General features: G+C 68.2%; 58 protein-coding genes and 1 other RNA gene (1 of these 59 cut by a window edge). 5 read left to right on the forward strand and 54 right to left on the reverse strand.

All coding sequences use genetic code 11. The annotated features are described in order from the left end of the window. Positions 1-138: 138 nt before the first annotated feature. Positions 139-1446 carry an asparagine--tRNA ligase gene (asnS, locus tag FJX73_07745; protein ID MBM3470665.1) on the reverse strand — a complete coding sequence of 436 codons (1308 nt, stop codon included), beginning with the start codon at positions 1444-1446 and terminating at the stop codon, positions 139-141. Between the two features lie 66 nt (positions 1447-1512). Here asnS and FJX73_07750 point away from each other — a divergent pair, with 66 nt between their 5' ends. After that, entirely contained in the window at positions 1513-2160 is a 648-nt protein-coding gene (locus FJX73_07750; GenBank protein ID MBM3470666.1) for an HAD family hydrolase, read from the forward strand. 9 nt (positions 2161-2169) lie between these two features. Here FJX73_07750 and FJX73_07755 read toward each other — a convergent pair whose 3' ends face one another. From FJX73_07755 to FJX73_07780, 6 genes are all read right to left on the reverse strand, one after another. Then, positions 2170-2574: a hypothetical protein gene (locus FJX73_07755; GenBank protein ID MBM3470667.1), complete on the reverse strand. Its 405-nt coding sequence runs from the start codon at positions 2572-2574 to the stop codon at positions 2170-2172. After that, positions 2537-3370: a ParA family protein gene (locus FJX73_07760; protein MBM3470668.1), complete on the reverse strand. Its 834-nt coding sequence runs from the start codon at positions 3368-3370 to the stop codon at positions 2537-2539. The genes FJX73_07755 and FJX73_07760 overlap by 38 nt, the downstream gene beginning before the upstream one ends. A 192-nt stretch (positions 3371-3562) precedes the next feature. Then, a complete protein-coding gene (locus FJX73_07765) occupies positions 3563-4924 on the reverse strand; it encodes a hypothetical protein (protein ID MBM3470669.1) in 1362 nt (453 codons plus the stop codon). Then, positions 4860-5189, reverse strand: coding sequence for a YtxH domain-containing protein (locus FJX73_07770; protein ID MBM3470670.1), 330 nt, complete (start codon positions 5187-5189; stop codon positions 4860-4862). Before FJX73_07770 ends, FJX73_07765 begins: the two co-directional genes overlap by 65 nt. Beyond that, positions 5173-6267, reverse strand: coding sequence for a tRNA 2-thiouridine(34) synthase MnmA (gene mnmA / locus FJX73_07775; protein ID MBM3470671.1), 1095 nt, complete (start codon positions 6265-6267; stop codon positions 5173-5175). The genes FJX73_07770 and mnmA overlap by 17 nt, the downstream gene beginning before the upstream one ends. Positions 6268-6480: 213 nt before the next feature. Continuing rightward, complete coding sequence (locus FJX73_07780; GenBank protein MBM3470672.1) at positions 6481-7845, reverse strand: replication-associated recombination protein A; 1365 nt, start codon at positions 7843-7845, stop codon at positions 6481-6483. A gap of 71 nt (positions 7846-7916) precedes the next feature. On the opposite strand from FJX73_07780, the gene FJX73_07785 reads away from it, so the two are divergent. After that, positions 7917-9134: a radical SAM protein gene (locus FJX73_07785; protein ID MBM3470673.1), complete on the forward strand. Its 1218-nt coding sequence runs from the start codon at positions 7917-7919 to the stop codon at positions 9132-9134. Here the strand turns inward: FJX73_07785 and ssrS are convergent. The 3 genes from ssrS to FJX73_07800 all read right to left on the reverse strand — a co-directional run bounded on the left by ssrS (position 9135) and on the right by FJX73_07800 (position 12439). After that, positions 9135-9317, reverse strand: a non-coding RNA gene (gene ssrS / locus FJX73_07790) — 6S RNA. A gap of 21 nt (positions 9318-9338) precedes the next feature. Further along, on the reverse strand, positions 9339-11144 hold the full coding sequence (gene aspS, locus FJX73_07795; protein ID MBM3470674.1) for an aspartate--tRNA ligase: 1806 nt from the start codon (positions 11142-11144) through the stop codon (positions 9339-9341). Next, a complete protein-coding gene (locus FJX73_07800) occupies positions 11141-12439 on the reverse strand; it encodes a histidine--tRNA ligase (GenBank protein MBM3470675.1) in 1299 nt (432 codons plus the stop codon). The genes aspS and FJX73_07800 overlap by 4 nt, the downstream gene beginning before the upstream one ends. Before the next feature lie 473 nt (positions 12440-12912). Between FJX73_07800 and FJX73_07805 the strand changes: the two genes are divergently transcribed. Further along, positions 12913-13620 (forward strand): nucleotidyltransferase family protein, encoded by a 708-nt coding sequence (locus FJX73_07805; protein ID MBM3470676.1) that lies wholly within the window; start codon positions 12913-12915, stop codon positions 13618-13620. Here the strand turns inward: FJX73_07805 and FJX73_07810 are convergent. From FJX73_07810 to secD, 8 genes are all read right to left on the reverse strand, one after another. Continuing rightward, positions 13601-14239 (reverse strand): histidine phosphatase family protein, encoded by a 639-nt coding sequence (locus FJX73_07810; protein MBM3470677.1) that lies wholly within the window; start codon positions 14237-14239, stop codon positions 13601-13603. The genes FJX73_07805 and FJX73_07810 overlap by 20 nt on opposite strands. Next, entirely contained in the window at positions 14232-14675 is a 444-nt protein-coding gene (locus tag FJX73_07815; GenBank protein ID MBM3470678.1) for a D-tyrosyl-tRNA(Tyr) deacylase, read from the reverse strand. Before FJX73_07815 ends, FJX73_07810 begins: the two co-directional genes overlap by 8 nt. 24 nt (positions 14676-14699) lie before the next feature. Then, positions 14700-15881, reverse strand: coding sequence for an aminotransferase class I/II-fold pyridoxal phosphate-dependent enzyme (locus tag FJX73_07820; protein ID MBM3470679.1), 1182 nt, complete (start codon positions 15879-15881; stop codon positions 14700-14702). Further along, the gene (locus FJX73_07825) at positions 15881-18043 is read right to left on the reverse strand and encodes a bifunctional (p)ppGpp synthetase/guanosine-3',5'-bis(diphosphate) 3'-pyrophosphohydrolase (GenBank protein ID MBM3470680.1); all 2163 of its coding nucleotides are present in this window, start codon (positions 18041-18043) and stop codon (positions 15881-15883) included. Before FJX73_07825 ends, FJX73_07820 begins: the two co-directional genes overlap by 1 nt. Before the next feature lie 110 nt (positions 18044-18153). After that, entirely contained in the window at positions 18154-21525 is a 3372-nt protein-coding gene (recJ, locus tag FJX73_07830) for a single-stranded-DNA-specific exonuclease RecJ (GenBank protein ID MBM3470681.1), read from the reverse strand. Positions 21526-21614: 89 nt separating this feature from the next. Continuing rightward, the gene (locus tag FJX73_07835; protein MBM3470682.1) at positions 21615-21899 is read right to left on the reverse strand and encodes a LapA family protein; all 285 of its coding nucleotides are present in this window, start codon (positions 21897-21899) and stop codon (positions 21615-21617) included. Between the two features lie 5 nt (positions 21900-21904). Further along, positions 21905-22966 carry a protein translocase subunit SecF gene (secF, locus tag FJX73_07840; GenBank protein MBM3470683.1) on the reverse strand — a complete coding sequence of 354 codons (1062 nt, stop codon included), beginning with the start codon at positions 22964-22966 and terminating at the stop codon, positions 21905-21907. After that, positions 22894-24342 carry a protein translocase subunit SecD gene (gene secD / locus FJX73_07845; GenBank protein MBM3470684.1) on the reverse strand — a complete coding sequence of 483 codons (1449 nt, stop codon included), beginning with the start codon at positions 24340-24342 and terminating at the stop codon, positions 22894-22896. Before secD ends, secF begins: the two co-directional genes overlap by 73 nt. Here secD and FJX73_07850 point away from each other — a divergent pair. Further along, the gene (locus tag FJX73_07850) at positions 24149-25399 is read left to right on the forward strand and encodes a DUF72 domain-containing protein (protein ID MBM3470685.1); all 1251 of its coding nucleotides are present in this window, start codon (positions 24149-24151) and stop codon (positions 25397-25399) included. The two genes, secD and FJX73_07850, sit on opposite strands and share 194 nt — an antisense overlap. A gap of 10 nt (positions 25400-25409) precedes the next feature. Here the strand turns inward: FJX73_07850 and FJX73_07855 are convergent, their stop codons facing one another. The 19 genes from FJX73_07855 to recG all read right to left on the reverse strand — a co-directional run bounded on the left by FJX73_07855 (position 25410) and on the right by recG (position 42493). Next, entirely contained in the window at positions 25410-28130 is a 2721-nt protein-coding gene (locus FJX73_07855; protein MBM3470686.1) for a hypothetical protein, read from the reverse strand. A gap of 7 nt (positions 28131-28137) precedes the next feature. Further along, complete coding sequence (locus tag FJX73_07860) at positions 28138-28449, reverse strand: hypothetical protein (GenBank protein ID MBM3470687.1); 312 nt, start codon at positions 28447-28449, stop codon at positions 28138-28140. Further along, positions 28449-29063, reverse strand: a complete 615-nt coding sequence (locus FJX73_07865) for a hypothetical protein (GenBank protein ID MBM3470688.1) — start codon at positions 29061-29063, stop codon at positions 28449-28451. The genes FJX73_07860 and FJX73_07865 overlap by 1 nt, the downstream gene beginning before the upstream one ends. Before the next feature lie 91 nt (positions 29064-29154). Next, the gene (locus tag FJX73_07870) at positions 29155-29958 is read right to left on the reverse strand and encodes a hypothetical protein (protein MBM3470689.1); all 804 of its coding nucleotides are present in this window, start codon (positions 29956-29958) and stop codon (positions 29155-29157) included. A gap of 37 nt (positions 29959-29995) precedes the next feature. Then, positions 29996-31393 carry an FAD-dependent oxidoreductase gene (locus FJX73_07875; protein ID MBM3470690.1) on the reverse strand — a complete coding sequence of 466 codons (1398 nt, stop codon included), beginning with the start codon at positions 31391-31393 and terminating at the stop codon, positions 29996-29998. Between the two features lie 20 nt (positions 31394-31413). Beyond that, positions 31414-31914 carry an HIT domain-containing protein gene (locus tag FJX73_07880; GenBank protein MBM3470691.1) on the reverse strand — a complete coding sequence of 167 codons (501 nt, stop codon included), beginning with the start codon at positions 31912-31914 and terminating at the stop codon, positions 31414-31416. Continuing rightward, the gene (rnc, locus tag FJX73_07885; protein MBM3470692.1) at positions 31911-32591 is read right to left on the reverse strand and encodes a ribonuclease III; all 681 of its coding nucleotides are present in this window, start codon (positions 32589-32591) and stop codon (positions 31911-31913) included. The genes FJX73_07880 and rnc overlap by 4 nt, the downstream gene beginning before the upstream one ends. Before the next feature lie 85 nt (positions 32592-32676). Continuing rightward, entirely contained in the window at positions 32677-33918 is a 1242-nt protein-coding gene (gene fabF / locus FJX73_07890) for a beta-ketoacyl-ACP synthase II (protein MBM3470693.1), read from the reverse strand. A 35-nt stretch (positions 33919-33953) separates the two neighbouring features. After that, positions 33954-34202, reverse strand: a complete 249-nt coding sequence (locus FJX73_07895) for an acyl carrier protein (GenBank protein ID MBM3470694.1) — start codon at positions 34200-34202, stop codon at positions 33954-33956. Between the two features lie 18 nt (positions 34203-34220). Beyond that, a complete protein-coding gene (gene fabG, locus FJX73_07900; protein ID MBM3470695.1) occupies positions 34221-34970 on the reverse strand; it encodes a 3-oxoacyl-[acyl-carrier-protein] reductase in 750 nt (249 codons plus the stop codon). A gap of 8 nt (positions 34971-34978) precedes the next feature. Beyond that, positions 34979-35899, reverse strand: a complete 921-nt coding sequence (fabD, locus tag FJX73_07905; GenBank protein MBM3470696.1) for an ACP S-malonyltransferase — start codon at positions 35897-35899, stop codon at positions 34979-34981. A gap of 41 nt (positions 35900-35940) precedes the next feature. Continuing rightward, complete coding sequence (locus FJX73_07910; protein ID MBM3470697.1) at positions 35941-36972, reverse strand: ketoacyl-ACP synthase III; 1032 nt, start codon at positions 36970-36972, stop codon at positions 35941-35943. Positions 36973-37012: 40 nt separating this feature from the next. Beyond that, on the reverse strand, positions 37013-38038 hold the full coding sequence (gene plsX, locus FJX73_07915) for a phosphate acyltransferase PlsX (protein ID MBM3470698.1): 1026 nt from the start codon (positions 38036-38038) through the stop codon (positions 37013-37015). A 22-nt stretch (positions 38039-38060) separates the two neighbouring features. Next, positions 38061-38261 carry a 50S ribosomal protein L32 gene (locus FJX73_07920; protein ID MBM3470699.1) on the reverse strand — a complete coding sequence of 67 codons (201 nt, stop codon included), beginning with the start codon at positions 38259-38261 and terminating at the stop codon, positions 38061-38063. A 37-nt stretch (positions 38262-38298) separates the two neighbouring features. Beyond that, positions 38299-38730 carry a DUF177 domain-containing protein gene (locus tag FJX73_07925; GenBank protein ID MBM3470700.1) on the reverse strand — a complete coding sequence of 144 codons (432 nt, stop codon included), beginning with the start codon at positions 38728-38730 and terminating at the stop codon, positions 38299-38301. Between the two features lie 95 nt (positions 38731-38825). Beyond that, entirely contained in the window at positions 38826-39290 is a 465-nt protein-coding gene (locus FJX73_07930) for a hypothetical protein (GenBank protein MBM3470701.1), read from the reverse strand. A gap of 3 nt (positions 39291-39293) precedes the next feature. Further along, positions 39294-39782 carry a pantetheine-phosphate adenylyltransferase gene (gene coaD, locus FJX73_07935; GenBank protein MBM3470702.1) on the reverse strand — a complete coding sequence of 163 codons (489 nt, stop codon included), beginning with the start codon at positions 39780-39782 and terminating at the stop codon, positions 39294-39296. Between the two features lie 18 nt (positions 39783-39800). After that, a complete protein-coding gene (rsmD, locus tag FJX73_07940; protein ID MBM3470703.1) occupies positions 39801-40370 on the reverse strand; it encodes a 16S rRNA (guanine(966)-N(2))-methyltransferase RsmD in 570 nt (189 codons plus the stop codon). Further along, the gene (gene recG, locus FJX73_07945) at positions 40367-42493 is read right to left on the reverse strand and encodes an ATP-dependent DNA helicase RecG (GenBank protein ID MBM3470704.1); all 2127 of its coding nucleotides are present in this window, start codon (positions 42491-42493) and stop codon (positions 40367-40369) included. Before recG ends, rsmD begins: the two co-directional genes overlap by 4 nt. A 152-nt stretch (positions 42494-42645) precedes the next feature. Here recG and rpmB point away from each other — a divergent pair, with 152 nt between their 5' ends. After that, positions 42646-42837, forward strand: coding sequence for a 50S ribosomal protein L28 (gene rpmB, locus FJX73_07950; GenBank protein ID MBM3470705.1), 192 nt, complete (start codon positions 42646-42648; stop codon positions 42835-42837). On the opposite strand, the gene FJX73_07955 is transcribed toward rpmB, so the two are convergent. The 17 genes from FJX73_07955 to FJX73_08035 all read right to left on the reverse strand — a co-directional run. After that, positions 42821-43738 carry an Hsp33 family molecular chaperone HslO gene (locus FJX73_07955; GenBank protein ID MBM3470706.1) on the reverse strand — a complete coding sequence of 306 codons (918 nt, stop codon included), beginning with the start codon at positions 43736-43738 and terminating at the stop codon, positions 42821-42823. The two genes, rpmB and FJX73_07955, sit on opposite strands and share 17 nt — an antisense overlap. Before the next feature lie 4 nt (positions 43739-43742). Continuing rightward, complete coding sequence (locus FJX73_07960) at positions 43743-44726, reverse strand: AIR synthase (protein ID MBM3470707.1); 984 nt, start codon at positions 44724-44726, stop codon at positions 43743-43745. Then, positions 44723-45370 (reverse strand): ECF transporter S component, encoded by a 648-nt coding sequence (locus FJX73_07965; protein ID MBM3470708.1) that lies wholly within the window; start codon positions 45368-45370, stop codon positions 44723-44725. The genes FJX73_07960 and FJX73_07965 overlap by 4 nt, the downstream gene beginning before the upstream one ends. Positions 45371-45389: 19 nt before the next feature. Next, on the reverse strand, positions 45390-46325 hold the full coding sequence (locus FJX73_07970; GenBank protein ID MBM3470709.1) for a Gfo/Idh/MocA family oxidoreductase: 936 nt from the start codon (positions 46323-46325) through the stop codon (positions 45390-45392). Next, a complete protein-coding gene (locus FJX73_07975; GenBank protein ID MBM3470710.1) occupies positions 46322-47437 on the reverse strand; it encodes a DegT/DnrJ/EryC1/StrS aminotransferase family protein in 1116 nt (371 codons plus the stop codon). The genes FJX73_07970 and FJX73_07975 overlap by 4 nt, the downstream gene beginning before the upstream one ends. Before the next feature lie 97 nt (positions 47438-47534). Then, positions 47535-48002 (reverse strand): DUF2505 family protein, encoded by a 468-nt coding sequence (locus FJX73_07980; protein MBM3470711.1) that lies wholly within the window; start codon positions 48000-48002, stop codon positions 47535-47537. A 16-nt stretch (positions 48003-48018) separates the two neighbouring features. Then, entirely contained in the window at positions 48019-48294 is a 276-nt protein-coding gene (locus FJX73_07985) for a 4Fe-4S dicluster domain-containing protein (GenBank protein ID MBM3470712.1), read from the reverse strand. Continuing rightward, positions 48291-49208: a tRNA (adenine-N1)-methyltransferase gene (locus FJX73_07990; GenBank protein MBM3470713.1), complete on the reverse strand. Its 918-nt coding sequence runs from the start codon at positions 49206-49208 to the stop codon at positions 48291-48293. Before FJX73_07990 ends, FJX73_07985 begins: the two co-directional genes overlap by 4 nt. Beyond that, entirely contained in the window at positions 49112-50038 is a 927-nt protein-coding gene (locus tag FJX73_07995) for an adenine nucleotide alpha hydrolase family protein (GenBank protein ID MBM3470714.1), read from the reverse strand. The genes FJX73_07990 and FJX73_07995 overlap by 97 nt, the downstream gene beginning before the upstream one ends. Further along, on the reverse strand, positions 50026-50247 hold the full coding sequence (locus FJX73_08000) for a MoaD/ThiS family protein (GenBank protein ID MBM3470715.1): 222 nt from the start codon (positions 50245-50247) through the stop codon (positions 50026-50028). Before FJX73_08000 ends, FJX73_07995 begins: the two co-directional genes overlap by 13 nt. Then, complete coding sequence (locus tag FJX73_08005) at positions 50244-50654, reverse strand: cobalamin B12-binding domain-containing protein (protein MBM3470716.1); 411 nt, start codon at positions 50652-50654, stop codon at positions 50244-50246. Before FJX73_08005 ends, FJX73_08000 begins: the two co-directional genes overlap by 4 nt. Positions 50655-50732: 78 nt before the next feature. After that, on the reverse strand, positions 50733-52307 hold the full coding sequence (locus FJX73_08010) for a methylmalonyl-CoA mutase (GenBank protein ID MBM3470717.1): 1575 nt from the start codon (positions 52305-52307) through the stop codon (positions 50733-50735). Continuing rightward, positions 52307-54295, reverse strand: a complete 1989-nt coding sequence (locus FJX73_08015) for a (Fe-S)-binding protein (GenBank protein MBM3470718.1) — start codon at positions 54293-54295, stop codon at positions 52307-52309. The genes FJX73_08010 and FJX73_08015 overlap by 1 nt, the downstream gene beginning before the upstream one ends. A gap of 34 nt (positions 54296-54329) precedes the next feature. Further along, positions 54330-55313, reverse strand: coding sequence for an electron transfer flavoprotein subunit alpha/FixB family protein (locus FJX73_08020; GenBank protein ID MBM3470719.1), 984 nt, complete (start codon positions 55311-55313; stop codon positions 54330-54332). 16 nt (positions 55314-55329) lie between these two features. Continuing rightward, positions 55330-56124, reverse strand: coding sequence for an electron transfer flavoprotein subunit beta/FixA family protein (locus tag FJX73_08025; protein MBM3470720.1), 795 nt, complete (start codon positions 56122-56124; stop codon positions 55330-55332). A 13-nt stretch (positions 56125-56137) separates the two neighbouring features. Further along, positions 56138-57283 (reverse strand): acyl-CoA dehydrogenase, encoded by a 1146-nt coding sequence (locus tag FJX73_08030; GenBank protein ID MBM3470721.1) that lies wholly within the window; start codon positions 57281-57283, stop codon positions 56138-56140. A gap of 60 nt (positions 57284-57343) precedes the next feature. After that, positions 57344-57370: the final stretch of a 3-hydroxybutyryl-CoA dehydrogenase gene (locus FJX73_08035; protein MBM3470722.1), read on the reverse strand. It continues 822 nt past the right edge of the window; only the last 27 of its 849 coding nucleotides appear in the window; its start codon lies off the right edge, out of view — the gene reads right to left on this strand; the stop codon is at positions 57344-57346.

The following is a 57370-nucleotide window of genomic DNA, read 5'->3' on the forward strand; positions in this document are numbered from 1 at the left end:
GAAAATCCTCCCGGCGCGACAACTGCGAAAATAGGAAGCGCCCGCAGCATCCAGCAGCCGCCGGCGCTTATCCGCTTCCAGTAACTGCCCGCTTCGCCCTACCTACTCACCTCTTCCGAAATGGCTGAGCGCAGGGCCCTACGGGTAGAGCCGGTTGAGCAGTCGCGGGAACGGAACGGCCTCTCGCACGTGCTCTATACCGCACAGCCATGCAACGGTACGCTCGACGCCTATCCCGAAGCCCGAGTGGGGCACCGACCCATAGCGGCGTAGATCCAGGTACCACTGATAGGTAGACTCGGGCAGACCGTGTTCTGCCAGGCGCGCCCGCAGCAGCTCCAGGTTGTGGATGCGCTCCCCGCCGCCGATGATCTCCCCGTATCCCTCCGGAGCGATCAGGTCCGCGCCCAGCACGACGTCTGGACGGCCGGGGTCCGGCTGCATGTAGAAGGCCTTGCAGCGGGTAGGGTACCGGTGGATGAACACAGGCCGGTCAAACTGCTGGCTGACCGCGGTCTCCTCATCGCCGCCCAGGTCCTCGCCCCAGGCCACGGGCTTCCCGGCCGCGGACAGAAGCTGCAGCGCCTCATCATAGGAGATCCTCGGAAAGGGCGGGCGGACGCGCTCGAGCGGGGTCAGATCGCGTTCAAGCGTGGCGAGCGGTTCCCGGCAGCGTTCCAAGACCCGCGCAACGACGCTGCTCAAGAAATCCTCCGCCAGCGCCATGTAGCCATCCAGATCGAGGTAGGCGACCTCGGGCTCGAGCATCCAGAACTCGATCAGGTGCCGCCGCGTCTTGCTCTTCTCTGCCCGGAACGTTGGGCCGAAGCAGTAGACGCGCCCGAACGCCATGGCTGCGGCTTCATTGTAGAGCTGGCCCGACTGGGTGAGGTAGGCCGATCCCAGATCGAAGTACTGCGTCTCGAATAGCGTCGTCGTTCCCTCGACCGCCGCGGGCGTGAGGATCGGCGCGTCCACGCGCAGGAAACCGTGCCCATCAAGGTACTCGGTCATCGCCCGGATCACCTCGGCCCGCACTCGCAGGGCGGCCTGCTGGCGGCTGCTGCGCAGCCATAGGTGGCGGTGATCCATCAGGAACTCGATCCCGTGCGGCTTCGACGTGATCGGGTAGGGCTCGGCCTCGTGCACAACCAGCAGCGAGCTCGCGGCAAGCTCCACGCCTCCGGGCGCCCGGGGATCCGCCTGCACGATGCCCGTCACGACCACGCTGCTCTCCTGCGGGAGCCGGTCCGCGGCCGCGAACACCTCCTCGGGCACATCCTTCCGGCTCATGACTGCCTGCACCGCGCCTGTGCCGTCGCGCACCAGGAGGAAGAGTATCTTGCCGCTGCTGCGCCGGTGCTGCAGCCATCCCCGGAGTTCCACTACCTCGCCCACGTGGCCCGGAAGCGCAGTTATAGCCCGGTGCACCGGCTGATCGCTCATGACGGTTCCCTCTCATCCTGAAGGGGCTGCGCTCCTAGTGAGGAATCAACAAGCAGGCCGCCCAAGATGGACGCCCCTCCGCCCCTTCTCATCTTCGACTTCGACAACACCCTCGTTGATTCGCGCATAGACTTCACCGCGATACGCGGTGCCCTGATAGACCTGCTGGAGTCCGCTGGCCCGCTGCCGGAGCCGCGCCGGGCCCTGATGCGCGTCCCGATCGCGGATCTGGTCACCCGGATCGGCGACCTCGCTCCGCACCTGACCGCTCGGGCATGGACAGCCATCGAGGCCTTCGAGGCCGCGGGCCTGGCCGACGCGGTGCCGGTGCCCAACGTGCACGGCGTCCTCGCGGGCCTGGCCGCCCGAGGGTTCCATCTGGCGCTCCTGACCAACAACGCACGGACCGCCACCCAGCGCGTGCTGGACGAACTTGGGCTCTCCGCGCTCATATCCGTGACGGTTACCCGTGACGAGGTGCCTGCCCTGAAGCCCGATCCGGCCGGCATCCGGTTCGTCATGGAACGCGCAGGACCCCACCGAACGACCTATCTGGTGGGCGACTCCTGGATTGACGGTCAGGCGGCGGCGCGGGCCGGCATCCGCTTTGTGGGGTTCGGTCCCCGGCGGACAGAAGTCGAGGCGCGCGGCATCATGCCCTGGGCCTGGATCACGGACCTGCGCGAACTGCTCGACCTCGACTGGAACGCCTGACCGGCGCCCTCACCAGAGGTGCGCGAACTTGGCCGCGAACCGCCGATCGAGCACGCTCCGGTTCAGGTCGTAGACCGGGCACTCGCGCAGCATGCAGATATGCAACGCCTGGTTGCAGTACGCCTCCGGCACCTCCCAGCAGGCATGGCTTATCTGGTAGGCCGCACAGATGCCCCTGGAAGGGTGCACGGCAACCGGCCCCTGGACCGCGATCGGTTTGGGTGCGGGAGAGACCGGCTGCGCCTGGGCTTCCCGCACCAGCCGCAGGAGCGGGCGTTCCACGCGCCCTTCCGCGGGAGAGCCCGCCGGGCTGGCCTCTGGGCGCTGAGAGTCGGTCAGCGCGTCCATCTCGCGCGAGGCCGCCTCGATGACGTTCCTAATGCCGCGCCTCAGCTCCTCGCGACCGCTGGGCATGTGCGATCACCTCTTTGGCAAGACTGGAATATTCCCTGGCGCCGCGCGACGCGGGGTTGCTCACGAATAGCGGCACTCCTGACATCGAAGACTCCACAAGCTTGATGTTGAAGTGGATCGTGGTCTCGAACACCTGGTTAGGGAAGAAGTCGTGGATGCCTCCCAGGATCTCCTTGCTGATCGTAGTGCGGGAGTCGTACATCGTTGGAAGCACGCCCAGGATCTCCACCTGGTGGCCCACCTCGTCACCGACCATCTTTAGGGTCCTGATGAGCTGCCGCATGCCCAGCAACGCGTAGTAATGGGTCTGGATGGGTATGATGATCCCGTCGCAGGCCACCAGTGCGTTCAGGGTCAGCAGCCCCAGGGAGGGCGGCGTGTCAATCAGGATGAACGAGTAGCGGTCGCGCATCGGCGCCAAGCGCCTGCGCAGCGCGTGCTCCCGTCCGATCCTGGCCGCCAGCTCCAGCTCGGCTGCGGCCAGGTCGATAGAGGAAGGGGCGACCTCCAGACCCTCCACCGGCGACGGCCGAACGACGGCCTCCAGTGGCAGCCCGTCGTCGTGGTCGGGATCCAGCAGCACGTGGTAGATCGTCTGCTGCAACGTGGCCGGGTCGATCCCGAGACTGACCGTCGCGTTTGCCTGCGGATCCAGGTCTATCAGGAGACTGCGATGCCCGGCCGCTGCCAGGGAGGCACTGAGGTTGACGGCCGTCGTGGTCTTGCCACACCCGCCCTTCTGGTTGACAAGCCCGACAATCAGTGCCCCTTTGCCCACCTGCCTCCTCCACTCCATCCGGCGCGCCGTCAGTGGTTCCCGGCGTCGTTCTCCTTGAGTACGGCTCGATTCACGAACCGGATCAACCCCGGCCAGACCAGGGGCAGTAGAGCGCCGATCACGATCATGATGCCCAGAGCCCAGAGCACAAAAGTCAGCGCAGCGCGTTCGGTCATGCGGCCCTCCGTTCAGTCGAGCGTGCACGCTCGCTCATGCCTGTTCCACGGGCGGCCGCGCTGCTCCTGCCGGAAAGCGGTTGCGAAGCCAGGCGCGCGCCGACTCGGCATTCGCAACCTCGCCGCGGGCCTGCGCCTCCTCGATCGCGCGCAGCATCACGGTGAACACCGGGCCGGGAACATAACCCATGCCGATCAGGTCGTCGCCTGTGATCAGGCGGTCCGGCTCCGACGCTGCCCTGGCGTGGGCGGCCAGCACCCCTGCGGCGCGGAGGTAGACGGCAGGGTCACTGCCCGCGGCCTCGATGTCCGCGCGGAGCAGCTCGAGCAGACCCGCGGCAAGCCCCTGACGGGCCAGGCGCCGGGCATCTGCCGCCGAAAGGCAACCACCCGTGGACAGACGCTGGAACTCGCGAACGAGGACGACTGCTCTCCGGCGCTCGATCGCAGAGAAGCGTAGTCGGCGGCAGACTTCGCCAGCGGTCTCCGCGTCAGGAAGGCGGCAGAGCAGCGCGGCAAAGGCCGGCTCCGGGCCGAGAGGCACCATGCATCTCAGAACACGGCAGGCATGGTCGAGCGCGTTCACGGCCGGCCCGTCCGCGTGGGGTGGTGGCTGGGACGAGAGGGCCGAAACCTCGGGCAATACGGCTTCCAGCAGACCAGTGGCGGCCATGAGCAGGACCCCGTCGGCGCAGCCCGCCGCAGCCAGCAGCCGGACCAACTCGTCGCGGATACGCTCGGCGCTCACACCGACGATTGTGGGTGCAAGATCCGCCAGAGCCTCGCGCGTGCTCGGCTCCAGGGTGAATTGCAGCTCGGCGGCCAGCCGTACCGCTCGCAGCAGTCGCAGACGGTCCTCGGCAAAACGTTCGGCAGGAGGCCCAACGGTGCGGATGCACCGGCCGGCCAGGTCGGCCCGACCGCCGACATGGTCAATGATCTCTCCGGTGAACGGATCGCAGAGCAGCGCGTTGACGGTGAAGTCGCGACGGCGGACGTCGTCGAGCGCACTGCCGTGTTCAACGTACGCCGGACGTCGGCCGTCCAGGTATGGACCTTCGCGCCGGAAGGTGGCCACCTGATAGGGGTGCCCATCGAGTACGACAGCAATGACCCCGAACTGGGCTCCTACCGGTACCGTCCGCTCGAACAGAGCCGCCACGCGCTCGGCAGGCGCGGCCGTGGCAATGTCCAAATCCACGGGCGGCCGCCCGAGCAGCAGGTCCCGGACGACCCCCCCGACAAGGTAGGTCTCCCACCCTGCCTCGCGCAGCCGCCGAGCGATCTCGATGCCCGGCTGAAAGCGCTCAGGTATGGTGAGGGTCAGCGGACTACTCTTTCGGTTGCTCCTCGGAGGGCTCGTGAAACCCCCTGGCCTTCTCCTCGAGCGTCTCACGGCCCCTCTCCACGATCTCTCGCAGCCGGGCAGCGCCCTCGTCCAGCTTCACCCGCCCGCGCTGCGACAGGTCCTCGGCGGTCACGCGCAGTTTCTGGATGACCTCTTCCGCGCGATCCCGCGCGCGGTCTCCCAGGTCCTCGGCGGATCCGGCCAGACGGGTGCGCGTCTCCTCTCCTGAGCGCGGCGCAAGGAGCAGGGCCACAGCCGTACCGAGCAGCCCTCCGATGATGAAGCCTGCCATGAAGTCACTGCGGTTTCCCATTCCCGTTCATCTCCTCTCCAGACCAACATGCGTCCTCAATGGTTCCTCCGCCCAGTACACGGTCGCCGTCATAGAACGCGACGGCCTGCCCGGGTGCGGCTGCGCGCTGGGGCTCGCAGAACTCGACCCGGACGCGATCAGGGCCGTCATCGTGCAGTACCGCAGGGACGTCGGGAGACGCGTGTCGCGCGCGAACAGTCACTGCGGCCGGGAGCGGCGTCGGCACGATCCAGTTCACCCTGCTCAGCCCGAGGCACCGGCGCAGGAGATCCTCCTGCCCGCCGACCACCAGCATGTTGCGCCGCGCATCAACCTCGAGCACGTACCGCGGGACGCCCAGCGATAACCCCAGCCCCCGGCGCTGCCCGACCGTGTACCGGGCGATACCCGTGTGGGTACCCAACACCGCGCCAACACGATCCCGGATCGGCCCTGGGCTCAGCGTTTCAGGACGCCGGGCGGCTACCATGTCGCCGTAGCGCCCGCTTGGGACGAAGCAGATCTCCTGGCTGTCCGGCTTGTTGGCAACCGGCAGATCCCTACGCCGGGCAAGCGACCGGACCTCCTCCTTGAAGAGAGACCCCACAGGGAGGCGTATCCGCGCCAGTTGCTCCTGCGTCAGCGTGTACAGCAGGTACGACTGGTCCTTTCGGCGGTCCGCGGCCCGAAGGAGCAGCCACCTGCCGCTGGCGTCGTCCGTGGCGATTCGGGCGTAGTGCCCGGTGGCCAGCACGCCGCAACCCAACGCTTCTGCCCGCCCCAGGAGGATGCGGAACTTCACCGCCTGGTTGCACGCTATGCAGGGGTTCGGCGTTCGGCCCCGCGCGTACTCCTCACAGAAGTAGTCAATCACCTCTCGCTCGAACTCCTCGCGGAGGTTAAGAACATAGTGGCGAATGCCAAGGCGGCGGGCCGCGGTGCGCGCGTCCTCGATCGCGGTCAACCCGCAGCAGGCCTGCTTGTTCCCCTCGGGTTCCGGCAGCCACGACGGCCACAGGTCCATCGTGAGCCCGACGACGTCGTGGCCCTGCTCTACGAGCAGGGCCGCCGCCACCGCGCTGTCCACCCCGCCGCTCATGGCGACGGCTACCCTGTTCACGGCTTCACCACGCGCGCTCCTGCCTCTGGCCTTGATGGTATCAGGGAGCGTCGCCTCGCAGCAAGTCAATGACCAGCGCGGCCGACCAGGAGAACTCGTGCGGCCCACAGGCGGCGCCGGAAGCCGCGTGGTAGCACTCCACGAAGCCGGGGCAATCGCACACCACCTCCAAGGTCCGACTGAACTGCGGCATCACGCTTGCTCCCCTTCCTTCGCTCCTTCGCCTGACTGTTCCTTGACCGTCGAGGAGCGCTGCCCCCACCACTCTTCCAGCCGCCTTCGCACCGCGGCCTCCGCGCCGTGGTCGGTGGGCCGGTAGTAGCGCCGGCCTTCCAGCCCTGGCGGCATGTTCTGCTGGCGGACGAATCCTTCCGGGAAGTCGCGCGGATACCGGTACTCCTTGCCGTAACCAAGGCGCTCAACGACCCCGGGGTGACTGGTGTCGCGCAGGTGCACCGGTACCGGCGCAGCGCGCTCCTTCTCGACGTCGCCCGCGGCCTCGCCGATCGCGGTCACCACCGCGTTGCTCTTGGGCGCGGTGGCGATGTAGATCGCGGCCTGCGCCATGGGTATGCGCGCCTCTGGAAGCCCGACGAACTCGACGGCGTGCGCGGCGGCCGTGGCAACCACCAGGGCCATCGGATCCGCCAGACCGACGTCTTCCGCGGCGTGTATCACCATCCGACGGGCTATGAACCTGGGATCCTCCCCACTCGCCAGCATCCGCGCCAGCCAGTACACCGCGGCATCGGGATCGGAGCCGCGCAGGCTCTTGATGAAGGCCGAGATCGCGTCGTAGTGTGCGTCGCCCTCCCGATCGTAGAGGAGGATCCGGCGCTGGCTGGCATCGGTGACCAGCGCGAGCGTGATCCGGCGGCTACCTTCGCCCTCCGCGGCGATAGCGGCGGATTCCAGCGTATTGAGGGCCACGCGGGCGTCGCCGTTGCTCGCGCCTACCAGGAACTCCATCGCCTCGGGATCCACCTCGAACCCGAGCCCGGCAAGGCCGCCCGGATGAGTGAGAGCCCGCTCGACGATGGCCCGGACGGACGCATCGTCTAGTGGATGGAGCTGGGCTACGGCTGATCGCGATATCAGCGTGGGGTTGACGTCATGGAAAGGGTTCTGGGTGGTCGCGCCGATCAGGATGATGGTGCCGTTCTCCACGTGCGGCAGCAGCACGTCCTGCTGGGCCTTGTTGAAGCGGTGGATCTCGTCAATGATCAGCAGCGTCCGCTGCTGATGGAACCTCAGGCGGTCCCTGGCAGCGGAGATGATCCGCCGTAGATCCGCGACCCCGGCGGTGACCGCGTTGACCTGCTCCACGCGGGCTTGCGTCCTGGCCGCGATCAACAGCGCGAGCGAGGTCTTGCCGGAACCGGGCGGTCCCCAGAGGATCAGGCTGCGAACCCGGTCCTGCTCGATCGCCGTCCGCAGGGCTCGGCCCGGGCCTACAAGGTGCTCCTGCCCGACAAACTCGTCGAGCGTCCGCGGTCGCAGGCGCGCGGCAAGCGGAACTGCGCCAGACCCTGCGGGAGCGTCCTCGAACAGCGCCATGGGTTACCCCTTATCGTACCACGGGTTGGGCCGCCGGAGGGACCCGAGCGCCGGGGTGCGAACAAACGGGTATGCGCACCACACGTCCGCCGCGCATCGCCTGCAAGCGTGAATCGCTGGTGATCACCGTGTTTGATGGCGAAGAAGCCATCTACACCTTCGATCATGCCGGACGGTTCTGGTCGGCGTGGGCCGGATACCGCCTCTACCGGCGCGCGCTGGACGGCCGGGTGATGCGAAAGCACACCGATCGCAGCGGACGCCATCCCCGCCGACACAGGAGCTTCCTGGAAGGTGGGGCGCGCGCGGCCATCACGGACGCGACAGCCAGGGCGGCGGCCGCAGCCCTCCTCGCCCTGCGCAGCGGCACCGCCGAGATCCTCTGGTCCCTGCCCGGAGAGCCCGATGCGGGCAGGGCAGCGGCTCTGCTGGAGGCCGCCGCCCGGTTCGATGCCGGCGCGGCCGAGGCGGATGCTCAGAGGTTCGCCTCGGTATATGCGCCGGTGCCGATTCTTCCTCCCGACCGCTACCGCTCCCTCGTCGTCCAGGTAACCGAGGGCTGCCACTGGAACCGCTGCACCTTCTGCTCGTTCTACCGGACGCGTCCCTTCCGGATCAAGCCGCTTGACGAGTTCGCGTCTCACCTCGGCGCGGTCCGGGCGTTCTTCGGCCCGGGGCTCACCCTGCGGCGGGGTGCGTTTCTGGGAGATGCAAACGCCCTGCTGCTGCCTGTCGCCGACCTCATTCCGCGCCTGGACCTGCTGGCGCGCGCGCTGCCCGAGCATGCCGGCGACCTGGCGGCGTTCATAGACGTGTTCACAGGTCACCGCCGCGACTGCCGTGACCTGGCAACACTCCGGGCGCGAGGGCTTCGCAGAATCTACCTGGGTCTGGAGAGCGGCGACGACCGGATGCTGGAGTTCCTCAACAAGCCCCAGTCGGCCGAGGAAGCGATTGGCCTTGCGCACGCGGCCCGGGAGGCGGGCCTGGCGGTAGGCATCATCGTCATGGCCGGCATCGGCGGGGACGCATTCTGGCCGAGGCACGTGGAAGCCACGCTGGCGGCGATCCGGGCCATGGATCTGGGTGCCGGAGACCTGCTGTACGTCTCGGCGTTCGCCGCTCCGCGCGAGGGCCCCTACGCCGAGAGGGCAATGGCAGCCGGAGTGAAGTCGCTCACCGAGGACGAGGTATGGGACCAGGTGGACGAACTGGTCTCGGGATCCAGGGCGGTGCTAGGGGCCGGGGCTCGCGTTGCGCGCTACGACATAGAGGAGTTCATCTACTAGCAGGCCCCCGCCGTGCCGTGCGGGACGGAGTTCCCGAACCCTGCTCTCGCAGGTGGGTGCCCTCCCGGCCGCTCCGGCTTCCCGCGGACTGGCAGCGGGTCTGCCTCGGCGTCCGGAGCCGGGCTCCCCGGGCCAATGTGTTGGATCGGAACTTCTGGCCCGCCTCGTGCACGGCAGGGGACCTTCCGCGCACCTCTAATCCTATCAACCTGCGCCGCCGCCCGCAACCTGATCCTGTGCAACCACGATGTGAACATCGCGCAGCAGATCCGGATCCGCAGGCGCAGGCGCCCCGATCATCAGGTCGGTCGCGCTCGCGGTCTTGGGAAACGCGATCACGTCGCGGATCGTGGCCTCCCCGGCAAGGAGCATCACGAGCCGGTCAAGGCCCAGCGCTATCCCGCCGTGGGGCGGTGCGCCGAACCGCAGCGCGTCCAGCAGGAAACCGAACCTCGCCTGCGCCTGCTCAGGGGAGATCCCAAGCAGCCGGAACACCTGCTCCTGCACCCCGTGCTCGTGGATCCGTATGCTCCCCCCGCCCAGCTCCACGCCGTTCAGCACAAGGTCGTGGGCCCTCGCGCGCGCCCGGCCGGGCGACGCCTCCAGTAGGGGCAGGTCCTCTTCCATCGGCGCCGTGAATGGATGGTGAACCGCGACGAACCGCCCCTGGGAGGGGTCAAACTCCACCAGGGGGAACTCCGTCACCCAGGCGAACCTCGAGGCAGCACCGTTCTCGCGCAGGCCCCACCGGTCGGCCGCCTCCAGCCGCAGGCGCCCTAGCGCGGCCGCGGTCGCCTCGGCTGGCCCGGCGACAAGCAGGATGAGATCCCCCTCCTGCGCGCCGGTGCGGGCCGCAATCGCATCGAGCACACCCCTGGACAGGTGCTTGGCCAGTGGTCCCCTGGGTCCCGACGATGTCAACGCCACTGAAGCCAGACCTTCGGCGCCGGCAGACCGGGCCACGGCGGCAAGGTCATCCATGTCGCGCCGGCTGGCTGCGGCGTGCCCTGGTATGCGCAGAGCACGCAGCACTCCTCCGGATGACGCGGCCTCCTGGAACCTGGCCACGCCGCTCTGGCCCGCCAGATCGGTTAGGTCCACGATCTCCAAAGGCACCCGCAGATCTGGCTTGTCGGATCCGAAGCGCAGCATGGCATCCGCGTACGACAGCCGTGGGAACGGGCGCTGGATTTCGGTGCCCAACACCCTGGCCCAGACGTCGTGGAGCATCTCCTCGGTTATCGCCAGGATCTCGTCCTGATCAACGAAGCTCATCTCGATGTCTATCTGGGTGAACTCCGGCTGGCGGTCCGCTCGCAGATCTTCGTCGCGAAAACACCTCGCTATCTGGAAGTACCGGTCTATGCCGCCTACCATGAGCAACTGCTTAAACAGTTGAGGGGATTGCGGGAGCGCGTAGAACTTCCCCGGCTGCACCCGGCTCGGCACCAGGAAGTCCCGAGCCCCTTCAGGCGTGCTGCGGATCAGCATTGGCGTCTCAACCTCCAGGAAACCCTGACGGTCGAGCGACTCGCGGATCGCCATCGTGGCCTTGTGCCGCAGCATGAGGTTGCGGTACATGCGCGGGCGGCGCAGGTCGAGGTACCGGTAGCGCAGCCGCAAGGCCTCATCCACCGCGGCCTCATCGCCCGGCGCAAACGGCGGCGTTGCCGACGGAGACAGAATCCTCAGCGTCCCGGCCCGGATCTCGATCTCCCCGGTGGCCAGGCGCGGGTTCACCGTTCCGTCCGGGCGGCGTGCCACCAGGCCGCTGGCCGCCGCGACGAACTCCGCCCTCACTTCGCCCGCGGCCGTCGCGCTCGCGGGATCCACATCGCCCGGGTTGATGACCACCTGCGTCAGCCCCTCCCGGTCGCGCAGATCGAGGAAGACTACCCCTCCCAGATCCCGCCGGCGCTGTACCCACCCGGCTATGCGGACTTCCTGGCCCGCGTGGGCGCCTCGCAGTTCCCCGCAGGAGTGCGTGCGCTTCTCCCCCACCGCCTTCATCCTCCCTGCCCGCCGCCGGCTGGCTCTCGCCTCCGCAGCCGATCCCGCAGCGCGGCTGCAACGCCTGTCCGCCCTATCGTGATCTGCTCGCCGGTGGCCATCTCGCGCAGCGTGACCGTGCCCGCGGCCAGCTCATCGTCGCCCAGGACCACGGCCATCCGCGCGCCGAGCCGGTCGGCGAGCTTCATCTGCGCGGCCACCGGACGGGCCAGCAGGTCGCCATCGGTCCTGATGCCTGCCTGACGCAGTTCGTCTGCCAGGCGGAAGCCTTCTGAACGCGCGGCCGAACCGATCGTCACCACCATCGCCTCGATCCCCCGGTCCACGGGCCCGGCCAGCCCTTCCTGCTCGCCGACCAACAGCAAACGGTCCAGGCCGAAGCCAAAGCCCACGCCAGGGGTAGGCGGTCCTCCCAGCTGCTCGGCCAGCCCGTCATAGCGTCCGCCACCAAACATGGCGTTCTGAGCGCCCAGGCGGCCGGAGTAGACCTCCACGGCCGTGCGCGTGTAGTAGTCCAGCCCCCGCACGATGAAGGGGTCGAGCGTGTACCGGATCCCCAGCGCGTCGAACTGCGCCCGAACGCCCGCGAAGTGCGCAGCGCAGGCGTCGCAGAGGTAGCCGAAGATCGGCGGGGCGCCGCGTGCGATCCGATTGCACCCCTCGCGCTTGCAGTCGAGAATACGCAGCGGGTGCTCTTCGTACCTCCGCCGGCAGTCCTCGCACAGATCGGTGACACGGGGCCTGAAGTAGTCGCGCAGCGCGGCCAGGTACCGCGGGCGGCAGCCAGCGTCGCCGACGCTGTTCAGCCGTACCTCGACCTCTGCCAGGCCCACCTTCTGGAGCAGGCGCACAGGCAGCGCTAGCACCTCGGCATCGGCCGACGGATCCGGACTGCCGATGATCTCGGCACCGAACTGCGTGTGCTGCCTGTAGCGGCCGCGTTGGGGCCGATCGTAGCGGAACATCGGCGCGATGTAGTAGAGCTTCACGGGCTGCGGCCAGCGCGCGAGCCCGTGCTCGAGAAAGGCGCGCATCACCGCCGCGGTCCCCTCGGGGCGCAGGCTGAGCGAGCGGCCCCCGCGATCCGAGAACGTGTACATCTCCTTCTCGACGAGGTCGGTGTTCTCGCCCACCGTGCGCTGAAACACATCCGTGTGCTCGACCGCCGGTGTACGGATCTCGCGGAACCCGTAGCAGGCCGCCATCTCGCGGATCTCTGCCTCCAGCGCCTGCCACCGTTCCACCTCGCCTGGGAGGATGTCGCGCATGCCGCGCGGCGCCTGGAATGCGGCCATGGTTCCGTTCCCCCTCTCTTCCTGCCAAGAGCAACGCTCCCGTCCGTCAGGGACGGGAGCGTCGTATCTTCCCGCGGTGCCACCCTGGTTCCCGGCCGGCGCGAAGCAACCGGTCGGACCCTCTACGCTGTGACGGGCGGACCCGGACGACCCCGGCCACGGCTGCGCGCGGCCGGACCCATCGGCTCAGGGGCGTCGTTCGGAACCCGGGGCGCCTGGGGATGCTCGCAGCCCGCCGAAGCGAGGCCTCCCCTCTCTGAAAGGGCCGGGTCCTACTCTTCCCTTCCCAGCCGGTACCGTATGAACCTGAAACTTGCGGCTATTCTACTGTTGGGCGGGCTCTGCTGTCAAATCACGCGAGACCGGCACCGTACACTGCCTGCGGCCGCAGGTTTCCTCGTCCAGGAGGTCGCAGCCGCAGGGGCGAAGTCATACAACAGGAACCCCAGCCGTCCTGAAGGGAGGCGCCACAGGTGCAGGCAATCATCCTGGCCGGCGGACGAGGGGAGCGGCTCCGCCCCTACACCGAAGACAGGCCCAAGCCCATGGTCGAGGTCCTGGGCGTCCCGATACTGGCGTACCAGATGCACTGGCTGCAGACGCAGGGCGTTTCGGAAGTCGTGGTGGCATGCGGGTACAGGCACGAGGTGATCCGGGACTACTTCGGCGACGGCGCCAAGTGGGGCATGCGGATTGACTACGCTGTTGAGAGTTCACCCCTCGGACGCGGCGGCGCCATCCGCAGCGCGTTCGGGAGGCTGCGCCCGAGCGAGCAGGTCGTGCTGGCGACTAACGGCGACATCCTGACGAATCTCCGGCTCGCACCGGTCGTAGACCATCACCGCGGGGGCGGGAATCTGGCTACGGTGGTGCTCACGCCCTATGTCAGCACCTACGGGCTGGTGGAGACAACCGCGGACGGCCGGGTGGTGGCGTTCCACGAGAAACCAACGCTCCCCTACTGGATCAACGCCGGGATCTACGTGCTATCCCCCGAGGTGATACCAATGCTCCCCGAGGTCGGGGACCACGAGCGAACAACGTTCCCGGAGCTGGCCGGGCAGCGACGCCTGGGCGCCTACAAATCCGAGGCCTACTGGCGATCCGTGGATACGGTGAAGGACCTCTCCGAGGTCAGCCGCGAGCTTGAGCAGCGATTGCTCACTGCGTTTCTTGCCTGAGGGGGCGCACCGGCGCCACCGCATTGAGCACCAGCATCACCGGAGTGCCGTCCACGAACTCGAACACGGTCAGCGACGCGGGCGAGATTTCCATCCGCCGCATGGCATCCAGGGGCAGTTCGAGCAGACGGCATATCAGCGCCAGGATCGGATCCTGGTGGGAGACGAGCAACGCAGCACCTCCCTGCTCCACCCACTCGCGCGCGCACTCGGCCATGCGGCCCGCAATCGCCTCCACCGGCTCGAAGCCGGGAACCGCCATCCGCGATGGCTCGGTCCGCCATGTCTGCCATTCGGCAGGATGGCGGGCGATCACATCGGCGACCGGCATGCCTTCCCACGGCCCGAGCCCGGCCTCGATGAGACGATCGTCCGCGGAGACGGGCCGGTCCACGTGTTCGGCGATGATGGCCGCGGTCTCCATCGTGCGGTCCAGCGGGCTGGACACGATACGGTCCGGAGGCGCTCCCTCCAGGTATAGCGCGAGGGCCTCGACCTCGGCGCGGCCAGCTGCGCTCAGGTGCACCCCGGGGAGCCGGCCGGCGAACCGGTTGACCGGCGGCACCAACCAGTCGTGGTGCCCGTGGCGTACTACCATCAGGCGGGGCGTGTCAGCCATCTGTATCTAGGACGAGCGTCACGGGCCCGTCGTTGTGGATCTCCACGACCATCTTAGCCCGGAACCGGCCTGTTGCGACGGTGATGCCAAGTGTGCGCAGCCCGGCGACGAACTCCTCGCACAGCGCCTCGGCATGATCCGGCGCCGCCGCCCGAATGAAGGATGGACGGCGCCCGCGGCTAACATCGCCGTAGAGCGTGAACTGCGAGACAACCAGGACCGAGCCGCCCACTTCCATCACGGACCGGTTAAGCTTCCCGGCCTCGTCGTCGAAGATGCGCAGGTGGGATACCTTCTCGGCCAGTGCCGCGGCCTGCGGGGATGCGTCGCCTGCCGCCACGGCGAGGAGAACCATCAGCCCCGGACCGATCGAGCCGAGCGTTGCATCGCCGACGCGCACGGCCGCCCGCGCTACCCGTTGAACAACTGCTCTCACTGTGGTTTCCGCGGCGGCTCCGGCCTAGCCATCGGCACGTGGGGCAAGGGCGCCGAGGCGGCGCCGCACCTCTTCCAGGGTTTCGGGCCGCTTGGGAAACGCGAAGCGCACGTGTGGCGTGCGGGCCGAAGGATCGCTGCGGAAGCTGCTGCCCGGAACCACGGCGACGCCCACCTGGGAAGCCATACGCCGCGCAAACGTCACGTCATCATCCGCGCACAGGCCGGTGAAGTCGGCCATGACGTAGTACGCGCCGCGCGGCACGACACACCCGAAGCCGGCCCCGGTCAGGATCTCAAGCATGGCGTTCCGCTTGGCCTGATAGAACGCGCCCAGGCCCGTGTAGTAGTCGCGCGGGAAGTTGAACGCGGTCACCGCCGCCTCCTGCAGCGGTGCCGGCGCGCCTACGGTCAGGAAGTCGTGGGCGCGGCGGATACCGTCGGCGATCGCGTCGTTGCCGGTCAGCGCCCATCCCACCCGCCAGCCGGTCACGCTGTAGGTCTTGGACATACTGTTGACCGTGACGGTGCGCTCCGCCATCCCGGGCAGCGCAGCCAGGCTGATGTGGACCGCCCCATCGTAGAGGATGTGCTCGTAGACCTCGTCCGTGATCGCCAGCACGTCCCATTCAAGGCACAGGGCCGCGACCTGCTCCAGCTCGGAACGGGTAAAGACCTTGCCGGTGGGGTTGTGAGGCGTGTTCACGATGATGGCCCGCGTCCTTTGCCCGAAAGCGGCACGCAGATCAGCGGGATCGAACGGCATGGCCGGATCCGTGAGATCCAGTCGGACATACCGAAGGTGCGCGCCTGCCAGCAACGCGTCCGGGCCGTAGTTCTCGTAGAAGGGTTCGAAGAGGACGACCTCGTCACCCGGGTCCAGGACGGCGAGCAGCGTGGCCATCATCGCCTCGGTGGCCCCACAGGTCACCGTGATGTGGCGCTCCGGGTCCACTTCCAGGCCGTTCGACCACGCCACCTTGTCGGCGATCGCGCGCCGCAGCCGCGGGGACCCCCATGTGATCGAATACTGGTTCCACTCTCCCCGCACCGCGGCCACGGCGGCCTCCACCAGCTCCGGCGGGGGGTCGGAGTCCGGAAAGCCCTGCGCCATGTTGATGGCCCCGTGCAGGTCGGCGAGCCGCGTCATCTCACGGATCACCGACTCGGCGAAGAGTTCAACACGCGCAGACGTCGTGCGCCTCATTACGTGGGCACGACCCTGGCTACGCTGAAGACCTCGGGGACCTTCTCGACGCGCTGCATGACCGCGTGCAGCTGGCCGATGTTACGGATGTCCAATACGACGTTCGTGACGACGACCTTGTCCCGCCGTATGCGAGCGTTCATCGAGAGGACGTTGGTCCTCGTCTCCGCGATCGCGGCCAAGATGTCCTTGAGGAGTCCCACCCGATCGAACGCCTCCACCTCCACCTCCACCTGGTAGATCCGCTCCTGCACGGGCTCCCATTCCACCTCGAGCAGGCGCTCGGGATGTGCGCGCAGGAAGGCGATATTTGCGCAGTCGTTCCTGTGGATCGCCACGCCGCGGCCGCGGGTCACGTACCCGACGATGCGGTCGCCTGGCAGCGGGGTGCAGCAGCGGGCAAAGCGCATGAGCACGTTGTCCACGCCCCGCACTCGGACTCCTTGCGGTGCACCCGGCGGCGCCGGCGGCACGGTGGGGGGCACCGCCGGTTCCTCTTCGACGGGGAGTGTGCCCCGCAGCGCGTGTGCCACCTGTAGGAGCGAGAGGTCGCCGTTGCCGATCGCGGCCAGCAGCTCGTCGGCCGACGACACCCCAAACTGCCCGATGACCTCCTCGAGCCGCTCGGGCTTCATCGCCGCTGCCACGCCGCCGGTACGCCGCAGTTCGCGCTCCAGCATCTCCCGGCCGCGGGCCAGGTTCTCCTCGTGTCGCTCGCGCTTGAACCATTGCTTGATCTTGGATCGGGCGTTGCTGGTCACGGTGAACATCAACCAGTCCCGGCTTGGACCGGCACTGCTCTTGCTTGTGGAGATCTCAACGATATCGCCGGTGCGGAGCTTCTGCGACAGCGGAACCAGCCGTCCGTTCACCTTGGCCCCGACGCAACGGTGTCCGACGTCGGTGTGAATGCGGTAGGCGAAGTCCACCGGGGTCGCGCCGGCCGGCAGGTCTACCACGTCGCCCTTGGGAGTGAAGACGAAGACCTCATTCTGGAAGAGGTCCAGCCGGACCGACTGCACGAACTCGCGCGCGTCGGCCAGGTCCTGCTGCCACTCCAGCAGCTGCCGCAGCCAGGCCAGCTTCTGGTCCACCTCTCGGATCTGTGCCGCGCCCTCCTTGTACTTCCAGTGGGCGGCGATGCCGCGCTCGGCCTCGGCGTGCATCTGATGGGTGCGAATCTGGATCTCCAGAGGTTCTCCCTCGTGGATGACGGCCGTGTGCAACGACTGGTACCCGCTGGTCTTCGGGCTGGCGATGTAGTCGTCGAACTCCCCCGGGATCGGCTTCCAGACGGCGTGAACTATGCCGAGCGCGGTGTAGCAGTCCTTCACGTCATCGAGCAGCACACGCACTCCCAGGCGGTCGTAGACGCGCTCCACGGGCTGTCCCGCGTACTTGGGGCGCTGGAGCTTCTTCCAGATGCTGTATATGTGCTTGGGCCGGCCAGTGATGTTCTTGGGATCCACCTTTATTCCTGACCGTTGGATCTCGCGGTGAAGTACGCGCACTACCCGATCCACCAGCGCCTGCCGTGCGTTCTCGGCCTGGGCCAGCGAGCGCGTGATCTCGGCGTAGGTCTCGGGCTCGAGTTGCTGGAATGCCAGGTCCTCGAGCTCCTTCTGGACGCTGCCTATTCCAAGCCGCTCGGCCAGCGGGGCATAGATGTCGAGCGTCTCCTGGGAGGTACGCTGGCGCTTCCACTCCGGGAGCGGCGCTATTGTGCGCATGTTGTGCAGCCGGTCGGCCAGCTTTATCAAGACAATGCGGATGTCGTTGGCCATTGCCAGGAACATCTTCCGCAGGCTCTCGGCCTGGCGCTCCTCCCGGCTCTGCCACTCGATCTTGCCCAGCTTGGTGACGCCGTCCACCAGCGTGGCGATCTCGGGGCCGAACCGGTCGCGCAGTTCGGATAGTTCAACGCCGGTGTCCTCGAGCACGTCGTGCAACAGGGCGGCGGAAACCGTGGTCATGTCGAGGCGCAGATCGGCCAGGATCGTCGCCACGGTCACCGTGTGCATGACGTACGGTTCGCCCGAGGCGCGTCTCTGGCCCTCGTGGGCCCTGGCAGCGGCAAGGTAGGCCTCGCGCACGAGATCGAGATCGGCCTTTGGGAAGTTGGCCCGCAGTGTCGCGATGAGACGCTGGACCTCAGGCGGCAGGTCCTGGAAGCTACCTTGTTGTCTGCGCAGATCCAGCCACTTCACCGCTGGACACCGCCGTTCGGCTTTTCCTGCAGCATTTCGGTGCGAGGCCGCCGAGCCCTCCTGAACTACGGCCTCGACAGGTCGTCCAGGATTCGCGCGGCCGGACCGCCTGCCCAGGCACGCAGATGGGACCAGGCCGCGTGCTCCCGCATCCCCTCCCTGTACCTGAGTGACCGGCCCAGATCGCCTCGGGCGCCGGCGCCCAGCAGGGTGTACAGCCCCCCGGAACCCTCGGCGTCCTCTCGGGTGAGGATCCCGGCCTCGACCATGATTGCCAGGCACGCAGAGAGAACCCCCTTCGGGAGGACCGTCTTCGAACCTGCTCCTGCCCGTCCCCGCGCCCTTAGTTCATGGTAGCACCGCACGAGCGTTTCCCGCGACGGGCAGCGCGCTTCCAACCGGGCCGCGGCAGCATCAAGCGCGTCAGGGCCGAACCGGAGCTCTACGGTCGTCGCCTGCCCCTTCAGGCCTCCAGAGCCCATGCAGTCGCCTGCAAGCAGGGGGTCCGTCGGCAGACCCAGAACCACCACGCGCGCGATGTCCTCAGGCAGCGCCGGCGCAACCAGATGTGCCCCGGCGACCAACACCGTCAACTGCCCTGCGGCAAAGAGATCCTCGATCACGCGGCGCAGCGCCGATGGCAGGCCCGCGTGATAGTAGGCGATGAGGTCCGCCATGTCTGGGTGGCGCGTGCGCAGGTGGCGCGCGGCCGTCACGCTCGCGCCAGCATCGTCCGTCAGGACGAGGACCTTCTCCTGGCGCGCTCGGCCGGTGGCGAGGCCGATCTCTTCACCCGGGAGGCCGCGGCGGTCCACCACACGCAGGTTTGTCCGGGCAGGACCAGCGGCCACGACCCGGTCAATCCCGACAGCAGCGGCGGCCTGCGCCAATGCCTCGAAGGGCAGCGTTCCGGCCAGGAGGCGTAGGCGACCGCCGTACCGTTCGCGCAGGAGGGCAATGTCGGACTCCGGGCTGTGGGGATCGAACACGGCCACTACACCGCCTGCTTCCGGAACACGCAGCTCAGTCCAGAGCGCGGACGCAAACAACAGGTCGAGATCCCCTCTGCCCCAGGCCGCGCAGATACGGGCCGTGTCCTGGGCCGGAAGCAGGCCGTGGGCGCCGGCCACGCGGAGCCCGAGCCCTCGCAACCACATCCCTGCAAGCCCATACCAGGCATCCACCACAGCGGACCGCGGCAGCACCACCACGACCGGCCCGTCACCGCGGGATACCAGGGCCGCTGCCGCCATCACCACCACGGGAAGGAGATTGCGGCCCGGCCCAAAGCGGGCCGCGACCGGGCTTCCAGCAAGAACGGCATCCAGGACCTCCTGCTGCCGGCCGGAGAGGGTGCGCCCGCGGCTCAGATCGGAGACCAGGCCCTCGAGTGGTCCGCGACGGCCCTCGACGATCTCCCCTTCCCAGGTTGCCTCGCGGTTGACATGGATGTTCAGCCCCCACGCGCGGTCCCCGCCGCCGGTGAGCGCCGTCGCGGTCGCCGCGTATCGGGCCCCGGCGTCCATGGCCGGCGCAAGCCGGGCTGCCAGTGCCGCCCGCAGGAACCCGAGCTGCCGCCCGTCGCCGAGGCAGACCTTGATCGCGTGCGGATCTCGGGGGTTTTGGGGATCCCGCACCAGGCGGAGCGCCTCGCCGGCCCGTACCGACGCCAGGGTCGCCTGGCGCCCCTCGAAGGTGACGCCGACCACCTTGGTATGGAAGGCGTCGGCTTCCTCGACCTCGCGCCGGTCGAGATCGAGGTAGTCATCCGCACGCTCGAACAGGCGCCCCAGCAACTGCGCGGTGCTGGAGGTCACCTCTGCCGGCTTCAGACCTGGGGTGCGGAGATCCCGCACGACCAGCCGCACGGAGCTGACCTCGCGCCATCTGCTCTCCTCCAGTGAATAGGCCAGGTCCACGCGTGCCTGGGTGAAGGCCAGCAGCTCGGCCAGGTCGCCTTGACGGAACGCGATCGCCTCCGCCGTGAGTGTGCCATCCCCGACAACCATGCGTAGATGGGCTCCATCACCCACCAGTCGCGTGCTGTGAACCCGCAGTCCGCTGGTCGCAAACACCGGCGGCTCGTTTCCGCTCCCGAAGGGGGCCAGGCGGCCGAGTTCCGCGGCCTGTTCCAGGGTGGCCGCCTCCAGAGGGATCTCGGCATCAATCTGCACGACCGGCTCCAGATCTTCGTCACGCAGTTTCCCCGCAACCGCGGCAAGAAACGCGGACCGGAACCCTTCCACTGCGCCCGCCGGGATCGTAAGCCCGGCGGCCATGGCGTGGCCGCCAAAGGCGGTCACGTGGGCTGCGGCATGGGAGAGCGCCTCGACCATGTGCACCGGAGGGATGCTGCGCGCCGATCCCTTTCCTAAGCCCTCCTGCAGCGCGATCAGCACTGCCGGGCGGTAGTACCGCTCAACCAGCTGCGAAGCGACGATGCCCACGACGCCGGGATGCCAGCCCTCGCGCGCGAGGACCAGCGCGGGCTGTTCCTGCAACCCTCTCGCTTCGACATCCCCGATGGCCTCTGCCAGCACCTGCTCGCACAAGGCACGCCGCTCTCTGTTCAGGCCGTCAAGCCTGCGGGCCAGCATCTCTGCCTCTTCAGGGTCCTCCGTGGTCAACAGGCGGACCGCGTCTGCCGCATGAGCCAGCCGCCCGGCCGCGTTGATCCGCGGGGCCAGCCCGTGAGAGAGGTCGCGAACGCCGAGAGGGGGCAGCAGCGCAGCCACCTCCATGAGAGCGCGCAGCCCCAGGACGCGGGTTGAGCCCATCCGCTCAAGACCGCGGGCTACCAGGATCCGGTTATCACCCAGCAGCGGCGCCATGTCCGCAACCGTACCCAGCGCGGCGAGTTCCAGGAGGTCGCCGTCGCCGTCGTCGTCGTGCCGTTCCAGGAGCACGCACAACGCTCGCCAGGCCTGGTACGCAAGCCCGGCGGCGCAATACTCGGTGCCGGGAGCCGCGCCTGCGACATGCCGCTGCGGGTGCACGACGGCTGCGGCCTCGGGCAACGGGCCTGTGGGCTCATGGTGGTCCAGCACTATGAGGTCTAGCCCGGCCGAGCGGGCGGCCTCTGCCGCGGATGGCGCCGAGATGCCGCAGTCAACCGCCACCAGAACCTCCGCCCCCTCGGATGCCAGGCGGGCCACGGCGTCGGGGTGCAGCCCGTAGCCCTCGGCGCGGCGATCGGGTACGTAGTACTCCACCGCAACGCCGACGCTACGCAGCCCTCGCACCAGGATCGCGGTTGCCGTCACCCCGTCGGCATCGTAGTCGCCGTATATCGCCACCCGCTCCTGGTCGCGCACCGCCTGCGCCAGGCGCGCGGCGGCATGGTCCATCCCAGCCAGATCGAAAGGGGAACTCAGCCGGTCAAGGCCGCAGTCCAGAAAGGCCGCGGCCGCGGCTGGATCAGAAAGACCCCGGTTCATGAGAACCTGGGCCGTGAGGGTGGTTACCCCGAGGGTGTCTACAAGGCGGCGCCGCGCCGCCGCGTCAGGTGAGGCAACGCACCAGCGGGTCAGGGGTTCTGGTTCAGCCGGCCGCCGGATGCAGGCGGTTGCGACTCAAGCTCGCGCAGGCGCGCCTGCATCTCCCGCAGGCGCGATCGCAGCCGCTGCTGTCCGATGAAGCCGCTGACGAAGACGAGAAAGCCGCCCAGAACGGCGGCGCCTATGGTTGCCAGCGCCAGCGTCGTCCGCACCTCCCAGACCGCGAGACGGAGCACAACGGCCGAGGGATTGGCCAGCGCGAAGACCGTGACCGCGGCAAACAGCAGCAACGCGAACACGGTGAATACCGACATGCCTGCTACCTCCTCCGCGACCGCCTTCGGCGCGGCGTAGTGTCGGCCGCCTGCGGCACCGACGCCTCGACGACCGTGGCCATCTCCGCCGGGGGTTCAGGGCGTGGCCGCTTGCCGCGGCGCTCTGCCCACCGGTGCCAGTCTACCAGGATGGCGCTCGCGTTGAACACCGAGGAGTAAGCCCCGACGGTGATCCCAGCCATCAGGCCGAAGGCGAAGTCGCGAACGGTGCTGCCCCCGAAGGCGTAGACCGCGCCGATGGCCAGGAGTGTGGTCAGCACGGTGTTGATCGAGCGCACCAATGCCTCAAGCAGGCTGCGGTTGACGAGCCGATCGAACGCCTCCCGCCCACGCATCGCCAGGTTCTCGCGAATCCGGTCGAACACAACGATCGTGTCGTTTATCGAGTAACCGACAACGGTCAGCAGTACGGCCACGAAGGCGGTGTTAACCTCCTTGCGCGTGATGGCGAAGATTCCCACGACGACGAGCAGATCGTGGAGGAGCGCGATGTCTGCTGCCATGGCGTACCGGAAGGACTTAAACCGATAGGAGACGTAGAGCACCTGCAGCGCCAGGCCGATCAGCACGCCTATGATCGCCACGTTGCGCAGCTCCCGTCCGATCTTGGGTCCCACCTCGTCCTCGCGCAGTATGGTCACCTTGCCGAACTTCTGCCTGAGCGCGGCGAGCAGGCCGTTCTTCGCCTCGGGGGTAAGCGGCCTGGTGCGGATCAGCACCTCCTGCTCCGCCTTCTGGATGACGCTCTGCCCGGTGGCGAATCGGTCTGCGACCGCGCGTACCTGCCCGGTGGTGAACGGCCTCTCCAACTGCAACTGGAAGAAGTTGCCGCCCGTGAAGTCCACGCCCCAGTCGAGCGCGCCTCTTCCGGCGGCCAAGTTGGTGATGAGCGCGATCACGCCGGGGATGATGAGGAGCAGGGAGAAAGCATATCCCCAGCGCCGCTTGCCCACTATATCCCAGGTCCGGTTGGTCACCGCGCGACCCTCCCGGCCAAGCGGGCCAACTGCGGCCCGAGGCCCGCGGTCGCGGCGGCGTCCACAAATGCCCGCGTAACGATGATCGCTGTGAACATGCTAACCAGCACCCCAATGCTGAGCGTAACCGCGAAGCCGCGGATCGGCCCGGAGCCCAGAAGAAACAGCACACCCGTGGCGATCAGCGTCGTGATGTTGGAGTCCAGGATCGTCGTCGTCGCCCTGGTCCAGCCCGCTGCTATCGCCGCGCGCAGGCTCTTGCCGGCACGCAGCTCCTCCTTGACCTTCTCGAAAATGATCACGTTGGCATCCACCGCCATCCCGATGGAGAGAACGATCCCTGCGATGCCGGGCAGCGTGAGCGTTGCGCCCAGACCGCTCAGCAGTGCCAGCAGGGCCAGCAGGTAGAGGGAAAGCGCGAAGTCGGCCATCAGACCTGGCAGGCCGTAGTAGAGCGCCATGAAGACCCCTACGGCTACCAGCGCGACGCTCGAGGCCTTCAGGCTCTTGTCAATTGAGTCCCGGCCCAACTGAGGTCCAACCGTGCGGTTCTCCACTACCTCGACCGGGATGGGCAGCGACCCGCCCCGCAGGAGAACGGCCAGGTCGCGGGCCTCCTCGATCACGCGGAAACCGCCGCTGATCTGCCCGCTCCCACCGGTGATGCGATCTCGAATGACCGGTGACGATATGACCTCGTTGTCGAGCACGATCGTCAGGTACTTGCCGACGTTCGCGCCCGTGTAATCCTCGAACGTCTTGGCGGCCTTGCCGCGGAACTTGAAATGGACTATGGGCTCGGCGCTGTTCTGGTCGAAGCCGGCCTGCGCGCTTTCCAGGTCTGCCCCGGTCAGCACCACCTTCTTGGCCAGAGGCAACGATCGGGCAGTACCGGTCTGGCCCGGGGGCTGAGGGGCACCCGGCCGCTCGGGGAGGATGACCGTCTTGCCGTCGGCGCTCCAGTGCGCGCCGTCGGGCAGCGACTGCGCACCGGTGTCCACGAACTCCAGCAACGCCGTCTTCCCGATCAGCTTGATCGCCCGTTCGGGATCCTGGATTCCAGGCAACTCGACGATGATGCGCTTCAGGCCCTGCCGCTGGATCGTCGGCTCCACCACGCCCAACTGATCTATGCGCTTCTCGATCACCCGCATCGCGGCATCCACGGCCTCGGGCGTGGCCTGTGCGGTTGACGTGTCCAGCCCCTCCAGCACTAGCAGGCTGCCTCCCTTGAGATCAAGGCCCAGGTTCATGTGCAGCGTGGGGCTACGGAAGACCGGCGTGCGACCGACGAACGTCAGCGGGCGGAACGCCACCTGTATCGCCGCAAGGCCGAGGACAAGGATGATGACCAGACGGAAGCCGAGACGCGCTCTCAACAGCAATCCCCTTCCAGGGAGTAATGATGATCGGGCGCAAAAAAAACGGGCAGAAGCCCAGGACATTATAGCCAGGGCGCGAAGGTACTGTCAAACGCGCGGCGGACGCGCCGGCTCCAGACGAACACGCCGCGAAGGGAGCCGGCAGGCGCACGCGAACAGTTCCGCTGTGAGCCTGTTCCCGGAACCCGCCGGCGTCCCGAAGACCGCCCCGATCACCGTTCGAGGGTGCGAGGTCTTCGTGGGAACCTGCTCGTGGGCAGACCGCGGCGTGGTGGCCAGCGACTTCTACCCGCGCGGTACGAAGACCGACCCGAGAGCCCGTCTCGCGCACTATGCCGGCGTCTTCCCCGCCGTCGAGGTGGACGCTAGCTACCACGCCCTGCAACCCCCCGAACGCGCCAGACAGTGGCTGGACTGGACGCCGGCCTCGTTCAGGTTCGGTATCAAGGCGTTCGCGTGGCTGACGCGCCACGAGAGCGATCCGAGGCGACTGCCGCCCGCGATCGCTGCTCTCCTACCCCCGGGTCTGCGGTCCGGCGGTCCGGTGCGCGGCGACCGCGTCCCGGAGGAGGCGCTGGGCGCGGTCTGGGACCAGTTCGCGGAGTTCGTCAACGTGTTTGTCGCGGAGGGCCGGCTGGGCTACGTCTTGTTTCAGTTTCCCAAGGGTGTGGGGTACTCGCCGGACCTGTTCGCCTACCTCGAGACATGGGCGCCCTACCTGCGCGACTGGCCGGTGGCCGTGGAGATCCGCCACAAGGAGTGGCTGTACCACCGGCACCGGGAGGCGTTCCTGGGCTTCCTGCGTGAGCGCGGGTATGCCTATGTAGTTCCCGACATGGCCCAGGTGCAGTACTTCCCTCCGCCCGAGGTAGAGGTGACCGCCGGGTGGTCGGTCGTCCGGTTCCACGGCCGCAATCCGGCGCTTGTAGAGCGCAGGGTGCCCACGGACCGCGCATATGACTACCTCTACTCGCGGGAGGAACTGGAGGGGTGGGCCGCGACCGTGGGCACGCTGGCTCCCAGGGTCGGCTCCCTCTATCTCATGTTCAACAACCACGCCCGCGGCCAGGCCGCGCAAAACGGCCGTGAGATGCAGGCGCTGCTGACTGCATCCGGCTGACCCCGCCCGCTCAGCCGCCCGCCTGCATCCTGAGTTGCGCCTCCTGTTCCAGTCGCGCCAGAGAGAATCCCAGGGGAACCAGCAACGTTTCGGCGGTGCGCATCAACTGACCCACGTAGTAGTCCGCGTCGCACGACCAGTCAGGTCCCAGCAGCCCAAGGGGCCGAACCCGGTCCTCGGGCAGGCGCGCGCGCGCGTCGGTGACCACGTACTGGATCCGCTCGCCCGGATGCAGCCGCACCCCGGCGCGGGCCATCTGGCGCGCGGCCACGGCCACGGCCGCGTTGTTCCTGTAATCCTCCGGCGCGCGCGAGATGGTCGTCGTCACGGCAAGATCGGCGGCCCGGACCTCCCGGCCCCGCAACCGGACCACGGCCTCGGTCAGGATGTCCAGCACCCGCGGTCCCGCGGCGCGCACCTCCGCCGCCGTCCTGGCCGCGAAGAGCACCTCCAGCATTCTGGCCTGCGTGCGCTCAACGAGCGCAGGGACGTCCGAGCGCCGGACCTCGATGCCGCGCACCTTGGTCCCACCGTCATCGAAACGGCCCAGGTAGCGGTTGGGCACACCCAGGCCCGGATGCGTGCGCGACGGCAGGAACGCGATCCAGTCGTAGACGCCCTCGACGAGAATTGGGAGCCCGGTCGTCTCCTCTATCACCCGGGCCAGGCCGTCGTAGTCGGCGTGCGTTGCGCCACTCCGGTGCAGCCACATGGAGTCCACCAACGCGTGGAGCATCCGATAGCCCCGGGTTTCAGCCAGGTCCTTGGCCCGCAGGAGCATCTCGCGGGAGAAGGCGGTTGTGGCCTCGTGCGCCTCGATGCGGCCGAAGCGGGCGTTGCGATACCCGAGGTAGCCAAATGAGTTGCCAGTGAGAACTCCGCCCTCAACGAAGAACACCGCTGGCTCCTCAACTAGCTGAAAGCAGTACACATACGGCTTGTCGTACGGAACTCGATCTAACGACTTCACAGGTGCAAACAACAGCGGCGATTCGACTAGCCGTTCGTCAAAGGAGTGTGCCAGCGGGATCCAATCGCCAACTGAGAGTTGGTCGGCCCGCTTGACCCGCAACTGCCCTTGTTCGAGCACATAGCAGCGGTGGTTCGGCGTCATCAGCAACTCTCGCCCCCACCGCAACCGCATGCGAATCATCGTTGGAGGCGCGGGCACCTTGATGACGGCATGCACGGGCTTCACACAGCCGCGAAGGCGGCCATCGATACCGGTGACTGCCAGATCATCTACCGGTTGCTCCCCACATGTCGAACCCGGGAGATAGGTATCCACGAGATCTCGAATCGATGCGATCTTCCAGCGCCCGTTCGCGCGGTGCAGAATGCTCGTGTCGCCGTCCAAGCAGCACACCAGGCACCACTTCAGCGCGGTCTGCCGCTGCTGGTAGAGGGCGCGCGCCTCGCCGGAGGTCTCCTGCTTCCGCCGCTTGTAGTACGCCCGCCGCGCCAGCAGCGGCTCCAACACCTCCGGCAGCAGGCCCCTTCGTCGCCTGCACAGGCGCGCGCCGGTCTCCGGCACGCGCGGCGCGTCCGGACAGCACCTGCAATTGATCGTCTCAGGCGAGATGTTGAACCGCTCCATGATCGTGGGATACATGGACGCGAAGTCGAGCTCGCCGACACCCTCAAACAGGCCCACGACCGGCTGGTAGGTGAGCCCACCCTTGTCCGTGACCAGCAGTTCTCCGGCCGACTTGAACCCTTCGGGCTCGCTCTTGCGCCATGGGACCAGCACGCCCCGCCGGATCGCGCGGTGAATCTGCATCGCGCTGATCGCCGTCCCAATCGAGGTCCGGGCCAGATACTGTACCGGCAGGCATGCCAGGCGCGCGATCTCCAGCAGCCCGGCCAGTTCGGACTCGCCGTATATGAACGAGTTGCGCAGGTCGAGGTGCCAGCGGCCCCGGAGCATCTGCGCGCCGGCCGTGAATACGGTCTGGCCGTAGGTGACGTACGAGCGGGCGCGCCGCATCCGCAGGTCCTGGCCGCGCTCGCGGTTCCACCGCAGCGGAACGCCGGTCCGCGCCGCGAGCGCCCGCAGCCGCGGCAGGAGGAACGCGTCGCCCCACTCGGTGAGAAGTACGTCGGGATCGTAGCGATCGAGCAGGCGGTTGAGACTGCCGATCAGGTCCTCGGGGCGATCGCCGCAGAGCACGACCGTTTCTCCGTTTACCGACGCCTCGATCTCGGTCATCCGACCGTGTGCCGGGTTGATGGGGTCGCCGTCCAGGCGCAGGCGCATCGTGACCAGCGGAGGAAGGGCGTACTCAAGGTCCTCCGGCGTATCTAACGGCTGGAACTCCTGTACCGTGACGGCCGGCCCTCCCGCCACCCGATACCGCCCCAGCGGGAACAGCCCGGTCTGTGCAAAGAACAGTTGAGGGATGCTGAGGTCACAATCGAACGGCGACAGGCCTCTGATGCGGGCGACCGAGCGTACCGCGGATGGGAAGGCAAGCGGTGAGCGGACGGCGATCCGCAGCACCGGCAGCGCCGCGCCGGAGAGGAGCTCTTCCCGCGCTGCCATCGCCGTCTCGGCCGCAATCCCCTGGTCGGCCAGGCGCGCCGGCAGCCGGGCCAGAAGACGCTCCGGTCCTGCGACATAGAAGACCGGGGCAAACGGCGCCACCAGACGGTGCGCCCGGCCGTCCTCGCCGATCAACCAGACCGCCATGCCGTCCCCGGTGGGATAGGCGTCGAACAACCAGCCGGTCAACATCACCTCACCCCGGCCCGGGATCACCGGCCTGGCCGGCGCTACGGTCCGGCGTACCCGGCGCACCGGCCTCCAGGTCTTCCACCCGGACGCGCAGCGCCTCCACCAGCTTCGCCATCTCAATCAGCATGGCCAGCATCAGAACCTCAAACGGCACCGGATGCGACAGGTAAGCGGCGGGCGCGGTATGATGGCGCGCGGCCGCGAAGAGCCGGTCGAGGATCACCCGGTCCTCTCTGCGCAGCGCCCGGCGGAACGGCGCGAAGTTCGCTTCCTCCTGGGCGACGATCTGCGTCATGGTGGGTACGGTGCGGCCCATCAGCACCACCGCCGCGCGGCCAGCAGCGGCACCTCCGGCTCCCACCACCAGCGGCCGGGTGAGGGTTTCTCCCCGGCTATCTCGATCCTTCCCTCACGGCAGGAGGCACGGAACACCCAGTCCGCCGCAGCGGCAATCTGTACCCCAAACCCTTCACGCCCGCGTACCGGTGGCTGGGGCGGCGCGGCCACCACCAGCGGGTGCTGCCGCGCGGCCAGGCGGGTGAGGGTCGCGAGCACCCGCTGGAAGATCCGCCGGGCCTCGGCGGTGGAGAGGTCCTCATCGTGGAGTGGATCCAGCAGGCCGGCTATCAGCACGCCGGAGGATCGGCGCGCCGCAACCGCGCCCTCCAGACGGTCAACAACCGCGGCTTCGAGCTGGTAGGCGGTGAAGACGCGCGAGATGAAAACGCTGGCCAGCAGGGCTTCGGGACGCCGCCCCATCCGGCGCGCCAGGCCGGTGAGCAGGTACGGGTTGAGCGCGTTTGCCCCATCCACGATCAGGAGCGGGCTGGCAGGAGTCGCTGCGCGCAGGCCGAGCAGCAGGCCTACGGTCAGGCAGGCCGGATCCCCGTGGACCAGAACAAATCCGGTGCCTGGAAAAGGTGTGTACATCGGGCGACCTGGAGCACAGCGCCGGATACATGGGCTCCATCCCGATTATACGAACAAGTGTTCGTATGTCAATGCCGAACAGGGGCAGGAATCAGCGAGCTACGGCAAATCTGAGGTACCACTCCCGCAGCGCTGGGTTGCGGTACTGAAACTCGCTGATCAGAGCAAGCCCCACCTTGGCGCCGCCCAAGATCCCGGCCAGAATCCCGGGGCGCGTAGGAACGCCCACCACCTGCGGCGACACGGTCAGGAAGAGCTCGTCCAGGACCTGTGCCTCGGCCAGGTGTCGGTTGACAACCGGTCCACCCTCGGCCAGCACCCTTCCGAACCCGCGGGCTCCAAGCAGCCCCAGGGTGGCCTCCAGGTCTACTTCCCCGGACGCGCCAGCCGGGACCACCCAGACCTCGGCGCCCGCCTCCTCGATGCGCCGGCGATCGGCCGCCCGCGACAGCTCGGTCGTAATCACCACCGATGCGAACTCCCGGTGCCCAAAGAAGCGTTTGCGCAGCACCGCATCCGAGAACTCGGCCCGGCCGGAGACGACGAATGCCGCGGGATTGGCAGGCCGGCCCGCGGACGCGCGCGCCTCCCGCAGGTGCGGGTGCGTGATGGCCACGATGTCGTTTTGCCGAAGCGTGCCCGCGCCGCAGAGCACCGCGTCGGCCCATCCGCGCAGCGTCCTGAACAGGTAGTGATCCACCTCGGAGCCGATCCCCCATGCCTTGCCGTCAACGGCCACCGCGCCGTCCAGCGTCTGGACCATGTTGAGGATGACGTGGGGCCGGCCCGCTGGAGCGGGTGCCTCCAGGTCGCGGTATACCGCCTCGAGCGGCACCTCCCTGGGGTGCGGCTCGCGCGCGTGGTAGGCCAGCGTGAGAACAGCGGGCAGGGACACGACGCCACCGCCTCTCTGGCCGATCGGCCCGTCCGTGTCAGAAGTCAATCCGCGCACCCGCCCGCAGCAGGCGCTGCTGCACCTCGCGCACGAGGTCTTGCCGCTGCGCGAGCTGGTGAGGAGTCACGCGGTGCGCCACCGCCACCGCAGCAGCCACGCCGACGCCCTCTCCCATGGCCATCGTGGTTGGAATCACGCGGGCCGAGCCCGCGGCCTGGTAGGTGGCCGAGAAGGCGCGGCTCGCCACGAACAGCCCGTCTATCCGCGCGGTTATCAAAGAGCGGAGCGGTATGGTGTACGCGCGCCTTACAGGCCTGTAGGGGTACTGCTCGCCCTGCACGTACTGGTGCAGATCTATCGGGTAGGACGCGGCGCCGATGCTGTCCCAGAAGCGCGTGCGCCCGACGATGTCCTTTCCGGTCAGCGTGTAGAGCCCTGCGAGATGGCGTGTCTCACGGATGTAGAGTTCGGGCGCCACCTCGACCAGCCGCGCACCGGCGAACCCCGGGACGTTGGCCCGCAGATAAGATAGCTTGTTGGGGATCTCCGCAACCGCGCGCGCATAACCGTCCGCGCAGGAGGCCGGGGCCGTGCCGTCCACGTCGTGGATCTGCAGCGAGTTGATCAGCAACGTTCCGTCGGGCAGCTTGCCGATATTCAGGTCGAGCGCAGAAAGCCGCGCGTCCGCCGGGCGGTACCCGCGCATCGCCTCCTTGAACCCCCAGGCGTATCCGTTGAAGGCGCCGCTGGGGTGCCGGCCGTGCCTGTGCGCATACGCGTACCGAACGATCTCCGGCCAATCCACATCGGCCACGCGGTACATCAGCGTCGCAGGCATCGCCCTGCGGTCAATCCCGGAGGCCTCCCGGCCGTAGGTGAAGGGCACGCCAGAGGCAGCTGCCAGGTCGCCGTCGTCGGTGGCATCCACGGTGACCGCGGCACGGATCGGGGCCGTCGCCTGATCCGAGAGGCGCACCCATACCCCAGCGACGCGACCTTCCACAACGATGGGTTCGGTGCGCTCAATGCCCAACAGGGATACTATCCCGGGCTCTGCCTCTACCTTGTTCCGTAGGATGGTGCGGACCTTGCGGGGATCGAAGGTGATTCCCCCGATCTCGTGATAGATCTCCAGGAAGATCCCCTTGATGAGGTTCTCGCCGTTGGGTCCGCGGCTCATGTCCACCATGTTGAGCATGGCGCCGGTCATGACCGTCCCCAGGAATGGGCGGCTCTCCACCAGAACCACCACCATGCCTTGACGCGCCGCCGCGAGCGCCGCGGCCACGCCTGCCGGGCTTCCGCCTACCACGAGCACGCCTGCCCGAAACCCCGGCGGGCTGGTGTCCTGCCGCAGGAAGGCCGGCTGAATGAGCACGACGGCCGTGGCAAGGGCCAGGGCGGCAAGAACCGTCCGCAGGATTCCGAAGCGCATCTTCTCTGGCAGTGACGGCTTCAGGTCGCCTCGGGCCCAACCAGAAACGCCAGGGCAGAGGCCAGCCGCTGATAGGTGTCGTCCAGATGCTCAGGCAGTACCTTGACGTCGCACAGGACCGGCATGAAGTTGGTGTCGCCCGACCAGCGCGGCACGATGTGCAGGTGCAGGTGGTCGGCAATCCCGGCGCCGGCAGCGCGACCCAGATTCATGCCGACGTTGAACCCGTCGGGCTCCATGGCACGCTCCAGCGCCCGGACCCCCAGACTCACGAGCCCCATCAGCGCCTCTGCCTCGCGTGCCGTCAGATCGTCGGGGCGGGCCAGGTGCCTGAACGGAACCGCCATCAGGTGGCCGGTATTGTAGGGAAACCGGTTGAGGATCAGGTAGCCATCCGGGGCGCGGTGCAGGATCAGGGCGGCCCGGTCATCACCTGACGCCGGCGCCTCACAGAGAACGCAGCCGGTCACGGCAGGAGCGGCGATGTAGGCGAACCGCCACGGTGCCCACAGCCGCTTCACTGGGCCCCGCTGTCGAGCCGGCGCAGCGCATCGGCCGCGGCCGCCTGTTCCGCTTCCTTCTTGCTCTGGCCGCTGCCCTCTCCGATCGTCTTGCCGGCGGCCTCAACCACGGCGGCGAACGTCCGCGCGTGCTCCGGGCCCTCGGCGCGGGCGATGCGGTACTTGGGCATCTGGCGGCGGCGCTGCAGCCGCTCCTGAAGCTGGCTCTTGAAGTCGTCTCCGACCCGATGAATCTCCTCGGCCAGTTCTCCGAGCCAGCGTATCACGAGGGCGTGCACCACCCCGTAGCCCGAGTCCACATAGACGGCGCCCAGGACCGACTCCAGGGCATCGGCCAGCATCGAGGCACGCTGCCGCCCTCCTCCCTTCTCCTCCCCCCGGCCCAGCATCAGGTAGTCGCCGAGGTCTAGCCGGCGCGCGACCGAGGCCAGCGCCCCCTCGTTCACCAGTCGGGAGCGGTTCTTCGCAAGCCCGCCTTCGTCCATGTCCGGGTTCCTGCGGTAGAGGTCGTCGGCGACCACCAGACTCAGGACCGCGTCCCCGAGGAACTCCAGCCGCTCGTAGCTCTTTGCGGGATCCTGACCGCGCTCGTGGCTGAACGACCCGTGCCTCAGCGCCAGGTCGAGCAGCGACCTGTCTCGAAAGCGCACTCCCAGCCGCTCCTCGAGCGCCGCCAGCTGGGCCAGGCGTCCCTGTGACAGCACCTCGCCCACCGCGCCGGTCTCATCGGGCGGGAGAGGCGGCGGCAGGACACGCTTGCGTCTACGCATGGTTTGCCCTCAACACGAGTGTGGCATTGTGGCCCCCGAATCCGAACGCGTTGGAAATCACCGTGCGCAGCCGTCCTGGGCGGGCCACGTTCGGGACGTAATCGAGGTCGCACTCAGGATCAGGAACCTCATAGTTGATCGTAGGCGGCATCGTCTGGTGGCGCAGCGCCAACGCGCAGGCGATGAACTCCACGCCGCCCGCCGCCCCCATTAGGTGCCCAATCATGGACTTCGTCGAGCTGACGGCGAGCCGGTGCGCGTGCGCGCCGAAAAGACGTTTGATCGCCAGCGTCTCGAGCCGATCGTTGTACGGCGTGCTGGTGCCGTGCGCGTTGATGTAGTCAACCTCCTCCGGTGCGACCCCGGCATCGGAGAGGGCCGCGGCCATGCTCCGAAACGCGCCGTCGCCTTCGGGGTCGGGCTGCGTAATGTGGAAGGCGTCGGCCGTGGCGCCGTAGCCGATCACCTCTCCGTAGATCTGAACCCCGCGCGCCTCGGCGTGCTCCGTCGCTTCCAGGAGAACCACGCCTGCCCCCTCGCCTATCACGAAGCCGTCTCGACCCGCGTCGAACGGGCGTGATGCCCGGCCGGGCTCGTCGTTGCGCGTGGACATCGCCCTCATCGAGCAGAACCCGGCCATCGCCAGCGGCGTGATGGCGGCCTCCGAACCTCCTGCCAGCATAGCGTCCACGTCGCCGCGCTCGATCATCCGCGCTGCGTCACCGATCGCGTTGCCGCCGGTGGCGCACGCCGTCACAACGCAGGAACTCGGCCCCTTGGCCCCCGTGAGAATCGAGGTTACCCCGCTGGCCATGTTCGAGATGATCATCGGAACGAAGAACGGCGAGACCCGCTCGGGTCCCTTCAGGAGCAGCTGCCGGTGCTGCTCTTCCCACGTCGTGGCGCCTCCGATTCCCGATCCGATCAGCACGCCGATCCGTGTCGCGTTGGCCGGCGTTATGACGTAGCCGGCGTCGTCGAGCGCCATTCGCCCGGCGGAGTAGGCAAACTGCACGAATCGGTCGTTGCGCCGCGCCTCCTTGCGGTCCATGAACGCCAGGGCATCGAAACCGCGCACTTCGGCCGCGATCCGCGTCGCGTACCCCGAGGCATCGAAAGCGGTGATCAGATCCACCCCCGACCGTCCCTCGAGCAGCGCAGACCAGAACTCCTGATGGCCCACGCCGATCGGGCTCACCACGCCCAACCCGGTGACCGCAACCCGCCTTCGCACGGGAGATACCCGGAAGCCCCAGGCGCCAGGTGGCGCTATTGCGCCGGCTCTTTGGCTTGACGCTCGATGAATGCCACGGCGTCGCCCACGGTCACTATCTTCTCGGACTGGTCGTCAGGAATCACTATCTCGAACTCATCCTCCAGCGCCATCACGAGCTCGACGACATCGAGGGAGTCCGCGCCCAGGTCCTCAATGAACGAAGACTCCGGCGAGATCTTGTCCTCTTCCACGTTGAGTTGACTGGCCACCTTCGCCCTAACCCGTTCGAATACCGTTGCCATGAGCGCCTCCCCCTTCGGTCAGTGCATGATCATTCCGCCGTCCACGTTCAGGACCTGCCCGGTAACATACCCGGCTTCATCCGACGCCAGGAAGACCACGGCCGCGGCGACATCATCCGCTGCGCCGGCCCGCCCCAACGGTATCTGCGCCAGGTAGCGCTCGACGGTCTCGGGTGCCAGACCCTCGGTCATGCCCGCCGCGATGTAGCCCGGGGCCACCGCGTTTGCGGTGATCCCGCGCGCCCCGACCTCGCGCGCTACCGCCCGCGTAAGGCCGATGATCCCTGCCTTGGCGGCCACATAGTTCGCCTGCCCGGCGTTGCCTCCCTGCCCGGCGGTCGAGGTGATGTTTATGATCCGCCCGCGCCTTTGACGCAGGAACTCGCGCAGTGCGGCCCTGATACAGTAGAATGTCCCGCTGAGGTTGGTGTCCAGGACGGCCTGCCAATCTTCATCACGCATCCTCAGCACGAGCCCGTCGCGCACGATCCCCGCGTTGTTCACCAGGATATCCAGCCGGCCGAATTCCTCTAGGGCCGCGGCGATCACACCGGCCGCCTCCTCGGGTCTGGAGAGGTCGGCGCCGACCGCTAGGGCCCGTCCTCCGGCTGCCTCGATTTCCCCGACAACGGCCAGGGCCGCCTCGCGGTTTCGGCCGTAGTGGACGACCAGGGCCGCGCCTTCCCGGGCCAGCGCCACCGCGACGCGGCTGCCGATCCCACCCGAGGCGCCGGTGACCACCGCGACCTTGCCGTCGAGCCGACCCATAGCCCCGGCTACCTCCGGCTCCCGGCCGTCCCCTGTTCGGGTGACGCCGCGACCGATCCGAGCGTCGAGAGCGCCGCGTCAAGCGTGGCCTGGTCCTGCACCGAGACCACCACGGCTCCCGGGGCGGTACGTCGAACGAGCCCGGCCAGCGCCGTGCCGGGGCCTACCTCAACGAAGACCGAGGCGCCGAGGGCGCGCAGCGTCACTACCGACTGCTCCCACCGAACCGGCGCCGCCACCTGGTCGAGCAGCGCGGTCCGTATCTCCTGCGGCTCCCGCACGGGCTGTGCGGTGACGTTGGCTACTACCGGGATCCGGGCAGGAGCCACGTTCACCCGGCCCAGAGCCGCGGACAGGAGTGCTGACGCGGGCCTCATCAACGAGGTGTGGAATGGGGCGCTGACGGCCAGGCGCGTGACCCGCCGCGCGCCGGCTGCCAGCAGCCGGGCCGACGCATCCTCAACCGCACCCGCCTCTCCCCCGACAACGACCTGACCGGGCGCGTTGAAGTTGGCGGCTTCGACCACACCCGGCGTCTGGCGGCAGATCTCGTCCACGCGCTCCGCGGGCAGGCCCATCACCGCCACCATAGCCGTGTGCTGTCCTTCCACGGCGTCCTGCATGAGCTTCCCGCGCTGCCGCACCAGCGCAACCGCATCGCCAAGCGCGAGCGCCCCGGCCGCCACCAGGGCCGTGTACTCTCCCAGACTGAGCCCGGCGGCCATGGCCGGCCGGACTCCGTGTTCGGCCAGGGCGGCGGCAGCCGCCCAACTGCACGTGAGTATGGCCGGCTGCGTGTTCTCGGTCTGTCGTAGGCGCTCCTCGGGTCCCCTGCGGCAGAGGTCCAGGATATCCAGCCCGATGGACTCGCTGGCCTCATCGAAGACGCGTCGCGCCGAGGCGTACCGCGCTGCCAGATCCACGCCCATGCCCACGTACTGGGCTCCTTGCCCAGGGAAGACGAACGCGATCACGGCGTGCGGCCGCCCGACCGCCTGGCCATGGCCGAGTCACCGGTCCACCGGATCGCGCCGGCGCCCCATGTAAGACCCGCCCCGAAAGCCACGAACACCACCAGGCTGCCCGGGCGGACGCGCCCCTGCTCTACTGCCTCGTACAGCGCCACCGGAACCGAAGCCGAAGAGGTGTTGCCGTACCGGTCCGCGTTGACGAAGAACCGCTCCATCGGCTGGCCCAGCCGCTCTGCCGCCGCCTCGATGATGCGGACGTTTGCCTGGTGGGGCACGAAGCAGTCAACGTCTTCAACCTTGAGGCCGGCCTCTTCCAAGACGCGCTCGATGGCCCGCGGGATCGCCCGAACGGCGAACTTGTAGACCTCGCGCCCGTTCATCTTGAGGTAGTGCATGCGGGCCGCGACCGTCTCGTGACCCGGAGGCCGCCGCGAGCCGCCGGCCGGCAACTCGATGAGCGGTGCGCCCGCTCCCTCCGCGCCCAGGTGGAAGGCCAGGAATCCCTCCCCGGACCGGCACGGTCGCAGGATCACCGCCGCGGCGGCATCGCCGAAGAGCACGCTCGTGGCGCGGTCGCTCCAGTCGGTGATACGTGAGAGGACCTCGGTGCCAATGATCATCACGGTCTCGGCCCTGCCGGAGGCAATCGCCGCGTGCCCTATCGCCACCCCGTAGGCCCAACTGCTGCAGGCCGCAGACGCGTCGAAGGCACCGGCGCGCCGGGCGCCCAGCCGATCCTGCACCAGGCACGCGGTCGCCGGGAACAGCATGTCCGGCGTTGCGGTCCCCACGACGATGAGGTCGAGCTCGTCTGCCACAACCCCCGCGTCGGCAAGTGCCTCGGCCGCCGCCTCGCATGCCAGGTCCGAGGCGGCCACCTCGGGAGCCGCAATGCGGCGCTCACGGATCCCGGTGCGCGTCCGGATCCACTCGTCGCTGGTATCCACCATCCGCTCCAGCTCCTGGTTCGTCAGGACGCGCGGTGGGATTCCGCGTCCGATGCCAGCGATGGTTGAACCGCGGACTGCCATCAGTAACCTTCGTCTCTTGCGGCGCTGTCCTGGCGCATGGTCACCTGAGGCATGGGATGGCTTCCACCTCGCCACCGTGGATGGCGGAGCTGATGCGTGCCGGTACCTGGTGCGTGGCGGCGTCCATCGCCGCGCGAATCGCGTTGCGGATGGCGCGGGGGTTGGATCGGCCGTGGGCGATGATGCACACGCCGTTGATGCCCAGCAGCGGCGCGCCCCCGTGCTCCCGGTAGTCCAGCCGCCCCCAGATCCTGCGGGCGGGACCGAGCAGGGGAAGCAGATAGAGCGCCAGCAGCCGGCCGCGCCAGCCCCGAAGCTCGGAGGTGAATATCTGGCGGATCGCCCGGACCAGTCCTTCCCCGCACTTCAGCACGACGTTTCCAACGAACCCATCGCAGACCACCACGTCCGCGAGGCCGAAGAAGAGGTCCTTCCCCTCGATGTTGCCCGCGAAGCAGAGGCTCGAGTCGCGAAGGAGGCCGGCCGCGTGAATCGTCGCGTCGTTGCCCTTGATGTCCTCCTCACCGTTGCTGAGAAGGCCCACGCGTGGCGAGCCAATCCCGAGCACCTCCCGCGCGTAGATGTCGCCCATAAGCCCAAACTGCGCGAGGTGCTGCGGCCTGCAGTCCACGTTCGCCCCTGCGTCCAGCAGCACGACCGGCCGTCCGCTCACCGTGGGCAGGACCGCGGCGATTGCCGGCCGGTCTATCCCCTTGATGCGCCCCAGTATCAACATGCCGGCGCCCATTGCCGCGCCCGTGTGCCCCGCGCTGACGACTGCGTCGGCTTTGCCTTCGCGCACCTGCTGCACCGCCACCGCGATGCTGGAACGGCGCTTGCGGCGCAGGGCCATCGCCGGGTGCTCGTGCATCTCGATCACGTCCGGGGCCTCGACGATCTCAACGGGGAGGGGGCCCGCACCGACGCGGCGCAACTCCGCCTCGATCCTCGCCGGAATGCCCACGAGGACCGGCTCAACGCCGAAGTCGCGCGCGGCCTGGACCGCTCCCTCCACGATGGCACGGGGAGCGTGGTCCCCGCCCATCGCATCCACAGCGACCCTCATCGCCGGGCCCGTATCCCGGGCACTACGCTTCCTTCTTCTTGGACTGCCGGCTCTTGACTGCCACGACCTCGCGCCCGTCGTAGAAGCCGCAGGAGGGACAAACCCGGTGGGGAACGATGCGGGACTTGCACTGCGGGCATGTCACAAGGGCGATCACGCTCGCCTTGAAATGACTTCGGCGCGAACCGGTCCTTGACTTGGGATGTCGTCGCTTCTGGGCCACAGAATCTCCTCCAGTTTCTCAGCGCGCAAGCGCAGACTCACTCGCAGGCACAGCGCCCGGCATTGAGGTCGGCCCCGCATTTGCCGCACAGCCCCGGGCAATCAGGGTGGCAGCGCGCCGGAGTGGGCAACGCCAGCAGGAGCATCTCTCGCGCCAGCGCGTCAACGTCCAGTACCGTGGTGCCCTGGGCCGCCGCGAGGAACTCCTCGCCGTCCCACGCGAGATCCTCGTACACCGGCGCTTCGACAACGGCGCGGAACGGCGCGGCACAGCGGTCGCACACGAGATCAACCCGCGTCACCAGCCGTCCCTCCACCCTCAGGGACGGTCCCAGATTGGTGAGCGAGAGGGTTCCCTCGACGGGACCGACGAACGGCATCTCGACGATCCCGCTCGCCATCGGCTCGCTGCAACTCACCACGAGCGCGGCGCCCCGTTCGGCGCGCAGGGCACGGAGATCCATTCTCACGGCAGGTGCGCCTCGCCAAACATGCCCATTATAGGGACCGGGTTTTTGGGGTGTCAATGAACGCGCTCACCCGGGCCGCCTATCACGTTCGCCGGTCACGTTCGCCGGTCACGCCCACCCGGCGCGCGCAGCACCTCCTGCCCGCGGCGGATTGCCGCCAGGATCCTTTCCATCTCCGTCTCGAGGCGCGCCAGCACCGCGGCGGCATACTCGTCTGCCCCACGCCGGATGCGGTCGGCTTCGCGCTTTGCCTCGTCGGTCGCAGCAGGGCCCTCCGAGGCACGCCCGCGGGCGGCTCCGGACTCGGCGAGCGATCGGGCATGGGACTGCGCGTCCAGCACAATGCGCCGGGCTTCTTCGCGAGAGCGCGCCAGCGCCAGTTCTGCCTCCTCCATCAGGCGGGAGGCCTGGTGGAGCTCCCTGGGCAGGGCCGCCCGCGCCATTCGAAACAGACCCAGGACCTCGTCCTCGATGGCCTGGCGCCGATCGGCCGGCAGACGCCCCAGGTGGCGACGCAGTACGCTCTCGGCCCGGTCGAGCAGTTCCAGCACGGTCTCCACGGGCTACCCTTGCCTGGGCCACCTGACCCGCAGTCGTTCGCCAACCGCGGGCGGCACAAGCCCGCCGACGTCACCGCCCAGCGCGGCCACCTCGCGGATGAGCGCCGATGACACGAACGCGAACTGCGGGTCGGCGATGAACAGCAGGGTGTCCAGGTCAGGAGCCAGGCGGCGGTTCATCGCCGACTGCTTGAGCTCGTAGTCGAAATCTCCGACCGCGCGCAATCCCTTTATCAGACAGGTCGCGCCACGCGAGCGTGCGAAGTCAACGGTCAGCCCGCTGTAGGCCACCACCTCGACCGTCGGGAACCCCGCGATTGCCTCCCGCAGCATCTCGACTCGGTCATCAAGGGGGAACGTACCCAGGCCCTTGTCTATGTTCTCCGCGACCGCCACGATGACCCGGTCGAAGAGGCACACGGCCCTGCGGATGACCTCCATGTGACCGTGGTGAACAGGATCGAAACTCCCAGGGTAGACGGCAATGCGCACGCCGACTCCTTTCTCCCGCTAGGAGCGGGGCCCCTCGCTGGTGCAAATGAACCACAGCGCGGTCTCGCCGTACCGTGCCTCCCGCGCCATCTCCTGACCAGTGGCCAGCGCGGGTCTGTCCCTCCAGTGACCCTCTGCTACGATCAGTCCTCCTGGGGCCAGGACCCCGGAGTCGGCTATCGCAGCCAGCGACCTCTCGATCAACCCCATCCCGTACGGCGGGTCCAGGAGCACCAGGTCGAACACGTCTCCGGCGCGGGCCAGGCGACGCAGCGCCTCAACCGCGTCCTGGCGCCGCACCACCGCACGCTGTTCCAATCCCTGGCGCCTCAATTGCTCGCGGATCACACGCACCTGCACCGCGTCGCACTCCACGAAGACCGCCCGACGCGCCCCCCTCTGGAGGGCTTCTATGCCGAGCGCCCCGGTCCCCGCGAACAGGTCAAGAACGGCACGCCCGGCCACCCATGCCCCGAGGGAATCATACAACCCGGCCCGCACGCGCGAGGCAGTGGGGCGCAGCCGGTCACGCCGCGCGCTTCTGGGAACCGGGCCGGCAGATCGGCGGCCAGGACTCACGGGCGTCAGCCCACCGAGGCCAGGCCAGCGCGCGCCGCCATCTGGCGGCGCGCCGCCTCACCCAGCCCCTGGGCCTGGGGAGAGACCAGATCGGGATCCTCGCGCAGGAGCGCCTCGGCCTCCCTCCGGGCTTCCTCCAGCAGGGGAAGATCTCCTATCAGGTCTGCCACGCGCAGACCTCCCATTCCGTGCTGTCGGACGCCCAGGACCTCCCCGGGCCCACGCAGCTCGAGGTCTTCCTGGGCGATCCGGAACCCATCGTTGGTGGACCGCATGACCTCGAGGCGGCGCTGACCAACCTCGGTTGCCGGGTCGGCTATCAGCACGCAGTAGGAGCGCGCCGGGCCGCGGCCGACCCGGCCGCGCAGCTGGTGGAGTTGGGCCAGCCCGTAGCGGTCCGCGTCCTCGATGATCATGATCGAGGCGTTGGGAATGTCAATCCCCACCTCGATCACCGTGGTGGCCACCAGCACGTCGATTGCACCTGCGCGCAGTGCCTCCATCCGTTCCTCCCGCTGGGAGGGGGAGAGGCGGCCGTGCATTACGTCCAGCCGAATGCCGGCGAGCGGACCGGCGGCCAGTTCGCGCGCCAGCTCGATCGCCGATCGCACCTGCACCGCTTCCGACTCCTCGATCAGCGGGCATACCACGAATGCCTGCCGGCCCGCAGCCACCTGATCGCGGACGAAGGCGTACACCGCGGGCCTGGAGGCCTTGGGTCGCACAAAGGTCCTGACAGCATGGCGACCAGGCGGCAGCTCGTCCAGCACCGAGACGTCGAGGTCACCGTAGACCGTGAGCGTCAGCGTACGCGGAATGGGCGTCGCGGTCATCACCAGAACGTCCGGGGCCTGGCCCTTCTGCCGCAGCCGCGACCGCTGCATGACCCCGAATCTGTGCTGCTCGTCCACGACCGCCAGGCCCAGCCGCTCGAAGATCACCCCTTCCTCCAGCAGCGCGTGCGTGCCCACGATCACGCACCTTTCGCCGCGCCGCAGCGCGGCCAGCGCCGCCGCCCGCTCCGAGGCGTCCACGCTGCCGGTTAGCAGGTGCACGCCCACACCCATGGGCTCCAGCAGGCGCGCCACGGTAAGGAGGTGCTGGCCGGCGAGGATCTCTGTCGGAGCCATCAGCGCTCCCTGGCTGCCGCCCTCGACGCAGGCGAGCAACGCCGCGGCCGCGACCACGGTCTTCCCGGACCCAACGTCGCCGTGCAGGAGCCGGTTCATCGGCACGCCTCCGCGCAGGTCGGCCAGGACCTCGCCGATCACGCGCTGCTGGGCACCGGTGAGGGCGAACGGCAGCGATGCCAGGAGCCGGACCACTGCGTCCCCGAACGGTCGGTAGGCCGCGCGCCTGGGCGTCAGGGCCACGGCGCGGCGCTGTTGCAGGACCCCCAATTGCAGGACCAGTATCTCCTCGAAGGCCAACCGGCGGCGACCCGCGGCCTGGGCCTGCTCGTCTTCGGGGAAGTGAGCAGCCCACAGCGCCTGGTGCAGGTCGGGCAGGTGCAGGCGGCGCCGCAACTCCTCGGGTAGCAGCTCCGGCAGTTCGGCCGCGTACCCGGCAAGCGCGGTGCGCGCCATCGTCCTCAGCGCTCTCTGCGGCAATCCCTCGGTCGAAGGATAGACGGGCACGAGCCTCCCGACCAACCAGGGGTCGGCGTCCACCTCCAGCACCTCAACCTCTGGCGACACGAACTGGAGTCCCCGGCCGATCCGCTCCACCCGTCCGTAGAGACTGACCTGCTGGCCGCGGGACAGACGCTGCCCGAGGTAGGGCTGATTGAACCAGACCGCGTGCGCGGCACCGGTAGCGTCCACTATGCCGGCCCGGACCAGGGTGGTACCGCGTCGCGTCCGGACCGTCTGCACGCGCTCAATCCGCGCGATGGCCACCTGATAGGCGCCCTCGATCAGCCGGCCGAGCGGCGTTGGGTTCCGCCGGTCCTCGTGGCGACGGGGAAGGTGCAGGAGCAGGTCGTGTACCGTGGTAATGCCCAGGCGGGACAGCAGGGCTGCCCGGGCTGGCCCCACACCGCGCAGGTACTGTACAGGGCTGTGCGGATCGCTCCGGCGCTCCGATGCGGAAACCGTAGATGGGCGGGGCGCTGCAACGTTACGCCTGGTCATCCCTCACCGGCCCGGGCACAGCCGCGGGTCTGGCTTCTTGTTCGTCGCCATGCATGGCTCTCCTTGCGCGGTTGCGGACCCAGTGTGCCTGTGCTAGAATCCGGCCGTCATCCAGACGCAGAAACTCGGCACGCGAATACGAGAGGTGCATGATGGCACGACGTTGCGCAGTCTGTGGAAAGGGGCCCGTGGCCGGAGGCAGCTTCAGCCATTCTCACGTGCGCACGCGGCGCCGGTTCCTACCGAATCTCCAGAAGGTGCGGATCAAGGTTGAAGGTGCCGAAAGACGGGCTCAGGTGTGCACGGCCTGCCTCAGGTCGCGACGCGCTAGCCGTGTGAGATAACCACACCGTCCTCGCCCGCGGGCTGCGCGGACAGGGCAAATACCTCCGCGATCTGATCCGCTCCAAGTTCGTAGCGCTCCTCGCAGAACCGACAGCGCACCTCCACCATCCCCTGCTCGCGCAGCAGCCGGTCGCTCTCGGGACGGCCGAGCGCAATCAGGACCCGCGCCACCTTCTCCTGGCTGCAACGGCAGGAGAACCGGACCGGCCTCCTTTCCAGGACCGACATCGGCAGGTCGCCCAGGGCGAGGTGCAGCATCTCGTCGGGCGTCGCGCCCGCGCTGATCATCTGCGTGACCGGCTGCAGCGCGCGCACGCGTTCCTCCAGGAAGGCGGGAATCGCCGCGGGAGCTCCGGGCAGCACCTGGAGCATCCATCCCCCTGCCGCCAGGACCTCACCGCCCGGTGCTACCAGGACCCCCACCGCGACTGCCGAGGGAACCTGCTCGCTGGCGACCAGATAGGCCGCCAGGTCCTCCCCCACCTCGCCCGAGACCAGCGGCACGCTGCCCTGATACGTGTCGCGCAGCCCCAGGTCCCGCGTCACGTGGACTGTGCCTGATCTCCCCACTGCGGCTCCCACGTCAAGCTTGTTGAGGGCCGTGGGCGGGAAGTGCACGATGGGATTGGCGACATAGCCCCGCACGGCGCCTTCCGCGGTGCAGTCGGCAACCACGGGCCCAAGAGGTCCGTCGCCCAGGATGCGGAGCGTCACGCTCTGGCCCGGTTTCAACCCGGAACCCAGCATGGCAACCGCGGCCAGCGCCCTTCCTAGCGCGGCCGTGGCGGTGGGAAGCGTCCCGTGCCTCCGTCGCGCCTCCTCCGCGGCCCCGGTCGCGATCACGGCGCAGGCGAGGATCGAGCCCTCTGCGGCGATGGCACGCAGCAGTGCGTCCGTCACGCGGTCACGGCGCCTCGAGGATGCGCCAGAGTTCGTCGCGGTCGAGGGGCTCCAGCGTCAGACGCCGGCCCCAGCGGATAATCGTGCGATCGCTCTGCTCCAGGCGCCCGACGACCACCGCGGCGATGCCCGCCTGCGCCATCTCCGACAGGAGCCGGCCCGGGTCGGCGACGGCGATCAGCATGGCGCCGCTTCCGATCAGGCCCAACGGGTCCGCGCCGAGGATCTCGCAGATCTGGCGGGTTTCGGGGAGCACCGGGACCGCATCGGCCTCCAGCCGGACGCCGCATTCGGACGCCTCGGCCAGCTCCCAGACCCCGGTCAGCACCCCGCCCTCGGTCACATCGTGCATCGCCGTCGCCCCGCACCTGGCACCCATGCGCCCCTCGGGCACGACGCTTATCAGGTCGAGAAACCCCTGAGCGCGATCAAGCACGGTCTCTCCCACCAGCGGCCTTAGGCGGTCGGCCAGGTCGGCGGCCAAGATCGCCGTGCCCTCGATGCCCGCCGCCTTGGTCAGGACCAGGGCGTCGCCGGGGCGGCCGCCGCCTGCGGTCACGAATCCGCCGGACGGTGCCCGCCCGATGGCAGCGCTCACGACCAGCGGCCTGGTCAATCCAGGCGTCACCTCTGTGTGCCCACCTATGATCTCGACCCCAACGGTCCGGGCCGCGGCACCCGCTTCGCGCATGATCCTGTCAAGATCCTGCTCCGCGCTGGAGGCGGCCAGCAACAGCGTCAGCAGCAGGCCCACAGGCTCAGCGCCTGCTGCGGCCAGGTCATTGCACGCGACGTGCACCGCGAGTCGCCCGATGTGCTCACCGGCGCCTGTGATGGGATCGCTGGTGGCAACGCAGACCTCGGCACCGAAGTCAATGACCGCGCAGTCGCGCCCGATCCCGGCGTGCTCAAGGATGTCGCGCCGATGCCCCAGAAACGGAAAGACCCGGGCCCGCAACTCGGCCGGAGAGAGCTTGCCAACCCTCATCGAGATCGAGACGGCAGGGCGCGGTCGAAGGCCACGGAGGCCGCCAGACCCGCGACGGTTCCGACCGAGACCTGGACGAGGTTGTAGGGCACCTCGGCAAGTGCGGGCAGTGCCCCCAGGCCAAGCAGGTAGGCCTGCGTCACGAAGTAGCCCGCGACCATGATCAGCCCGCCGGCCATCATGCCGAACACCTTTGCCGCGACCCGGCTCCCGCCCTCGGATCGGAGAAGCAGCAGCCCTCCGGCCGCAACCCCCAGCAGCACCGCCGCTGCCACGCGCACGGCAAGGGCTTCAGATGCCAGCAGGACCGCAGCGGCGATCGCGCCGGCACCCAGGCCGAACCGCCAGACCCCTGGGCTGACCGTCCGCGCTACCAAGCCCACGACCGCGCCTTCCAGGCCCTTGATGACGAGCGTGAACGGCGCGTATTGAGCGTAGCCCAACGAGAGATCGGCCAGCGCCGAGCCGACCCCGCCTGCCAGGGCGCCCACCAGCGGACCGAACAACAGCGCCGACGCATAGACGCCGGCCTCGCCCAGATTGAAGAACCCCTTCGTCTGAGGAATGGGAAGGACGAAGGCCCTCGTGACAACGAACACGAGCGCCGTCATGACGCCTGATAGGGCGAGCTCCCGTGTCCTCACGGCCGTGCTCCCTTGCGGACTATGCGTGGACCCTGGGGACGATGCTGACCAGACTGTTGAGCAGCCGGTGACTGATCTCGAGCGCGTGGTAGCCGTCCTCTGCGCTCACCCGCGGGCGGTCTTCCCCGCGTATGCACGCTACGAAGTGCGCGATCTCGGTCCGCAGGGGTTCCTCGCCGTCCAGCGAGATGCGCTGGTGTTCGCCGTTGAAGCGCCGGACGCTGATCGCCTCACGCAGGTAGTCGAGGTGGACCGTACGATCGGACATCGTGACCTCGGTATCCACGGCCTTGACCGCGGCCACGCGGCTGGCGGTCAGCGTGATCCGGCAGCCGCTCTCCATCGTCAGATGGCCCACCGCCAGGTCCTCGTGGCTGTTGTGCACGCACACACCGACGCCGCCCACCTCGGCGACGCGTCCGGGCGCGAGCGAGAGCACGATGTCAATGTCATGAATCATAAGGTCGAGCACGACGCCTACGTCCATTACCCGGTGCGGATCGTAGGGCCGAACGCGACGCGCCTGAATGAAGAGCGGATCAGAGACCATCTCGTGCATCCGATGGACCACCGGCTTGAACCGCTCGACGTGCCCCACGAGCATCACCGTGCCGCGGCGCTCGTTGAGGGCAACCAGCCGCTCCGCTTCCTCGACTGTCGCGGCCATCGGCTTCTCCAGCAGCACGTGCACGCCGGCATCGAGGAAGTCACGGGCCACACTGTAGTGGCGTATCGTCGGGACGACGACGCTGACGGCGTCCACCCGCCCGATCATCTCCCGGTAGTCCGCGTACCCTCTGACCTCGAAGCGGTCCACCGCCGAGCGCACTTCCCTGGGGTCGAGGTCGGCAACCCCGGCAAGCGCTACACCTGGAAGCGACGCCAGAATGCGTGCGTGGTGCCGCCCCCACTGCCCCAGGCCGACCACGCCGACACGGATCGGAAGGGCGCTCACCGGTCTTCCCCGGGAAACGCGCGCACCGTGGACACCACCCTGGTCAGGTCGTCGTCCACCAGGGACGGATGGACCGGAAGCGAGAGCACCTCGCCGGTGAGACGCAAGGCGTTCGGGTACGTGCCGTCCAGTTTCAACCGGCGATATGCCGGGGTCTGCGTTACCAGCGACGGATAGTACACCCTGGCACCGATCCCGGCGCCGGCCAGGTGGGTAATCAGGGCGTCACGACCCTGCCGGACGCGCACGGTGTACTGATGGTACACGTGGCGCAGGCCTGCTGGCTCCACCGGCAGGCTCAACCACGAAAGACCACGCAGGCCATCCGTGAGCCGCTGCGCGTTCTCCCGCCTGTGCTGGTTGCGCCCCTCCAGGGCCGAGAGCTGCACAACGCCCATCGCCCCTGCCATCTCGGTCATGCGGAAGTTGAACCCAACGACCTCGTAGGCGTACTCCGCCTCGCCCCGCGGATCCACCAGCAGCCGGGCCCTCCGGGCCACGGCAGGGTCGGAGGCAGTCAGCATCCCGCCCTCACCGGTGGTCATGTTCTTCGTCGGGTAGAAGCTGAAGATCGCAGCGTCCCCAAACGACCCCACTCGCCGGCCGCCGGCTGCGGCACCGTGCGCCTGCGCACAGTCCTCGATCAGCAGGACACCGTAGCGATCGGCGAGCGCGCGCAGGGTTACGATGTCCGCGGGAAGTCCGTAGAGGTGCACCACGAGGATGGCACGAACCCCACCCCGGCGAAGTTGATCCTCAACGGCGCCAGGATCAAGGTTGCACGTCTCCGGATTCACGTCCACGAAGACCGGATGTGCGCCCGCGTGGATGACGGCGTTGCTGCTGGCCGCGAACGTAAACGGGGTCGTTACGACGCGATCGCCGGGACCGATTCCCAGAGCGAGCATCGCGACGTGCAGCGCGGCACTGCCCGACGACGTGGCCACGGCGTGGGGGACGCCGATGTAGGCGGCGAAGGCCGCCTCGAACTCCGCGACCCGGCGGCCGGCAATCAGAGCGCCGGAATCGAGAACCTCAAGGACCTGCCGTTTCTCTTCCTCGCCGATAATCGGTCGGGCGATCGAGATCGCCGCCGCGGTGCGTGGGGTCATGCATCACTCCCGATCGATTCCTGTGGGCCACGCCCCATTTTATAGTGTCCGGTGGGCAGGCGCAATCTTCTCGCACACGGGCCGCGGGACGATGGCCTCAGGAGGCCGCCGCTTCCAGCTGGCCCTTGAGCGCGGCCAGCATGCTCTCGCAGTTCTTGCGCATCAGCACCTTCACGAGCGAACTGAGCAGCGCGCCCGCCAGCGGGATGTCCAGCTCGAACTCGACCTCCAGGCTCGTTCGGGTCCCCTCCGGCGTCGCCTCAAAGCGCCACGCCCCCTCGTACTTGTTGAAGTCCCCGGACCGCTGCCTGAAGGTGCAGACGCGCTTGCCGTCATCCCACTCGTCCTCTTCGACCCACCGGATCCGGCGGCCCTGGACGCGGGCCACCCATTCGGTCACGGTACCGGTCGGCAGACGCTCAAGCACCGCGACGCTCTCCAGATCCGGCATGAACTGCGGAAAGCGCTCGACGTCCTTGGCGAGCGCGTAGACCTTCTCTATGGATGCTCCTATTACGGTAGACGCCTCGACGCTGGCCACGGTCCAATCCCCCCAGTGCGCCAGAACGGCGCCGCTCGTTCTACTTAGGCTTTCCGTACTTGGCCGCGAACTCCTCGTCCGACATGGAGAAGAAGTCCTTGTTCATGTCAACGAACTGCTTCCACTGCTCCGGCACGTCCGCCTCGGCGAAGATCGCGGCCACGGGGCAAGCAGAAACGCAGGCCCCGCAGTCAATGCACTCGTCCGGATGGATGTAGAGCATGTCGGTGCCCTCGTGGATGCAATCCACCGGGCAGACCTCGACGCACGCCCTGTCCATGACGGTGATGCACGGCTCAGCGATGGTATAGGTCATGTACGCGCCTCCCTGCTTGGTTGTGGTGCGGAACAGCCTGACTCGACTCGCCTGGCGAGCACCAGGAATCCGGTGTGGGCGACCATACGGTGGGCCGGGCGCACGCTCAGCGCCTCCACGTTCCAGGGCCGGAGCAGTGACTCCACGGTCTCGATCAACGCGAAGGCCCGGCTTGCGCCCAGCGCCTCCACGGTCCGCTGTACCTGCACGGTCGTGGGGAGATAAGCCAGGAGGATCCCGCCGGGGCGCAGCCCGGACGTGGCCGGCCCCACTACCCGCCATGGCTCGGGCAGGTCCAGCACCAGGCGATCCACGGGCGCGTCCGGGATTCCGGTGGTTACGTCGTGCAGCCGCATCACCAGCGTGGGCGTCTCGCCCATGTACCGTGCGATGTTTCTCGCAGCGGTCCGCTGGAACTCCTCACGCACCTCGTACGAGTACACGCGGCCACCAGGCCCGACGGCCCGCAGGAGCGCCATCGTCAGCGCACCGGACCCCGTGCCGGCCTCGGCGACCACGGCCCCCGGGTAGATGTCCGCCATCATGAGAATCAGCGCCAGATCCTTCGGGTAGATCACCTGTGCTCCGCGGGGCATGTGCAGGACGTAGTCGGCAAGGGTCGCGCGAACCACGACCAGCCGCTCGCCGCGCGAACTCTCTACGTGTACGCCATCCGGCCGGCCTATCAGGTCGGCGTGGACGATCCGGCCTCCCCTGAGGTCGCTGGTTGCGCCCTCTGCCAGCCATATCAAGTAGGAGCGCCGTTTGCGGTCCACGAGCAGGACCGGATCCCCTGCTGCCAGCACGCCGGCTGTCCTCACGGGAGGGAGGGCGTTCGCGCGTTGAGACGCGCGGCTGCGCGCGCCGTCATGCGACAGAACGCACAGACCTCCTCGGTCGTCGGCTGGTCGCATTGCCGGCAGGGATGGAGCGCCGGGGGCCCGCCGGCGCGGATCACCGGAGCCAGGCGATCAAGAAAGCCCCAGTAGAACGCCTGCTTGGTGCCGGCGGAAGCGGCCTCCAGGCTGTTTAGTACCCCCTTGTGCAGCAGCGATCGTGCCCCACGGCTGTGCGGGCACTCCTCGATCACGTAGTCAATCCCCCGCAAGATGGCGTATGCCGCGCTCTCCCTCTCAGAGGTCCTGTAGAGCGGCTTCACCCTGCGCACCAAGTGAGGGTGCGTCTGCTCCAGTACCGGCGCCTGGCGCGCGAGCTGATCCATGTTCCAGTGCAGGAGATTGCCCAGCAGCACAGCGGCCTCATCGTCGAGGTTGTGCCCGGTGGCGACAGCGGTGAAGCCGCCGTCGCGGGCCATCTTGTTGAAGAGGTAGCGCTTCGAGAGCCCGCACGCGGAGCAGGGACTCCGGCCGCTGGCTTCTGCCAGGGTGCCGATGTCCATTCCGTACTCCTCGCGCAGATCGGCCACGAACAGCCGCGCCCCGCGCGCCCGGGCGAACTCCTCGGTCCTTGCCCGCGACTCCCGCGAGTAGTCGCCGATCCCCAGGTTAATGTGCAGCCCGGTTGTGTCGTCGCCCCGGCGCAGCAGGACCTCCCACAACGCCAGGCTGTCCTTGCCGCCGGAAACCGCCACGAGGATGCGTTCCTCGGGCCTGAGCATCCTCTGCGTGGTGAGCGCACGATGGACCTGGGCCTCGAAGAACTCCAGGAAGTGAGGCGCGCAGTAGGCGGCCCGATGGCGGCGCACCTCAACCGCGGCGACTCCCCGGCACTTCAGGCAGCGCAAGGCGCCCCGTCCGCCCACCCGCCCGAGATCACCGGGCGGATCTCGATCTCGTCCTCGTCGCCCACCTCGGAGTCCGAGGTCAGCAGAGCGTCGCCGCGGATCACCAGGAACGCCTCGGGGTCCAGCCCCAGATCGGCGAGGATCCTGGAAACCCTCTGCCTGCCCGGGATCTCCAGAACGCGGCGCGGGTGGTGCAGCCGGACCTTCACGCCGCGACACCCCTCGGCCGGACGTGCTCGCCTACCCACCGGACGATCTCCTCCAGGGAGGTGCCGGGGTTGAAGATCCTGCCGATGCCCGCTGCCGCCAGCCCTGGCATGTCATCCTCCGGGATGATTCCACCACCGAACACGACGACGTCCTCGATCCCTCGCTCCCGCAGCAGGGCCGTGATACGGGGGAAGAGCACGTTGTGAGCCCCGGAGAGTATGGACAGGCCTATGGCATCCACGTCCTCCTGGATCGCCGCGGCCACGACCATCTCGGGCGTCTGGTGAAGTCCCGTGTAGATCACCTCGTACCCGGCATCGCGCAGGGCGCGTGCCACGACCTTGACTCCGCGGTCGTGGCCGTCCAGTCCCGGCTTTGCCAGCAGGATGCGAGCGGCCCGTGCCATCGAGGCGCTCCTCTCTTGTTCGAGATCCGTGTCCACTACCGGCGCACCACGCGATGATAGCGCGGGGCCGGCACCCGGTCAAACGACCGCGGGCTCGCGGTACTCGCCGTAGACACCCCGGAACACGTCGCAGATCTCGCCCAGCGTGGCGTAGGCCTTCACGCACTCGAGAACGTGCTCCATCGTGTCATCGTGTCCTTCCGCGGCCCTCCGCAGCGCGCTCAGGCAGAGTTCCACCCTTGCCCCGTCCCGTGTAGAACGCACCTCCCGTGTGCGCGAGACCTGCCTGGGCTCCACCTCTGGATCTATGCGCAGGATCGGGATTGCCGGTTCCTGCGCGGCCGCGAACTCATTCACGCCCACGATGATCCGCTCGCCGCGCTCGACCTGCATCTGGAACCGGTACGAGGCCTCGGCGATCTCGCGTTGCGGGTACCCCGCCTCCACCGCGGCCACCATCCCGCCCAGATCGTCAATCTTGCGAATATACTCCCAGGCCGCCTCTTCGACCTGGCTGGTGAGCGTCTCAACGAAGTACGATCCCCCCAGCGGGTCCACCGTGGCGGTCACGCCGCTCTCGTGCGCCAGGATCTGCTGGGTGCGCAGGGCGACGGTCACCGCCTCCTCGGTCGGCAGCGCATAGGTCTCGTCCATCGAGTTTGTGTGAAGCGACTGCGTGCCGCCCAGCACGGCGGCCAGCGCCTGGAGCGCGACACGGGCGATGTTGTTCATCGGCTGCTGGGCAGTCAGGGAGACGCCCGCGGTCTGGGCGTGGGTGCGCAGCCACCACGACCTGGGTTCCTTCGAGCCGAACCTCTCGCGCATGATCCTTGCCCACATCCGGCGTGCCGCCCGGAACTTGGCGATCTCCTCGAAGAAGTCGTTGTGCACATCGAAGAAGAACGACAGCCGGGGCGCGAAGGCGTCCACATCGAGACCGGCGGCCATGCCTGCCTCAACGTAGGCGATGCCGTCGGCCAGGGTGAAGGCCAGTTCCTGCACAGCGGTGCTTCCGGCTTCTCGGATGTGGTACCCGCTGATGCTGATGACGTTCCAGCGAGGCAGCTCCCTTGTCCCGAAGGCGAGCATGTCCTGGATCAGCCGCAGGCTCGGGCGTGGGGGGATGATCCACTCCTTCTGCGCGATGAACTCTTTGAGCATGTCGGTCTGCGTCGTCCCGCCCAGCCTGTCGCGGGGGATGCCCTGCCTGTCTGCCATGGCAACGTACATCGCCAGCAGGACGTTGGCCGGGGCATTGATCGTCATCGAGGCCGTCACCCGATCCAGAGGGATGCCCTTGAAGAGCACCTCCATGTCCGCAAGCGAGTCAACGGCCACACCTTCGCGACCCACCTCGCCCAGCGCCCGGGGGTGGTCCGAGTCATACCCCATCAGGGTCGGCATGTCGAACGCGACCGAGAGTCCGGTCTGCCCGTGCTCCAGGAGGTAGTGGAATCGCCTGTTGGTGTCCTCTGCCGCGCCGAACCCGGCGAACTGTCGCATCGTCCACAGCCGGCCTCGGTACATCGTGGGGTGAATGCCGCGGGTGTAGGGATACTCACCGGGTCTGCCCGGGCTCGCCGCCTCGGGCAATCCGGCCAGATCGTCCGCGGTGTATGCCGCCTTGACCGGGATCCCTGAGAGGGTCTCCATCAGCGGCTCCCGCCGATGCTCCGGTCCAGCAGCTCCACGACGTCCAGCGGCCGGACGGCCGCCTCGCGCGCCGCGACCCCGTCCTCGATCATCAGCATGCAGAACGGGCAGGCCGTGGCAACGATCTGCGCCCCCGAGGCCACCGCCTGATCGGTGCGCGCGTGGTTGATCCTCTGGCCGGTTCGGTCCTCGGACCAGTAGAGCCCTCCGCCGGCGCCGCAGCAGAATCCATTCTCGCGGCAGCGGGACATCTCCACGGCCCGCACGCCGGGAATCGCGCGAAGCACGCGGCGCGGGGCATCATACTCGCCGTTGTGGCGCCCCAGATAGCAGGGATCGTGGAAGGTGACCATGGAGTCCATCGGTGCCGTGGGCGCGATGCGCCCTGTCTCCACCAGGTGCGAGAGCAGTTGTGCGTGGTGCCAGACCTCGTACCGGCCGCCCATCTGCGGGTATGTGTGCTTGAAGGTATTGTAGCAGTGCGGGCATACGGTGACGATCTTCTTCACCGCGTACCGTTCCAGCGTATCTATGTTCTGCCGTGCAAGTGTTTGGAATAGGTACTCGTTGCCCATCGCGCGCGCCGGATCCCCTGTGCAGGTCTCCTCGTCGCCCAGGACGGCCAGATCCACGCCGGCGGCTTGCAGCACCCGCACCAGCGCCCGCAATGTCGAGTGGTTCCTCTCGTTCAGGGCCGCGGCGCAGCCCACCCACAGCAGCCACTCGGCACACTCCCCGCGCGGCAGCGATTTCACGTCAATGCCGGCCGTCCAGGCAGTGCGCGCGATTCCGGCACCTCGGAAGGGATGTCCCCTGGCTTCCAGGCTGCGCAGCGCCTCCCCCATCAGGTCGGGTACGACCGCCTCCTCCATGGCCAGGTACCGCCGCATCTCAACTATCTTGGGCACGTGCTCGATGAACACAGGGCACGCTTCCATGCAGCCCAGGCAGGTGGTGCATCCCCACAACGACTCTGCCTGCACGACCCCACCGGCCAGGACCGGGCCCGAGGCCCCGCCGGCGCGCGCCATCTCATCGCGCAGGTCCAGGACCACCTGCATCGGGGACAGGAGTTTGCCTGTGTTGTTGGCAGGGCAGACGGCCGTGCAACGGCCGCACTCAGTGCAGACGTCCAGGTCGAGGAGGTCCTTCCACGTTAGGTCCGAAAACGTGGACGCGCCGAAGCGCTCGACCTTGTCGAAGTCCACGAAGCGCGGGCTGCCCGCGTCTGCCAACGGGCGCAGGTAGACGTTCACCGGAGCCAGCAGCAGGTGAAAGAGCTTGGAGCGCGGGATATAGGCGATGAAGACCATTGACAGCGCGAAGTGGACCCACCACAGGATCGCGTGGCTGCCCCGAATCGCTGATGAGCTCATCCCCGCAACGCCGACCAGGATCGAGATCTGGAATCCCACCGGCGACCAGTACCCCCACGGATCAGCCGTCCCGGCGATGCGCAGTCCCTCGATCAGGAAACCGGTGACGAGAATCGCCCCCAGGAGCCAGAGGATCACACCGTCGGAAAGGATCCCGCGCCGCAGCCGCGGCGACCTGACAACGTAGCGCATCACCAGCGCCGCGGCCACGCCGGCGGTCGCTGCCGCGCCCATCAGATCCAAGGCCAGCGACTGGAAGTACAGGTAGAACGAACCCCGCATGATCCTCAGCCCCAGGTCTGCCTGGATCAGAACCACGATTGTCCCGACCAGCAGGAACGCGAAGCCCCAGAACAGGGCCAGGTGGTAGATCCCGGGAACGCGGTCGGCAAGCAGCCGTCCGTGGGCAGCCACGTGGACCAGGACCGAGCGCAGGCGCGGCCAGATGGGCGTAAGACGGTCCACCGGCTGGCCCCTCCGCCACATGCGGAAGTGCTGGTAGATGCCGTGGACGAAGGCGGCCACCGCAACCGCGGCCAGCAGGTACATGATGATCACGCCGACAGGAGGGATGTTCCAGTAGATCTCGCGCGTTGGGGCCAACAGGTCCATGGCTCCAGCCCGACCCAGGCGTAGCCCTCGCGGGCTACAGGCCCCTGAGCTCCTTGACCTTGGCGATCAGGGGCGGCACAATCTCCCGGAAGTCGGCGACGATGCCGAGGTGCGCAACCGAGAAGATCGGCGCCTCCGGGTCCCGGTTGATCGCCACGATCATGCGCGAACCGGACACGCCGGCCACGTGCTGCGTGGCCCCTGAGATACCCACCGCCACGTACAGGGCCGGACGGATGGTCTTGCCGGTCTGACCCACCTGCCAGCTCAGTGGCACCCACCCGGAGTCCGCGGGCGGGCGGGACGCGCCCACAGCCCCTCCCAGCGCAGACGCCAGCTCGCCGAGTTGGGCAAAGCCCTCGGGCCCTCCGATACCGCGCCCGCCACCGATCACAACCTGCGCGTCCTCCAGGCCCACGTCCGACTGCTCGCGCAGTACCTCGCGCACGCGCGTCGGCAGGTCACCGGGTTCCAGCTCCACGGTCAGGTCCTCCACGGTTCCCGCCACCGGAGATGGGGCCGGAGCGTCGAGCGACCTGGGCTTCATCGAGAACACCGCGGGCCTGCGGGTCACGGCCATGCTGGCCACGGCCCGCCCGCCGTAGACCTGCCGGCGCGCCACAACGGCGCCGTTGTCAGAGGTGAGCTCAAAGCACTCGGTTACAAGGGCCGCACCTAGCCGCCAGGCGAGCCGGACGGCGAGATCTCGGCCCATTGTGTCGGCGCTGATGAGCACGACCTCCGGGCGCTCGGTCCGCGCCACCTGTTCGATTGCTCGCAGGTAGGCATCTGACTCCCCTGCGGTCAGGAGCGGGTGGTCCACCCGGAGCACACGGGCCACGCCGTGCTGGTGCAGTGCCTGGGGCGCATTGACCAGCCCAGGCCCGGTTCCCAGCAGCACAGCGGTCACGCCCAGGCCGAGCGGTCCACAGATCGCGTGCGCGCCGGCGACGAGTTCGAGACTGGACCGGCTCAGCGTACCTTCAGGCGCAGTGGCAACTACCAGGATGTCAGGCATCTCTCCGCTCCTCTGATTACAGCAGTTTCTGGTCGCGCAGCCGCTGCGCCAGGGCCGCCACCTGATCGGCCGGCTCGCCGGTCAGGAACTCGCAGCGCGACGTGCGTTCGGGCACCACTACCCCGCGCACCTCGACTCCTGCGCCGGGATCGCTGGCAGACGAGCGGGTGAGATCAGCGGGCGACCAGGCATGAACCGGTTTACGCTTGGCCGCCATAATGTCCTTGACCTTTGGCAGCCGCGGGCGGTTGGAGTCGTCGCTCGTAACCGACAGCACGGCGGGCAGGCGCACCTCAACGAGATGGTGCCCGTCCTCGACCAGTCGCCTTACCACCGGCGCGCCGTCCCATCTCTCGATGCGGGACACGAAGGTCACGCAGGCGGCGCCCAGGTCCTCGGCCAGCAGCGGAGCCACCACGCGATCGGCCCAGTCCGCGGACTCGCACCCGGTCAGGATCAGGTCGGCCGGTCCAATCCGCCGGATTGCCGCGGCGAGCGTCCGGGCCTTCTCCGGTCCTGAGAGTTCAGGAGCCCGCGGATCGTCCACGACGACCGCCTCATCGGCACCCATGGCCAGCGCCAGGCGTATCGCCTCGCTCACTGCTTGCTGAGGGCCCAGCGTCAGCACCCTCACCCTGGCTCCCGACGCGTCCTTGAGCTGGAGGGCGACCTCCAGCGCGTTCTCGTCGTAGGTGGAGATCACCAGCGGGCGCCCCTCGCGCACCTGCCTCTGCGTGCCCGGATCCACGGCGAAGTCCCGTACCGGCAGTTCAGGGTCCACAACCTGCTTCAAGCATACGACGACGTCCATCACGCCTCCCTGTTCAGGATCTGGCCAGCAGATGCCGCGAGATGACAAGCCGCTGGATCTCGGAGGTGCCCTCGTAGATCTCGGTGATCTTGGCGTCGCGGAAGTAGCGCTCGACCGGGTAGTCCTGGGTGTACCCGTATCCACCGAAGAGCTGGACGGCCTTGTGGGCGGCCCACATCGCGGTCTCTGAGGCGAACAGCTTGGCCGTCGCCGCCTCCCTGGTACATGGACGCCCCCCGCCGCGCAGGGCAGCGGCGCGATACGTGAGCAACCGCGCGGCCTCGAGCCGCGTTGCCATATCGGCCAGCGCCCACCTGACGGCCTGGAACTCGCCGATGGCCTTCCCGAACTGCTGGCGCTGCTGGACGTACGCAGCCGTCTCTTCCAGGCAGGCCCGCGCTATGCCCAGCGCCTGGGCCGCGATGCCGATGCGGCCGCCGTCCAGCGTGGCCAGGGCAATCCGCCCACCCTGCCCCCGCTCCCCGAGCAGGTTTTCCCCCGGCACGCGGCAGTCGTCGAGAACGATCTCTGTGGTGGACGAGCACCGAATGCCCAGCTTCTTCTCGATCTTCCCCACGCTCAGGCCCGGGAAGGACTTCTCAACCAGAAAAGCTGAGAGGCCGCGGGCACCGGCTTCGGGCTCCGATCGCGCGTAGACCAGGCAGAGGTCCGCCTCTGCGCCGTTGGTCACAAAGACCTTGGTTCCGGATAGCCGCCACTGTCCGTCGCGTAGCGCCGCCGTGGTGCGCAGCGACATGGCGTCCGAACCGGCGGATGGTTCGGTCAGGCAGTAGCAGCCCAGCCGGCGCCCAGAGGCCAGGTCAGGTAGGTAGCGTTGCTTCTGCGCCTCGCTGCCCCAGCGCAGGATGGGCTCGCACACCAGGGAGTTGTTCACGGTTACGATCGTCTGGAAGCCCGCGCACGCCCTGGCGAGTTCCTCCTGGGCGACGACGTAGGCAAGCGGGTCCATGCCCGCGCCGCCGTAGTCCTCGGGCACCGTCATGCCCAGCAGACCCAGATCCGCAGCCCGCTCCACCGCCTCCCGCGGGAACTGGGAGTGCTGATCGAGGTCGGCCGCTATCGGCAGCAACTCCCGGGTGGCGAACTCCCGGACCATCGCTTGAATCATCCGGTGTTCGTCGGAAAGCAGGACGGCCATCCAGCCCTCTCAATCCCCCATAGGACTGTTCTGCGTGGTGCCCGGCCCCTTCCTGCCCTGCTACTGGTACTCGTAGAAGCCGCGCTT

It is taken from the genome of Armatimonadota bacterium (genome assembly GCA_016869025.1).
Lineage (GTDB): Bacteria > Sysuimicrobiota > Sysuimicrobiia > Sysuimicrobiales > Humicultoraceae > VGFA01.

Coding starts and splice junctions, on each gene's coding strand:
- FJX73_07800 (MBM3470675.1), bottom strand. CDS start 12,439: ATGGCCGCATTCCAGGCGCCGCGCGGCATGCGCGACATCCTCCCAGGC.
- secD (MBM3470684.1), bottom strand. CDS start 24,342: ATGTCCTGGGCTTCTGCCCGTTTTTTTTGCGCCCGATCATCATTACTC.
- FJX73_07860 (MBM3470687.1), bottom strand. CDS start 28,449: ATGGGCCGCACCGTACCCACCATGACGCAGATCGTCGCCCAGGAGGAA.
- FJX73_07835 (MBM3470682.1), bottom strand. CDS start 21,899: ATGTCGGTATTCACCGTGTTCGCGTTGCTGCTGTTTGCCGCGGTCACG.
- recJ (MBM3470681.1), bottom strand. CDS start 21,525: ATGAACCGGGGTCTTTCTGATCCAGCCGCGGCCGCGGCCTTTCTGGAC.
- FJX73_08015 (MBM3470718.1), bottom strand. CDS start 54,295: ATGGACCTGTTGGCCCCAACGCGCGAGATCTACTGGAACATCCCTCCT.
- FJX73_07875 (MBM3470690.1), bottom strand. CDS start 31,393: ATGCGCTTCGGAATCCTGCGGACGGTTCTTGCCGCCCTGGCCCTTGCC.
- FJX73_07895 (MBM3470694.1), bottom strand. CDS start 34,202: ATGGCAACGGTATTCGAACGGGTTAGGGCGAAGGTGGCCAGTCAACTC.
- FJX73_07990 (MBM3470713.1), bottom strand. CDS start 49,208: ATGCGACCAGCCGACGACCGAGGAGGTCTGTGCGTTCTGTCGCATGAC.
- FJX73_08030 (MBM3470721.1), bottom strand. CDS start 57,283: ATGGCCGTCCTGCTTTCCGACGAACACCGGATGATTCAAGCGATGGTC.
- FJX73_07960 (MBM3470707.1), bottom strand. CDS start 44,726: ATGAGGGTTGGCAAGCTCTCTCCGGCCGAGTTGCGGGCCCGGGTCTTT.
- recG (MBM3470704.1), bottom strand. CDS start 42,493: ATGACCAGGCGTAACGTTGCAGCGCCCCGCCCATCTACGGTTTCCGCA.
- FJX73_07820 (MBM3470679.1), bottom strand. CDS start 15,881: ATGAGGCGCACGACGTCTGCGCGTGTTGAACTCTTCGCCGAGTCGGTG.
- FJX73_08020 (MBM3470719.1), bottom strand. CDS start 55,313: ATGCCTGACATCCTGGTAGTTGCCACTGCGCCTGAAGGTACGCTGAGC.
- FJX73_07975 (MBM3470710.1), bottom strand. CDS start 47,437: ATGACCCCACGCACCGCGGCGGCGATCTCGATCGCCCGACCGATTATC.
- FJX73_07850 (MBM3470685.1), top strand. CDS start 24,149: ATGTGCAGCGTGGGGCTACGGAAGACCGGCGTGCGACCGACGAACGTC.
- FJX73_08025 (MBM3470720.1), bottom strand. CDS start 56,124: ATGGACGTCGTCGTATGCTTGAAGCAGGTTGTGGACCCTGAACTGCCG.
- FJX73_07750 (MBM3470666.1), top strand. CDS start 1,513: ATGGACGCCCCTCCGCCCCTTCTCATCTTCGACTTCGACAACACCCTC.
- plsX (MBM3470698.1), bottom strand. CDS start 38,038: ATGAGGGTCGCTGTGGATGCGATGGGCGGGGACCACGCTCCCCGTGCC.
- FJX73_07770 (MBM3470670.1), bottom strand. CDS start 5,189: ATGGGAAACCGCAGTGACTTCATGGCAGGCTTCATCATCGGAGGGCTG.
- FJX73_07985 (MBM3470712.1), bottom strand. CDS start 48,294: ATGACCTATACCATCGCTGAGCCGTGCATCACCGTCATGGACAGGGCG.
- FJX73_07780 (MBM3470672.1), bottom strand. CDS start 7,845: ATGGCGCTGTTCGAGGACGCTCCCGCAGGGTCTGGCGCAGTTCCGCTT.
- FJX73_08005 (MBM3470716.1), bottom strand. CDS start 50,654: ATGGCACGGGCCGCTCGCATCCTGCTGGCAAAGCCGGGACTGGACGGC.
- asnS (MBM3470665.1), bottom strand. CDS start 1,446: ATGAGCGATCAGCCGGTGCACCGGGCTATAACTGCGCTTCCGGGCCAC.
- FJX73_07785 (MBM3470673.1), top strand. CDS start 7,917: ATGCGCACCACACGTCCGCCGCGCATCGCCTGCAAGCGTGAATCGCTG.
- FJX73_08010 (MBM3470717.1), bottom strand. CDS start 52,307: ATGGAGACCCTCTCAGGGATCCCGGTCAAGGCGGCATACACCGCGGAC.
- fabG (MBM3470695.1), bottom strand. CDS start 34,970: ATGGGTCGGCTCGACGGCAAGGTCGCGGTGGTCACCGGCGCCTCGGGT.
- mnmA (MBM3470671.1), bottom strand. CDS start 6,267: ATGAGCGGCGGGGTGGACAGCGCGGTGGCGGCGGCCCTGCTCGTAGAG.
- FJX73_07755 (MBM3470667.1), bottom strand. CDS start 2,574: ATGCCCAGCGGTCGCGAGGAGCTGAGGCGCGGCATTAGGAACGTCATC.
- FJX73_07810 (MBM3470677.1), bottom strand. CDS start 14,239: ATGGCTGACACGCCCCGCCTGATGGTAGTACGCCACGGGCACCACGAC.
- FJX73_07910 (MBM3470697.1), bottom strand. CDS start 36,972: ATGGCAGTCCGCGGTTCAACCATCGCTGGCATCGGACGCGGAATCCCA.
- FJX73_07760 (MBM3470668.1), bottom strand. CDS start 3,370: ATGGAGTGGAGGAGGCAGGTGGGCAAAGGGGCACTGATTGTCGGGCTT.
- aspS (MBM3470674.1), bottom strand. CDS start 11,144: ATGAAGGCGGTGGGGGAGAAGCGCACGCACTCCTGCGGGGAACTGCGA.
- fabD (MBM3470696.1), bottom strand. CDS start 35,899: ATGGGCGTGGATCTGGCAGCGCGGTACGCCTCGGCGCGACGCGTCTTC.
- rpmB (MBM3470705.1), top strand. CDS start 42,646: ATGGCACGACGTTGCGCAGTCTGTGGAAAGGGGCCCGTGGCCGGAGGC.
- FJX73_07865 (MBM3470688.1), bottom strand. CDS start 29,063: ATGTACACACCTTTTCCAGGCACCGGATTTGTTCTGGTCCACGGGGAT.